This window comes from Roseomonas sp. KE2513 (assembly GCF_016107305.1).
GTDB lineage: Bacteria > Pseudomonadota > Alphaproteobacteria > Acetobacterales > Acetobacteraceae > Roseomonas.
Genome location: NZ_RCVR01000036.1, coordinates 1 through 48,264 on the forward strand (window position 1 = coordinate 1; position 48,264 = coordinate 48,264).

Annotated in this window: 48 protein-coding genes and 1 pseudogene; 26 read left to right on the top strand and 23 right to left on the bottom strand. The window is 69.3% G+C overall.

The features are described from left to right. Positions 1 to 547: MFS transporter (locus D9599_RS24100; RefSeq protein WP_375373068.1), on the bottom strand; the 547-nt coding region annotated here is incomplete at its 3' end. Between the two features lie 94 nt (positions 548 to 641). Here D9599_RS24100 and D9599_RS24105 point away from each other — a divergent pair. The 7 genes from D9599_RS24105 (at position 642) to D9599_RS24135 (ending at position 7,729) form a co-directional block, all read left to right on the top strand. After that, positions 642 to 1,523 carry a LysR family transcriptional regulator gene (locus D9599_RS24105; protein ID WP_198383891.1) on the top strand — a complete coding sequence of 294 codons (882 nt, stop codon included), beginning with the start codon at positions 642 to 644 and terminating at the stop codon, positions 1,521 to 1,523. A 286-nt stretch (positions 1,524 to 1,809) separates the two neighbouring features. Further along, positions 1,810 to 3,120, top strand: coding sequence for an ABC transporter substrate-binding protein (locus D9599_RS24110; protein ID WP_198383850.1), 1,311 nt, complete (start codon positions 1,810 to 1,812; stop codon positions 3,118 to 3,120). A 10-nt stretch (positions 3,121 to 3,130) separates the two neighbouring features. Next, entirely contained in the window at positions 3,131 to 4,102 is a 972-nt protein-coding gene (locus D9599_RS24115) for a carbohydrate ABC transporter permease (protein WP_198383851.1), read from the top strand. Positions 4,103 to 4,104: 2 nt separating this feature from the next. Then, positions 4,105 to 4,968 carry a carbohydrate ABC transporter permease gene (locus tag D9599_RS32340; RefSeq protein WP_198383852.1) on the top strand — a complete coding sequence of 288 codons (864 nt, stop codon included), beginning with the start codon at positions 4,105 to 4,107 and terminating at the stop codon, positions 4,966 to 4,968. Between the two features lie 9 nt (positions 4,969 to 4,977). After that, positions 4,978 to 6,090, top strand: coding sequence for an ABC transporter ATP-binding protein (locus D9599_RS24125; protein WP_198383853.1), 1,113 nt, complete (start codon positions 4,978 to 4,980; stop codon positions 6,088 to 6,090). Next, positions 6,090 to 7,079 (top strand): Gfo/Idh/MocA family protein, encoded by a 990-nt coding sequence (locus D9599_RS32345; RefSeq protein WP_198383854.1) that lies wholly within the window; start codon positions 6,090 to 6,092, stop codon positions 7,077 to 7,079. The genes D9599_RS24125 and D9599_RS32345 overlap by 1 nt, the downstream gene beginning before the upstream one ends. Next, positions 7,076 to 7,729 carry a GntR family transcriptional regulator gene (locus tag D9599_RS24135; RefSeq protein WP_198383855.1) on the top strand — a complete coding sequence of 218 codons (654 nt, stop codon included), beginning with the start codon at positions 7,076 to 7,078 and terminating at the stop codon, positions 7,727 to 7,729. The genes D9599_RS32345 and D9599_RS24135 overlap by 4 nt, the downstream gene beginning before the upstream one ends. Before the next feature lie 232 nt (positions 7,730 to 7,961). On the opposite strand, the gene D9599_RS24140 is transcribed toward D9599_RS24135, so the two are convergent. Beyond that, positions 7,962 to 8,720: an SDR family oxidoreductase gene (locus tag D9599_RS24140; protein WP_198383856.1), complete on the bottom strand. Its 759-nt coding sequence runs from the start codon at positions 8,718 to 8,720 to the stop codon at positions 7,962 to 7,964. Positions 8,721 to 8,972: 252 nt separating this feature from the next. On the opposite strand from D9599_RS24140, the gene D9599_RS24145 reads away from it, so the two are divergent. After that, positions 8,973 to 11,756: a winged helix-turn-helix domain-containing protein gene (locus tag D9599_RS24145; protein ID WP_198383857.1), complete on the top strand. Its 2,784-nt coding sequence runs from the start codon at positions 8,973 to 8,975 to the stop codon at positions 11,754 to 11,756. Here D9599_RS24145 and D9599_RS24150 read toward each other — a convergent pair. The 5 genes from D9599_RS24150 to D9599_RS24170 form a co-directional block, all read right to left on the bottom strand. Then, a complete protein-coding gene (locus D9599_RS24150) occupies positions 11,753 to 12,727 on the bottom strand; it encodes a tripartite tricarboxylate transporter substrate binding protein (RefSeq protein ID WP_198383858.1) in 975 nt (324 codons plus the stop codon). The genes D9599_RS24145 and D9599_RS24150 overlap by 4 nt on opposite strands. Continuing rightward, positions 12,724 to 15,525, bottom strand: a complete 2,802-nt coding sequence (locus D9599_RS24155; protein ID WP_198383859.1) for a winged helix-turn-helix domain-containing protein — start codon at positions 15,523 to 15,525, stop codon at positions 12,724 to 12,726. Before D9599_RS24155 ends, D9599_RS24150 begins: the two co-directional genes overlap by 4 nt. A 110-nt stretch (positions 15,526 to 15,635) precedes the next feature. Continuing rightward, the gene (locus tag D9599_RS32495) at positions 15,636 to 15,890 is read right to left on the bottom strand and encodes an ATP-binding protein (protein WP_375373069.1); all 255 of its coding nucleotides are present in this window, start codon (positions 15,888 to 15,890) and stop codon (positions 15,636 to 15,638) included. A gap of 36 nt (positions 15,891 to 15,926) precedes the next feature. Beyond that, entirely contained in the window at positions 15,927 to 16,103 is a 177-nt protein-coding gene (locus tag D9599_RS24165; protein ID WP_198383861.1) for a hypothetical protein, read from the bottom strand. A gap of 202 nt (positions 16,104 to 16,305) precedes the next feature. Further along, positions 16,306 to 16,914 carry a helix-turn-helix domain-containing protein gene (locus tag D9599_RS24170; RefSeq protein WP_198383862.1) on the bottom strand — a complete coding sequence of 203 codons (609 nt, stop codon included), beginning with the start codon at positions 16,912 to 16,914 and terminating at the stop codon, positions 16,306 to 16,308. A gap of 303 nt (positions 16,915 to 17,217) precedes the next feature. On the opposite strand from D9599_RS24170, the gene D9599_RS24175 reads away from it, so the two are divergent. From D9599_RS24175 to D9599_RS24195, 5 genes are all read left to right on the top strand, one after another. Next, entirely contained in the window at positions 17,218 to 17,670 is a 453-nt protein-coding gene (locus tag D9599_RS24175; RefSeq protein WP_198383863.1) for a (2Fe-2S)-binding protein, read from the top strand. Between the two features lie 13 nt (positions 17,671 to 17,683). Continuing rightward, positions 17,684 to 19,891, top strand: coding sequence for a molybdopterin cofactor-binding domain-containing protein (locus D9599_RS24180; RefSeq protein WP_232480849.1), 2,208 nt, complete (start codon positions 17,684 to 17,686; stop codon positions 19,889 to 19,891). Then, entirely contained in the window at positions 19,891 to 20,256 is a 366-nt protein-coding gene (locus D9599_RS24185; RefSeq protein ID WP_198383865.1) for a cytochrome c family protein, read from the top strand. The genes D9599_RS24180 and D9599_RS24185 overlap by 1 nt, the downstream gene beginning before the upstream one ends. A gap of 422 nt (positions 20,257 to 20,678) precedes the next feature. Continuing rightward, positions 20,679 to 20,903 (top strand): hypothetical protein, encoded by a 225-nt coding sequence (locus D9599_RS24190; protein WP_198383866.1) that lies wholly within the window; start codon positions 20,679 to 20,681, stop codon positions 20,901 to 20,903. A gap of 3 nt (positions 20,904 to 20,906) precedes the next feature. After that, positions 20,907 to 21,218: an alpha/beta fold hydrolase gene (locus D9599_RS24195; protein WP_198383867.1), complete on the top strand. Its 312-nt coding sequence runs from the start codon at positions 20,907 to 20,909 to the stop codon at positions 21,216 to 21,218. Between the two features lie 47 nt (positions 21,219 to 21,265). Here D9599_RS24195 and D9599_RS24200 read toward each other — a convergent pair whose 3' ends face one another. From D9599_RS24200 to D9599_RS24215, 4 genes are all read right to left on the bottom strand, one after another. Continuing rightward, positions 21,266 to 22,093: an alpha/beta fold hydrolase gene (locus D9599_RS24200; protein ID WP_198383892.1), complete on the bottom strand. Its 828-nt coding sequence runs from the start codon at positions 22,091 to 22,093 to the stop codon at positions 21,266 to 21,268. Positions 22,094 to 22,333: 240 nt separating this feature from the next. Further along, complete coding sequence (gene tehA / locus D9599_RS24205; RefSeq protein ID WP_198383868.1) at positions 22,334 to 23,338, bottom strand: dicarboxylate transporter/tellurite-resistance protein TehA; 1,005 nt, start codon at positions 23,336 to 23,338, stop codon at positions 22,334 to 22,336. Between the two features lie 187 nt (positions 23,339 to 23,525). Then, on the bottom strand, positions 23,526 to 23,696 hold the full coding sequence (locus D9599_RS24210) for a hypothetical protein (protein ID WP_198383869.1): 171 nt from the start codon (positions 23,694 to 23,696) through the stop codon (positions 23,526 to 23,528). A 154-nt stretch (positions 23,697 to 23,850) separates the two neighbouring features. Beyond that, positions 23,851 to 24,015, bottom strand: a complete 165-nt coding sequence (locus tag D9599_RS24215; RefSeq protein WP_198383870.1) for a hypothetical protein — start codon at positions 24,013 to 24,015, stop codon at positions 23,851 to 23,853. A gap of 398 nt (positions 24,016 to 24,413) precedes the next feature. On the opposite strand from D9599_RS24215, the gene dinB reads away from it, so the two are divergent. After that, positions 24,414 to 25,529, top strand: a complete 1,116-nt coding sequence (gene dinB, locus D9599_RS24220; protein ID WP_198383893.1) for a DNA polymerase IV — start codon at positions 24,414 to 24,416, stop codon at positions 25,527 to 25,529. A gap of 157 nt (positions 25,530 to 25,686) precedes the next feature. Here dinB and D9599_RS24225 read toward each other — a convergent pair whose 3' ends face one another. Beyond that, a complete protein-coding gene (locus D9599_RS24225) occupies positions 25,687 to 26,304 on the bottom strand; it encodes a TetR/AcrR family transcriptional regulator (RefSeq protein ID WP_198383871.1) in 618 nt (205 codons plus the stop codon). A gap of 75 nt (positions 26,305 to 26,379) precedes the next feature. Here D9599_RS24225 and bdcA point away from each other — a divergent pair, with 75 nt between their 5' ends. Next, positions 26,380 to 27,093: an SDR family oxidoreductase gene (bdcA, locus tag D9599_RS24230; protein WP_198383872.1), complete on the top strand. Its 714-nt coding sequence runs from the start codon at positions 26,380 to 26,382 to the stop codon at positions 27,091 to 27,093. A 217-nt stretch (positions 27,094 to 27,310) separates the two neighbouring features. On the opposite strand, the gene D9599_RS24235 is transcribed toward bdcA, so the two are convergent. The 6 genes from D9599_RS24235 to D9599_RS24260 all read right to left on the bottom strand — a co-directional run bounded on the left by D9599_RS24235 (position 27,311) and on the right by D9599_RS24260 (position 33,248). Next, entirely contained in the window at positions 27,311 to 28,204 is an 894-nt protein-coding gene (locus D9599_RS24235) for an alpha/beta fold hydrolase (protein WP_198383873.1), read from the bottom strand. Between the two features lie 10 nt (positions 28,205 to 28,214). Beyond that, positions 28,215 to 29,147 (bottom strand): alpha/beta fold hydrolase, encoded by a 933-nt coding sequence (locus D9599_RS24240; RefSeq protein ID WP_198383874.1) that lies wholly within the window; start codon positions 29,145 to 29,147, stop codon positions 28,215 to 28,217. Positions 29,148 to 29,431: 284 nt separating this feature from the next. Further along, positions 29,432 to 30,844 (bottom strand): NAD(P)/FAD-dependent oxidoreductase, encoded by a 1,413-nt coding sequence (locus D9599_RS24245; RefSeq protein ID WP_309228701.1) that lies wholly within the window; start codon positions 30,842 to 30,844, stop codon positions 29,432 to 29,434. Continuing rightward, positions 30,841 to 31,137 carry a (2Fe-2S)-binding protein gene (locus tag D9599_RS24250; protein ID WP_198383875.1) on the bottom strand — a complete coding sequence of 99 codons (297 nt, stop codon included), beginning with the start codon at positions 31,135 to 31,137 and terminating at the stop codon, positions 30,841 to 30,843. Before D9599_RS24250 ends, D9599_RS24245 begins: the two co-directional genes overlap by 4 nt. Then, a complete protein-coding gene (locus tag D9599_RS24255) occupies positions 31,118 to 32,242 on the bottom strand; it encodes an FAD-binding oxidoreductase (protein WP_198383876.1) in 1,125 nt (374 codons plus the stop codon). Before D9599_RS24255 ends, D9599_RS24250 begins: the two co-directional genes overlap by 20 nt. A gap of 76 nt (positions 32,243 to 32,318) precedes the next feature. Beyond that, a complete protein-coding gene (locus D9599_RS24260; protein WP_198383877.1) occupies positions 32,319 to 33,248 on the bottom strand; it encodes a LysR substrate-binding domain-containing protein in 930 nt (309 codons plus the stop codon). A gap of 105 nt (positions 33,249 to 33,353) precedes the next feature. Between D9599_RS24260 and D9599_RS24265 the strand changes: the two genes are divergently transcribed. From D9599_RS24265 to D9599_RS24275, 3 genes are all read left to right on the top strand, one after another. Further along, on the top strand, positions 33,354 to 35,390 hold the full coding sequence (locus tag D9599_RS24265; RefSeq protein ID WP_198383878.1) for a hydantoinase/oxoprolinase family protein: 2,037 nt from the start codon (positions 33,354 to 33,356) through the stop codon (positions 35,388 to 35,390). Then, entirely contained in the window at positions 35,387 to 37,111 is a 1,725-nt protein-coding gene (locus D9599_RS24270) for a hydantoinase B/oxoprolinase family protein (protein WP_198383879.1), read from the top strand. The genes D9599_RS24265 and D9599_RS24270 overlap by 4 nt, the downstream gene beginning before the upstream one ends. 71 nt (positions 37,112 to 37,182) lie before the next feature. Further along, the gene (locus D9599_RS24275; RefSeq protein WP_309228702.1) at positions 37,183 to 38,160 is read left to right on the top strand and encodes a tripartite tricarboxylate transporter substrate binding protein; all 978 of its coding nucleotides are present in this window, start codon (positions 37,183 to 37,185) and stop codon (positions 38,158 to 38,160) included. A 210-nt stretch (positions 38,161 to 38,370) separates the two neighbouring features. Here D9599_RS24275 and D9599_RS31575 read toward each other — a convergent pair whose 3' ends face one another. Both D9599_RS31575 and D9599_RS32500 read right to left on the bottom strand, forming a co-directional pair. After that, positions 38,371 to 38,796, bottom strand: a complete 426-nt coding sequence (locus tag D9599_RS31575) for a heme-binding protein (RefSeq protein ID WP_232480851.1) — start codon at positions 38,794 to 38,796, stop codon at positions 38,371 to 38,373. Positions 38,797 to 38,877: 81 nt separating this feature from the next. Continuing rightward, positions 38,878 to 39,057, bottom strand: a pseudogene (locus tag D9599_RS32500) (D-glutamate cyclase family protein); the annotation flags it as partial. A gap of 221 nt (positions 39,058 to 39,278) precedes the next feature. Here D9599_RS32500 and D9599_RS24285 point away from each other — a divergent pair. Genes D9599_RS24285 through D9599_RS24320 form a run of 8 tightly spaced genes read left to right on the top strand, consistent with a single transcriptional unit; the run spans position 39,279 to position 45,594 of the window. After that, entirely contained in the window at positions 39,279 to 39,740 is a 462-nt protein-coding gene (locus D9599_RS24285) for a (2Fe-2S)-binding protein (RefSeq protein ID WP_198383881.1), read from the top strand. A 13-nt stretch (positions 39,741 to 39,753) separates the two neighbouring features. Further along, positions 39,754 to 41,940, top strand: a complete 2,187-nt coding sequence (locus tag D9599_RS24290) for a molybdopterin cofactor-binding domain-containing protein (protein ID WP_198383882.1) — start codon at positions 39,754 to 39,756, stop codon at positions 41,938 to 41,940. Positions 41,941 to 41,957: 17 nt separating this feature from the next. Beyond that, positions 41,958 to 42,401 carry a sulfur oxidation c-type cytochrome SoxX gene (gene soxX / locus D9599_RS31580; protein WP_198383883.1) on the top strand — a complete coding sequence of 148 codons (444 nt, stop codon included), beginning with the start codon at positions 41,958 to 41,960 and terminating at the stop codon, positions 42,399 to 42,401. A gap of 4 nt (positions 42,402 to 42,405) precedes the next feature. Beyond that, complete coding sequence (locus D9599_RS24300; protein WP_198383884.1) at positions 42,406 to 42,885, top strand: thiosulfate oxidation carrier protein SoxY; 480 nt, start codon at positions 42,406 to 42,408, stop codon at positions 42,883 to 42,885. Positions 42,886 to 42,887: 2 nt separating this feature from the next. After that, entirely contained in the window at positions 42,888 to 43,217 is a 330-nt protein-coding gene (locus D9599_RS24305) for a thiosulfate oxidation carrier complex protein SoxZ (protein WP_198383885.1), read from the top strand. After that, a complete protein-coding gene (soxA, locus tag D9599_RS24310) occupies positions 43,214 to 43,975 on the top strand; it encodes a sulfur oxidation c-type cytochrome SoxA (protein WP_309228703.1) in 762 nt (253 codons plus the stop codon). The genes D9599_RS24305 and soxA overlap by 4 nt, the downstream gene beginning before the upstream one ends. A 16-nt stretch (positions 43,976 to 43,991) precedes the next feature. Then, a complete protein-coding gene (locus tag D9599_RS24315) occupies positions 43,992 to 44,309 on the top strand; it encodes a c-type cytochrome (RefSeq protein ID WP_198383887.1) in 318 nt (105 codons plus the stop codon). A 10-nt stretch (positions 44,310 to 44,319) separates the two neighbouring features. Continuing rightward, positions 44,320 to 45,594, top strand: coding sequence for an NAD(P)/FAD-dependent oxidoreductase (locus D9599_RS24320; protein ID WP_309228704.1), 1,275 nt, complete (start codon positions 44,320 to 44,322; stop codon positions 45,592 to 45,594). Here D9599_RS24320 and D9599_RS24325 read toward each other — a convergent pair. The 3 genes from D9599_RS24325 to D9599_RS24335 all read right to left on the bottom strand — a co-directional run bounded on the left by D9599_RS24325 (position 45,572) and on the right by D9599_RS24335 (position 48,228). Beyond that, a complete protein-coding gene (locus tag D9599_RS24325) occupies positions 45,572 to 45,886 on the bottom strand; it encodes a hypothetical protein (RefSeq protein WP_198383888.1) in 315 nt (104 codons plus the stop codon). The two genes, D9599_RS24320 and D9599_RS24325, sit on opposite strands and share 23 nt — an antisense overlap. Positions 45,887 to 45,975: 89 nt before the next feature. After that, positions 45,976 to 46,971, bottom strand: coding sequence for a tripartite tricarboxylate transporter substrate binding protein (locus D9599_RS24330; protein ID WP_198383889.1), 996 nt, complete (start codon positions 46,969 to 46,971; stop codon positions 45,976 to 45,978). Between the two features lie 60 nt (positions 46,972 to 47,031). Next, a complete protein-coding gene (locus D9599_RS24335; protein WP_198383890.1) occupies positions 47,032 to 48,228 on the bottom strand; it encodes an NAD(P)/FAD-dependent oxidoreductase in 1,197 nt (398 codons plus the stop codon). Positions 48,229 to 48,264 lie beyond the last annotated feature (36 nt).

The following is a 48,264-nucleotide window of genomic DNA, read 5'->3' on the forward strand; positions in this document are numbered from 1 at the left end:
AGATGCCCGTGAGGACGCCGCCGGTGACGATACCCACCGTCGCACCACGCCGTGCGGGCGGGGCGAGATGGGCGGCAAATGGCACGATCTGCTGCGCCACCGTGGCGGTCATTCCCACGACAAGGGAGGCGAGAACGAGGATCGGTGCGCTGGGCGCCAGCGCGGCCAGCGCGAGCGCGGCGGCGAGGACAACGAACTGACTGACGATCAGCCGCTTCTGGTCGAGCAGGTCGCCCAGCGGCAGCAGCAGGAAAAGGCTCGCGGCATAGCCAAGCTGCGTGGCTGTCGGGATCAGCGCGGTAGCACCCGAGCCCGCGAAATCCTGCCCGATGATCCCGAGCATGGGCTGGTTGTAGTAGATGTTGGCGACGGCAATCCCCGCCGCGCCGGCCATGGCAAAGGTCAGGCCGGAGCCGAGCGCCGGAGGAAGCTCGCTGCCGTCCTCCAGCCCCTTGCCGTGGTCCGGCGCGTGCGCCGCCGCGGGCGCGGCAGATAGCGCCGGGCGGGTAGACAGGGGAGACGGTTGCTGGAGGGCAGCGTCCAACATGGACCTTATCCTAAATGCGAGGTCGGCTATTTCGGCCCATAACGCCCTCGGCTGTAGATCATCATTCTGATCGGGCAGTATAACACGGGTGGATATGATCAACCTCTCGAACCTGGCCGTGCCGGTGGAGGCGGTTCAGGCAGGCAGCCTTGCAGCCGCGGCCCGACGCCTGCGGATCACGCCTATGCTCGCCTCTCGTCGTCTGGCCGAGCTGGAGGAGGAGGTCGGGGCACGGCTGATGCACCGAACGACGCGTTCGCTGTCCCTCACCGTGGAGGGTGAGGCCTTCCTGCCTCATGCCCGCGCATTGCTGGAGGAGGAGGCGATGGCCCGCGCCTCGGTCCGCCCGCTATCGGCCGGGGCGACAGGGACGCTGCGGGTGACGGCCTCGGTGCCCTTCGGCCGGAAGGTCGTGGCGCCCCTGGTCGCCACCTTCCTGCGGGATCATCCGGGCCTGCAGGTGGACCTGCTGCTGAACGACGGGATCGTGGATATCGTGGCGCAGGGACTGGATCTCGCCATCCGGATCGCCTCACTGCGCGAAAACGCGCTCGTCGCGCGGCGGCTGGCTGACAATCCGCGCGGGCTCTACGCCGCGCCATCCTATCTCGCGGAGCACGGCGTGCCGGAGATGCCTGCGGATCTCGCCCGCCATCGCTGCCTTGCCCTTACAGGAGTGAGTCACTGGAGCTTCCTGCAGGGCGGTAAGACCCTGCGTCAGCGCATCTCGGGGCCCTTCACCGCCAGTTCCGTGGAGGCGCTGCACCAGGCATGCCTGGGTGGGCTCGGCGTAACCATGCTGTCGGCCTGGGACGTTCAGGAGGAGGTCTCGGCCGGCCATCTGCTGCCGATCCGGATGGGCGCCTGGGAACCCGAGAGGCTGGCGATATGGGCGGTCTACCCGAGCGCGCGGTTGGTGCCGCCGAAGGTGCGCCTGTTCATCGCCGCGCTCGAGGAGCGGCTCCGGCAGAGCTGAAGCGGCAGGTAGACCTGTTCCGTGGCAGCCAGCCCCAGCGGTGAAATGCCCTTAGGGAGCGAGGCCGACTTGAGGCCGCTATTCCCGCGCTGAACGAGGCCCTGCGGGTGCCGGAGCAACGCCCGGCAGGGCGTGCAAATTATCAATGATCGAGCCCGTACCTGTTCAACTGCCCTCCGAGGAGGCGCCATTTTCGCGCGGTCTTCCGGCTGCGCAGGCATTAATGTTGACAATCTGCGTGGCCGCCTGCTCCCCTGCCGTCAACAAGCGTACAAGGGAACAGGAAATGTCTCGAAGCTCGTTCGGTTGGCTGCGCGCGGGCGCCGCCGCCCTGGGCCTCTTCGCCGCTGCGCCGGCAGCCATGGCCCAGCCGACCGCCGCCAGCCCACAGACTGTCACCATGTGGAGCCACTGGCCGGACGAAGCTTCCAAGCGCAACTACGTTGAGGGCCGCGTCCGCGCCTTCGAGGCATCGAACCCCCAGTGCCGGATTCGGCTGAGCTTCATCCAGAAAGCGGACATCTACACGTCAGCCCGTGCCGCCGTACGCACCGGCCAGGCGCCTGACATCTTCTGGCTTGAGCCGGACGAGATCGCCTTCGCGCGGAACGGCTTTCTGGAGCCGCTCGACAAATACGTCGATCTGAACGGTTTGGAGGACTGGGCCCGCACCTCCTGGTCGCATAACGGCCGCGTCTACGGCCTCCCGCTCGAAGCCTATACGGTCGAACTCTACTACAATCGCGACCGTGTCCGCGCACTTGGCGTGGAGGTTCCGGCCAGTGGTCAGCTAAACCAGGCGCAGTTCACCGATCTCGTCCGCCGCGGCGTCGCGGCCGGCATCACGCCGCTCGCCCAGGGCGTCGCGGACCGGCCCTTTCCCGGCGCCTACTTCCTAGAGGAGGTGCTGCTCCGCCGCCTCGGCCCCGACGACTACCGCAAGCTCCTGACCGGCCATCTGCCTTTCCGTGATCCGCGCGTGATGGCCGCGATGACCTGGGTGCGCGAGCTCGTGGACATCGGCGCCTATCCCCGGAGCATGGCGACGCTCAAGCTCGGCGAATCCCATTACTACTTCCACACCAACCCGGGCGCGCTGATGTTCCCGATCGCCAGCTGGTACACCGGCCGCGCCTTCGTCCCGCCGGAGAGCGGCGGCCAGCCTCCCGGCTTCCCGCTTGGCCTGATGCAGTACCCCGTCATGGACAACAGTGACTGCCCGGAATGCAAGACGCTCGCCGTCGGCGGTAGCTACGTCATGTACTCGCGCAGCCGGAACAAGGAATGCGCCGGCGCCCTGTTGAACTCTTTTGTTAACATTGAGAGCGGCAACCAGTGGATGGAGAGCGTCCTCCTCCAGACGGGCATCCGTACCGATCCCAGCCGCATCTCGGGTATTAACGCGCCCTATTTCCGTGAGCTGCAGCAGCGTTCCGAAGGCGCGCGCTTCTTCATCGGCACGCCCCTGCAGTACATGACCGGCCGCTGCGCCGATACCTTCCAGCAGGTGCTGAACCGCGCGCTGCCCGGCGGGCAGATCTCGCCGCAGGACGCGGCGGCGCAGATGGACGCGGCCTGCGCCGCGGCGCCGCAGTAAGGGGCGCCGCGTGCCCGCACAGGCCGAGACCGCGCGCATCGCAGCACCCGCCACGCCGCGCCGGTGGTGGCCCGCATCACGGCAGGGGGGGCGCGATCCCGGCGCCCCCTCCTGGCTTACCCTCATGGTCTTCCTTGCGCCGGCGCTGGTGCTCTACGCGGGGCTGACCGCCTATCCCGTTGTCCGCACCTTCGCCGACTCTCTGTACGACCTGGAGAACATGGACGCGCCGCGCTTCATCGGCCTTGCCCACTTCGTCCAGATCTGGTCCGATGAGACCTTTCTCCGCGCAATCCGCAACACCCTCGTCTGGTCCTTCATCGCGCCGTTCCTTGATGTCGCGACTGGGCTGCTGCTGGCCCTCTGCCTCTATGCCGGCGTGCCCTTCGCCCGCTTCCTCCGCATCGCCTGGTTCACGCCCGTTCTCCTCTCCTACGTCGTTGTCTCGATCCTATGGCTCTGGATCTACAACTACGACTGGGGCGCGCTGAACCTTGCCCTGCGCGCGATGGGCCTCGACGGATGGGCCCGTGCGTGGCTCGGTGAATCGAACACCGCGCTCGCGGCCCTGATGGTCACCCATGCCTGGAAATGGGCCGGCTTCAACATGGTGGTCTGCCTCGCCGCCCTGCACGCGCTTCCTTCCGAGGTGCTGGAAGCCGCCGAGCTGGACCACTGCGGCTGGGCTGCCAAGCTGCGCCACATTATCATTCCGCTGATGCGGCCGACGCTGCTCAACCTCTACATCCTCGCCTTCATCGGCAAGATGAAGGTCTTCGACCTCGTCTGGATCATGACGCAGGGCGGCCCGATGTGGTCCACCGAGACCGTCTCCACTTATGTCTACAAACGCGCCTTTGCCTGGAACACCTTCGATCTCGGCTACCCCTCCGCCATTGCCGTCGTCTGGTTCGTCATCGTCTTGGCCGCCGCCGCCCTGCTGCACCTGGCCTTTCGGCAGCGCGAAAAGCTGGAGTACTGAGCGTGTCGGACATCTCCATAAAAGGGCAGGGATGGGGCGACCGGCTGACGGCGGTTCTCCGCCGCGGCCCGTTGCTCGCCGTACTCGTGCTCTACACCCTCTACACCACGCTGCCCTTCCTCTGGGTTGGCGCCATGTCTCTCCGCACGACCGCCGAGATCAGCGCCGACCACTACGGCCTGCCCTCTCCCGCGCACTGGGGTAAGTTCCGGGCGGCCTGGGTGGACAGCAACTTCGCCGGCTACTTCTGGAACAGCACCGTCGTCGTCGTTACGGCAGTCGTGATCGTAACGGTCCTGGGGGCCATGGCAGCCCATGCGCTGGCCCGCTACAAGTTCCCCGGCAACCGCCTGCTCTACTTCATCCTCTTCTCCTCGATCATCTTCCCGCCGCAGATCGTCCTGCTCTCGCTGTTCCAGATCCTTGTGAACTACGACCTCTACAACACGCGCATCGGCCTCATCCTCGTCTATGTCTCGCTCCAGCTGCCGCTCACTGTTTTCATCCTCGAGGCCTTCTTCGCCCGCATTCCACAGGACCTGTTCGAGGCGGCGCGCATCGACGGCTATACCGATCTTCAGATCTTCCTCCGCATCGTGGTTCCCGTGGGCATGCCCGCGATCGTCACCACGGTCATCCTTAACTTCGTCCATCTCTGGAATGAGTATCTCTTCGCCGTCGTGCTCGTCAGCGACGAGGAGCTCCGGACCCTGCCTGTCGGCATCCAGCGCTTCATGGGCGACTACTTCCAAGACATCGGCATGATCGCGACGGGCATGATGATCGCCGTCATCCCGGTGATCGTCGTCTACGCCTTCTTCTCCGAAAAGCTGATCCAGGGAATGACGGCAGGCGCCGTCAAGTAAGGGAACCACATGGCAACCGTCCAGCTCCAGGATGTCTGCAAACGCTACGGCGGCGCGGGGGGCCTTACCGCCGTTCAGGATGTCAGCCTCACCGTCGCCGATGGGGAGTTCATGGTGCTGCTCGGTCCGTCCGGCTGCGGCAAGTCCACCACGCTGCGCATGATCGCGGGGCTGGAAAGCATTAGCGACGGCCGCCTGGCGATCGATGGTCGCGCGATGAACACGGTGCCCGCGAAGGACCGCGACATCGCCATGGTGTTCCAGTCCTACGCGCTCTATCCGCACATGACGGTCGCCGATAACCTCTCCTTCGGCCTCAAGCGCCGCGGCACCCCGCGCGCCGAGATCGAGCGCCGCGTGACGGCTACGGCCGCGATGCTCGGCCTCACCGAATACCTCGCCCGTCGGCCCGCCGCCCTTTCCGGCGGACAGCGTCAGCGGGTCGCCCTCGGCCGCGCCATCGTCCGGGAGCCGAAGGTGTTCCTCTTCGACGAACCCCTCTCCAATCTCGACGCCGCGCTCCGCGTCGCCACCCGCAACGAGTTGACGCGCCTGCACCGCCGCCTCGGCGCCACCATGATCTACGTCACCCATGACCAGGTGGAGGCGATGACCATGGGTAGCCGCATCTGCGTCATGAACCGCGGGCGCATTGCCCAAGTGGGCGCCCCACTCGACGTCTATCGCAACCCCGCCGATACCTTCGTCGCCCGGTTCCTCGGCAGCCCGCCGATGAACCTCCTGCCCGCTCGCCTCCGCCGCGCCGCGGCTGGCACCGTTGCCCTGGTTGCAGGTGCCGAGATCCCACTGACTCGCTGGTCCGACGCCGCTCTCGCCGGCATCGCGGAGGCAAGCTTCGGCATACGCCCGGAAGACATGGTCCTGCTTCCCTCCGATGCCGGGCCGCAGCCCTTCATCAGCGGCACGGTTGCCAGCGTCGAGCCGCTCGGTGCCGAGACCCTTCTCTTGGTGGACACGGAGGGCGGGGAGACCACCGCCCGGCTGCACCGCGACACGGCCGCGTGCCCAGGAGACGCGGTCCGCCTCGGAATTCCCACCGCAGCCGCTTATCTCTTCGGCTCCGATGGCCGCGCCATCGCTGCCGACCGGGCCGTGAACTAGTGCTTCGCATCGGCCTCGCTGGCGCCGGCATGGTCAGCCGGCACCACCTCATCGCCTGGCGCGCGCAATCCCACCGCGCCCAGGTCGTCGCGATCGCCGATCCGAGTGACGCCGCCGCTGCGACGCGCGCGGAGGAGTTCGGCATCCCACGCCGCTATCCCGACACCGCCGCCATGCTTGAGGCGGAAGGGCTTGATGCACTCGACATCGCTTCCCCTCGCGAAACCCATGTCGCGATCGTGGAGGCCGCCACCGGCCGCGGCATTCCGACGCTTTGCCAGAAGCCCCTTGCGCCGAGCCTGGCCGAGGCCGAGTCGCTTGTCGCGCGGGTCGCCGGCCGCGCCAGGCTCATGGTCCACGAGAACTGGCGGTTCCGTCCTTATTATCGTGACATGCGCGCCTGGATTGCCGAGGGCCGCATCGGCACCCCGCGCCAGGCGCTCGCGACACTCCTGACCGCCGGCATGCTCCCCAGCCTGGACGGCGCCCGTCCTGCGCTAACCCGCCAACCCTTCATGCGCGACCTCGACCGCATGCTGGTGGCGGAGGTTCTGATCCATCACCTGGATACCCTCCGCTTCCTCCTCGGTCCGCTCGTCGTCGAAGCGGCGACGCTTGGCCGCACCTGCCCGGAACTGCGCGGAGAGGACCGGGCGACGATCGCCATGACAGGGCCGGACAGCCTCGCTGCTGTCCTCATCGGCAACATGTCCGTTGCCGGCGTGGCTCCCACCCAGACCGACGATGTCACCATCATCGGCGACAAGGGAACGATGCGGCTTGCGGGCGACCTGATGACGTGGAACGGGGAAGGGCAGGACGAGCGCCGCTACGATCTCGCGGCCTGCTACCAGGGTTCCTACGACGCGGTCATCGCCCACTTCTTGGACCGGCTGGCGGACGGCGCGCCGTTCGAAACCTCCCCAGCCGACAACCTCGAGACGCTGCGCCTGGTGGAGGACTGCTACGCCCGGGCTACCCCGTCATGAGCTCGCCGGAACCCGAGATCGTCCAGGCCTTGCAGGAGGAGATCATCTTCGGCCGCTTGCAGCCAGGCACCCGCTTGGTTGAAGACGCACTCCTCGCCCGCTTCGGCGCTTCCCGGCACTATGTCCGACAAGCGCTGGACCGCCTCGAACGCCTCGGCCTGGCTGTCGGCGAGCGCAACAAGGGCTTCACCGTCCGCTCCCTCTCGCCGGTCGAGGTCGAGCAGATCTATGAGGTCCGGGAGCTTGTGCAGCGCCAAGCCGCGCTTCGCATCCCACTTCCGGCAGCACCCGCATTGATCGACGCGCTGAACGCCATCAACGCCGAACTGGCCGGCTACATGGAAACGCGTGACCTTCGCGGCGTGCACGACGCCAACGACCGCTTCCATCTCCGGCTCTTCGGCGCCTGCGGGAACGATTATCTCCTGGCCACCGTGCAGCATTACATGCGCCTCAGCCTGCCCGTCCGGGCGAAGACGCTTGCGGATGCGGACTCCCTCCGCGTCTCGCACGGACAGCACCAGCTCATGATCGAGATGCTTCAGGGACGAGATAACTGGGTTCTCGCCCAGCTCTGCGTCGATCACCTTCAGCCCAGCAAGAACGAGTACTTCATCCGCGCCAGGCTCCGCGACACGCACGCGGCCTAATCGCGGATACAGGGCAGGTCGGGCGATACCTAGCGCCGCTCGTGGTATCCGGTCTGTTCCATCGCGCTCGCACGGGAACCTTCCGGGTGTACGGCACGAGAAGCACGCCCGAATGGGACAGTGAGGATCGGGGGGCTCGGCGCCCGTGTTTCGCCGCTCGCCCGGCTGACAAGGTGACAAGGCCGGCACCGATCCCGTTCCAGAGCGTGCCGGCCGGCGCCTGGGCTCCTGGTCAGGCCGGCATGGGCCGCGCGATCAGGGCGGCGTTGAAGTCGTGGACGAGCTTGTGCTCACCGGCCCCGGGATTGTCTCGGATGGCGCGAACCGCTTCCACGACCACCTCCTCGTTGTCGCTGGCCAGCTTCTGCATCGTTTCCGCGATGAAGGCGTCGAGCGGCATGGCCCGCGGGTCGTTGGTCTTCCCGATCAGGTCAGTGTCGACCCAGGGCGGCGCAATCTCCTGAACCGTCACCGAGCTGTTCCGGAGCATGAAGCGCTGGGAGAGGGTGTAGCTGTGCAGCGCGGCCTTGCTGGCCGAGTAGACTGCACTCCCTGCCAGCGGCAGATAGGCGAGGATGGAAGTATTGTTGACGATGGTGGCGCGCGGCTGACGCTTCAGGTGCTCGATCAGCGCCGAGGTCATGCGGATGGGGCCGAGCAGATTTGTCTCCAGAACAGCACGGCTTGCGGCGTCGTCCACCGGGCGCGATGCGTCGTCGAAGGGCTTGATGCCGGCGTTGTTGATCAGCACGTTCAGCAAGGGGAACTCGGCAATCAGCCTGCCTGCGACGGCCTGGATGCTGTCGGGATCGGTGATGTCCAGTTCCATCCCCGCCATGCCGGGGTTGGCCTCGGTCACCTGCTGCAGCAAGGGCAGGCGGCGGCCGGCAATGATCACCTTGTTGCCCAGGCGGTGAAACGCCTCGGCGAGGCCTCGGCCGATGCCGGAGGTCGCCCCGGTGATGAAGATCGTATTGCCCGTCATCCGCATGGCAGTTCTCCTTGGTAGGGCTTGGGTCAGACAGCCAGACCGGCGCGATATCGTTTGGCGGAACCGGCATGCGACAGGTTGGGCAGCGTGGCTTGGCGCATTGTCGCGCGGGCTTGCCGCTCCAGACAGCGGGCACAGCGCTGCCATGCTTCTTTCGCTACGCCCTCTCCTGCGTGGAAGAGCACGGCGGGCACGACTAATCTGCTGGCCGTGCTCGAGCGAAAAATGCAGCGGAGTGGATCCTTCTTGACGGTGGCAGACGAGCCCCTCGCCTTCGGCGACTTCCTGTTCCACCACTCCTCCCGAACCCTGATGCTGAAGGGTGCGCCGGTGACGCTGGGCGGGCCCGCGCGGAGCCTCCTTGCGGCCCTGCTCGCGAAGCCCGGAGAGGTGGTGAGCGCGGCCGCGCTGATGGAAAGCGCCTGGCCGGGCAGCGCGCGCGCGGAAGGAAACCTGCGCGTGCAGATCACGGCGCTGCGGAAGGCCCTGGCGGCGGTGCCGGAGGCTCAGGGAGCAATCCTTAATATTCCGGGTCGCGGCTACCAGTTCGCCCTGCCGGTGCGCCGCCTGTCGGCCGCGTCGGTGGTGGGCCCGCCGGACGAGGAGGCCGGCCGGTCCCCCTCCCTGCTCACGCGACTCATCGGGCGGGAACGGGAGATTGTGTTGCTGGCCGAGCGGCTGGAGGACCAGCGGCTTGTGACGCTGGCGGGCGCCGGGGGTATCGGCAAAACGAGCCTCGCCCTGGCCGCCTCGCGCGAATGGGCCAGCCCAGGCCGGCGCCTTCGCTTCCTGGACCTCACCGCGATCTCCGATCCGGGACTACTGCCGGCCGCGACGGCAGGTGCGCTGGGCCTCGGTACGCCCGGCCTGGACCCGGTTGAGGAGCTCGGCTCCGCGCTGAGGGGCGAGACAATGTTGATCTTCGACGGCGCAGAGCATCTCGCCGATGCGACCGCGCAGCTTGCCGAGCGGCTGTTGAAGCGGAACCTTGCCCTCCGCCTGCTGGTGACGAGCCGCGAGCCGCTGGGCGCGCCGGGCGAGTGGCTGCACCGGCTCGCACCTCTGGCGGTGCCGCCGGAGACGGAGGTGGGCGGCGTGGTGGAGGTACTGGCCTATCCGGCCGCCCAGCTCTTCGTAGAGCGCGCCGCGGCCCGTCTGGGCACCTTCCGCCCCAGGGATGCCGATGCCGCCGCCCTTGCGCTGCTGTGCCGCCGCCTGGACGGCCTGCCCCTGGCCATCACGCTGACCGCCTCGCGCATTGATATGTTCGGCATCGCCGGTCTGGCGGCCGGCATGGCCGACCTGCTGGCAGCGCCCGGCCTCTCCCGCCGCTCCACGCCAGGGCGTCACCGGACGATGCGTGCGACGCTGGACTGGAGCTACGATGCCCTGCCGTCGGTGGACCAGTGCCTGCTGCGGCGGCTCTCCGTATTCCACGGCCCGTTCTCCGTCCTCTCCGCCCGGACCATCGCGGGCGAGGGCATGCCGGCGGACGCCGAGCGCGCGCTGATGCGGCTGGAGACGAAGTCGCTGCTCCATCGCGTGGAGGAGGTGGAGGCGGACGGAAGGCAGCTGCGGCGCCTCCTCGCGACGACCCGCGCCTATGCCGCCGAGAAGCTGGCCGCCAGTGGAGAGGCTCCGGCAGTGCAACGGCGGCACGCCCTGCACATGCTGGAGAGGGTGCAGGCCGCCGAGACGGCGCGGGGCGGGGCCGCACCCGCGGCCTGGCGCGCGGCCCATGTCGTGCTGGCCGATGACCTCCGCGCCGCCGTCGACTGGGCCTTCGGGCCGGAGGGCGAAATGGAGATCGGCCTCCGCCTGCTCGCCCGATCCAGCGCGCTGTGGCTCGGACTGAACCTTGCGGCGGAGTACCGCCACCGCCTGGACCTAGCCCTCTCGCGCCTGGCCGCAACCGGCGCGGCCGAGACCAGGGCGGCGCTGCGGCTCCACATCGCCGCGGGCATGGCGGCCCTGCACAACACGGGCGAGGTCGCGCTGATGGCGGAGCCGCTGCGCCGGGCCATCGAGATCGCCGGCCGCATCGGCGATGCGGCTGCGGCGATCCCGGCCATCGGCGGGCATTGGATGGCCTGCATCATGGCCGGGGATGCCCTTGGCGCGGAGCGCGTAGCGGCGGAGCTGCAGGCGCGCATCCCACCCGATGCGCCGCCGCATTCCCCAATGCGCCTGGCACATCACCGGATGGCCGGGCTGACGATGCACTACCTCGGCAATCAGCAGGAGGCGCGCTGGCATGCCAGCATCGCCCTGCGCCACCTTCCGGCGAGGACCGATACCAGCCCCTTCGGCCTGATGATCGACCATGCCACCGCGGTGCACGTGCTGCAGGCGCGGCTGCTCTGGCTGGACGGACAGTTTGAGAGCGCCCGGCAGGCGGCGGAAACCTCCCTCGTGGCCGCGATGGCGGCGGATGCGGCGCTCTCGCTCTGCTATGCGCTGACTCAGGCGGGCATTCCCATCGCCGTCTGGACTGGCGACCCGGCCGCGCCCGCCCTGGTGGAGCGGCTGGCCGCCACCTCCCTGCGCCACCGCCTGCTTCACTGGAGCGGCTGGGCCCGTTGCTTCGGGAGCGTTCTCGTCGAGTCAGGGGAACTGCCAAGCCTCCCGCGGGAGCTGGAGTTGACGCCTTATCACCTCGAGGTCATGGCCACGATGCACCCGGCCCTGGCAGATACCGCCACTATTGCTCGGGCCGAGGCAGGCCAAGCCGCCTGGTGCGCGCCGGAGCTTCTGCGCGCCAAGGCCGAGAACCTCCTTCGCCGCGCCGGCGCCGAAGTCGGTGCCGCGTGGGCCGCCGAGCGCGTGCTGCGGGAGGCCCTGGCCCTGGCGGAGCGGCAGGAGGTCCGTGTCTGGACGCTCCGCTGCGCCACGAGCCTTGCCCGGCTCTGGCGCAGGCAGGGCGAGCAGGGCAGGGCGGAGGACCTTCTCTCGCCGATTCTTGCCACCTTCGCCGAGGGCCGTGAAATGCCTGACCTGAGAGCGGCCCGTGCCGTGCTGGAGGCGGACAGCCCCTAGCCGGAGGTCAGCCCCAGCCTGCGGATGAAGGGGACCCAGGTTGCCGCCTCAGTCCTGATCCTCTCGCCGACCTGCTCCGGGCTTCCGCTCAGCGGCGTGATCTGGAGGTCCGCAAAACGGGCCTGCGTGGCAGGCGCTGCGATCGCGCGCCCGATGGCGGCGTTAAGCCGAGCCACGACATCGCCCGGCATACCCGCCGGCCCGACCACCGCGTACCACACGGGAACCAGCGGACAGTCGAGGCCGGCCTCGGCCAGCGTGGGCACGTCCGGCAGCGCAGGCAGCCGTGAGGCGGCGAGGAGCGCGACCGGCACCAGCTCCCCGGCGAGGACGGTCGGAAGGCCGCTGCTCACCGGGCCGGTCGCGAGGTTGATGGTTCCGGACATCAACTCCGGCAGAGGTGAGCGCGTCGGGAAGGGCACATGGGTCAGGCGAATGCCAGCGACGTCGCAAAGCATCTCCATCGCGAGGTGCGTCGAGTGGCCGTAGCCGCCGCTGGCGAAGGTCAGCGCCTCCGGCCGCGCGCGGGCCTTCTCCAGAAGATCCGCGACGGTCGCAATCCCGCTGCGCCGGCTCGCCACCAGTAGCATCGGCGAGTTAGCGACAAGGCCGACGGCACTGAAATCATGCAGCGGGTTGTAGGGCGGCCACGCATAGAGCGCGGGGTTGTAGGTGAGTACGGAGCCGCCGCCGAGCATCAGCACCGCCCCGTCCGGCTGCTGCTGCTTCAGCGCGTTCACGGCGACGATGCCGTTGCCGCCGGGGCGCGGCTCCGCCACAACTGGCTGGCCGAGCTGCCGGCTCATCTCCTCGGCCAGGAGGCGGGCGACGAGATCGGGCTGGGTGCTCGGCGCTCCCGGCACGAGAAGCCGGATCGGCCGGTCGGTTCCCTGCGCCCCGGCGGCGCGGCCCATAGCCGCGGCCGCCATGCCAATGGCGGCGAAGGCCCGCCGCCCGGTCCCGTTGCTCACGCCATCCCCTTCTGCAACCTCATCCCGCGCTCCGCCCGCACCGTACCCGAGGAGAAGAGGCTGTGGGCCGCGACGAGGTCGGCCGTATCAAATCCTTCGGCGAAACGCGACAGCACCGTTTCCAGCGCGCCCAAGGCCCGCGACGCGCCTCGGCTGCGGCCTTCCAGCCGGATCCTGGTCATCGCGATCCGCAGCTGCCAAGCCAGCGCGCCCTGGTGCTCCGCGACCTCCTGCGCCCGGTGCAGCAGATCGGCGGCCCTGCCAGGATCGTCCGTCATCAGCCGTTCCGCTTCTAAGCGCAGCACCTCTGGCAGGCCCCAGAAGATCTCGCCGCGCTCGAATCGCGCGAAACCCTGAGGGGAGGCGTTACCGAGGCCGAGCGTCGCGATCAGCTCAATCTGGCCATTGTTCCAGCGATGCCCGCGCAGGAACTCCTCCTCGCCGCCGCAGACTTCCCCCAGCGCCACGGCCGCCGCACGGCGATAAGCCTCGCCGTAGCGCATCCAGTATGGCAGCGCGTTGCCCCGGGCGGTCGAAAGCATGAGGTCCGCCGCCTCGCGCGCCGCCTCCGGCGCGCCAGTCGCCAGGGTGACGAAGCACTGGCCGAGGTTGAGCGTGAACAGCAGCGAGAGGGCGTGGCCGCTCTTCAGTCCTTCGTCCAGGCTCCCCTGCGCCGCCGCCCGCGCCTGGTCGGCGAAGCCCTGGAGCCAGAGGACGCGCGAGAGGCCGCCGAGGATGGCGATGCGGTGCTCGAACTGGTAGCCGCCGAGGACATTGCCGCCCTGGGGCGGCGGGCGGTTCAGCGCCTGCTCGGCGAGCTCGCGGGCACGGCATAGGTCGCCCGTGTGGTGGAGCGACATGGCGGGCATGCGGTCGCGCACGTGCAACGGGTCTTCCTCAGGCGGCGTGCAGGCGCGGAACGCCTCGGCATAGCCCAGGCTTTCGGCATAGGCGCCGACGCCGAAGGCATGCAGCCACAGTCCCCAGAGGCTGCGGCGCTTGGCCGCTATGTCGCCGAGCCGCTCGGCCAGGAGGAGGGCTCGCGAGTAGACGTCGAACACCGCGGGCGTCGCGCCGTCCATGTTGTAGATCGCGCTGCCGAGGGTGAGCAGCAGGCTGAGCTCGGCGGCGTGGTTCAGTTCCGGTGCAGCAGCGAGCGCATCCATAGCCCGAGCGGCCTGCCGCCGCAGTTCGCCGGCCATGGAGATCTGCAGATAGAAGGGGCCCGCCGCGGCCGCCAGGGACAGGCCGAGGCCGGGGTCGCCCGCCGGCGAGAAGGCCCAGTCCAACGCCCCGCGGACGTCATCGAGCAGACGCCGGTTCGCGACCTGGCGCTGCTCCGCCGGAAGGGCGCTCGGCGCGGCCAGCTCAGCCAAGCGCGAGAGGACGCGGACGGCGTGGCGGCGCGAAAGTGCTGGCGCCAGCCCCCCGTCAGCCAGCTTGGCCCTCGCGTAATGCCGCATGGTGTCGAGCATGCGGTACCAGGGCTGGTCGTCGCTGAGATCGGCGGTGACGAGGGATTTGTCTATCAACTCCGCCAGGCTCGCGACCACCGCGGAAGCGCTGAGCCGCGGCCCGGCCACCGGCTCCTCCTCAGGGTCCGCGACCACGGCGAGCAGGCCGTCCAGCGAGAAGACGCCGCAAAAGATTCCTAGACGGTCCAGCAGGGCGCGCTCCGACGGGGGCAGCAGCCCGTAGCTCCAGTCCAGCGTTTCCCGCAGGGTGCGATGCCGGGCCTGGACGGGCTGCGATCCCTCCAGAGGGGTTGAGAGCGCCTCGCCGAGCTGCTCCATCAGCGAGGGAAGGGTGAGGCTACCCAGCCGGGCCGCAGCCAGCTCGATCGCGAGCGGAAGCCCGTCCAGTGCGTGGCAGAGCCGGGCGGCGAGCGGCGCCTCGGCCTCGCTTAGCCTATAGGGCGGGTCGTTGCTCGCCGCGCGCTCCGCGAGGAGACGCATGGCCGGGAACCGCATCGCGCCCGCCGCGTCCCGCTCCGCAAGCGCGGCAGGCGGCATGCCGAGCGGCTGCAGACGATAGAGATGCTCGCCCTCCGCGCGCAGCGCCTCCCGGCTGGTCGCCAGGATGCAGAGATCCGGCGCACCGGCCTGCAAGGCCTCCACGAGCGGTGCCGCGCTGTCCACGATGTGCTCGCAGTTGTCGAGGATGAGCAGCAGGGAGCGGTCACGCAGGGACGCCGCCAATTCCGTCGTCGATTCAGCATCGGAGAGGCGCAGGCCGAGAGTCGAGGCAACGCGGCCGGTGACCAGCGACGGGTCTTGCAGCGGAGAGAAATCGACGAAGACGACGCCGTGAGCGAAGCGGCGGGCAGCAGCCTGAGCCGCAACCAGTGCGAGGCTTGTCTTGCCGATGCCGCCAGGACCAATGACGGTCGTCAGCCGGTGCCGGGCCAGGCTCGTCGCGAGCTCGGTGATCGCGTCCTCGCGCCCGAGAAGCGTCGTGGTCGAGCTGGGCAGCCAGGCGCCGGCTTCTGCGCTTTCCCGCTGCACCGCCGCGGCCAGCGCGTATCCCTCGCCGGGGTGGTTAACAATGCCGTGGCCCTCTCCGAGCGCCTTGCGGAGGCCGGAGACATGGACGCGGATATTCGCGTCCTCCACGAAGATGCCTGGCCAGACCTTTGCCTTGATCTCGGCGTTGCCGACGATTTCCGGTGCGCGCTCCGCCATTAGGGCGAGGATGGCAAGGGCGCGCGCGCCCAGTGCCAGGGAGCGTCCGTTCTTTGTCAGGAGTTGCTGGGCAGGGTCGAGGCGGAAAGGCCCAAAGGCGAAGTTTTCTCGTGCCATGGTGCCGCGCCCCTCAAACCCCAGGGACGGAACGGCACCGCGGCCCCGCACGGGGTCATCACTCGATCATGAGAACCGAGGCTACACCCGCCTTCGTCTGCTGGCAAACATCAAGGAGCATTTCGGCGCGCTGCGGACCCGCGGCGCCATTCCTTCGTTCCGCAGGGCAGCGCTACCGTCACCGTGGAGCCCTCTCCAGGGATGCTGCGGATCCAGGTGTCGCCTCCATTCCTTCTGGCGAAATCTTTCACGGCGAAAAGACCGATCCCCGAGCCGGAGGCGACCTTCGTCGTGAAGTATCGATCGAAGGCGCGGGCTCGCACATCTTCCGGCATGCCGCATCCCGTGTCCGCAACAGAAATCACGGCCTTGCTGTGCGAGGCACAGAACGACGTGCACGGCTATTCCATTTTGCCGCAGATTGTCAGCGCACCCTGGCTAGGCATGGCATCGCGCGCATTCGCAGCCAAATGGAGCAGGGTCTGCTCCCACTCCTGCGGGCAGCACTCCACCGTCACCGCTTCCGCCGGGAAGCCGAGCTGCAGCTCGATCCGACTGCCAACGATCCAGCGCAGCATGGGCAATGCGTTCCTGAGCACGGCCCCTAGCTCGAAGCAGGTCGCCGCTTCACCGCTCGCGGCGCCGTAGGTCAGCAGGTGCCGGGCAGGATATCACGCTCCTCTCTACAGGCGCGATGCCCAGTGGGTTCGGTCACCCGCATCTCCCGTCACGCCGTCTGGATCTGCGTGGAAGTCAGGGCTTGGACCCAGATCGGCCGCCTCAGGCCACCGCCAGGGCGGCGTTTCCGTCCACGATCCCGCGTGACTGCGTGCTCCCGTACCCGGCCCGTATCCGCCGGCGCCAGTCGCTCGGCGTCAGTTCGGCGTGGCGGCGGAAGAGGCGGGAGAGATGCGCCTGGTCCGACAACCCGCAAGCCGCGGCAATCTGCGCCAGCGGCTCGCTTGTCGCTTGCATCAGCACCTTCGCGCGGGCGATGCGCCGCCGCATGACATAGAAATGCGGCGAGCACTCGAAGGACACGCTGAAGGCACGGGAGAAGAAGCTGCGGCTCAGCCGCACCGCGGCGGCCATCTCGACGACGGATAGGCTCTCGTGCATCCGCTCCTCCACGAGGTCGCGGATCCGCCTCTGCTGCCACGGCGCCAGCCCGGCGCAAGCGCGGCGCCGCGCGGGCAGCGGCTCCGCCTCCGGCGCCGATCGCAGCAAGCCCACCGCCATGGTATTCGCCTGCGATAGCGGCGAGTGCAGCCGCCGCGCGCTCGCGGCCAGCAGGCTCTCCGACGCGTCCAGCAGACCGGCGAGGCGCTCGATCTGGCTGGCCGGAACGAGGTGACCGGCGGAGGCCGGGATAGCGAAACCTGTCTGCATGGGGGATGCCCTTTCCTGTCCGGGCTTTCCCTCATGCCGTCTCCGGCGGGATGTGGCCCGTACCAGCCTCATGCATCCGGTGGCGCAGGGGGCGTGAGTAAAGCGGTGTTAAAACCTGCGGCTTCTCCTCCTTGCAGGCGTCTCCGCCACCGCCGGTCCCCGCGCCCGAACAGGAGAAGCGGAAACGACAAGCCTGCCCGGACGGCCAAGGCCTAGGGTCCGTTCCTTGCCGAGATTCCCGCCCAGCGCCGGCCGCTCTCTTCCCTGGGGCCGCCGCGGGGCAACACTCCACCAGGAGGCCGCATGTTTGAGCTGACCATTAACGGCGTGACGCGGAAGGTCGATGTCGAGGGCGACACGCCGCTGCTCTGGGTGCTGCGGGACACGCTCGGCATGACGGGTACGAAGTACGGCTGCGGCATCGCGCAGTGCGGCGCCTGCTCCGTGCTGATTGATGGGCAGGCCACGCGCTCTTGCGTTACGACGGTCGAGAGCGCCGTAGGCGCGCAGGTCACCACCATCGAGGCAATTGAAACGCTGCCGGTCGGCAAGAAAGTGGTGCAGGCCTGGGTGAGTGGGCAGGTGCCGCAATGCGGCTACTGCCAATCGGGCCAGGTGATCGCCGCCACCGCGCTGCTGCAGGAGACGCCTCGACCCACGGATGACGACATCGCTGCCGCGATGACCAACCTGTGCCGCTGCGGCACCTACAACAGTATCGCGGATGCCGTCCGCCACGCCGCCTCGGCGGCTTGACGGGAGAACGGGAATGGACGGCATGATCCCTCCCTTCGCACGCGCCCCTGCGGGGCCTCGTCTCTCCCGGCGCGGCCTGGGCGCCGGGCTCGGCGCGCTGATTCTCGGGGCCTCACTGCCCCGGCGCATGGCTCGCGCGGAGGGCGCCGTGCCGCCGCGCCCGGGCACGCGCGTCAGCGCCTTCCTGGAGATCCATCCCGACGGACGCTTTCGGCTGCTCTCCCCCTTCGTGGAGGGCGGGCAGGGCATCGCCACCACCATGGCGCAGCTGATGGGAGAGGAGTTGGACGTCGATCCCGCGCGCTTCGAGGTGGAATGCGCCCCGCCAGGGCTCGACTACGCGGTCATCGACGGCATGCGGATGACGGGCGGCTCCTCCTCCACCCGCTCCTCCCACGAGATCATGCGCCGGCTTGGCGCCACCGCGCGCGACATGCTGGTGCGCGCCGCCGCCGCGCGGTGGAAGGTGAGGCCGGAGCAACTCGTCACCGAGGACGGGCAGGTCCTGCATCGCCAGAGCGGCCGGCACCTGACCTATGCCGCGCTGGCTGACGAGGCGATGGCGCTTGCGCCGTCGGAGAACGTGAGGCTGCGCGACCCCAGGACCTTCCGCTACATCGGCAAGCCTGTCGCGCGGCTGGACATGCGGGACAAGTCCACCGGCCGTGCGGCCTACAGCATCGACACGCACGTCGATGGGATGCTCCAGGCCGCCGTGCAGCACGCGCCGCGCATCGGAGCGGAGGCCGGCGAGTTCGCGAACGAGGACGAGGTGCGCACCATGCCTGGCGTGCACTCCATCCACCGCCTGACGGACGCCGTGGCCGTGGTCGCCGATAGTTGGTGGCGCGCCCGCCGGGCGGTGGAGGCGCTGGAGGTGGACTGGAAGCCCGGCGCGGGCGGCCTGCCCGAGGATTTTTCCTCCGCCGGCATGCTCGCCGCGCTGAAGGCGGAGCGCGGCGCCGGCGCGGTGGCGGAGAGCGGCGGCGATCCCGAGGCGGCGCTCCGCGGCGCGGCCGCGGTGGTGGAGGCGGAATACGACGCGCCCTACCTCTCCCACGCGCAGTTGGAGCCGCCGTCGGCCCTTGCCCGCTTCAACGCGGACGGCACGCTCGATCTGTGGGTGCCGAACCAGATGCCGGAGTTGTTCCAGGGCGTAGCCGCGCAGGTGGCCGGCCTGGCGCCGGAACAGGTGAAGCTGCACTCGCCCATGCTGGGCGGCTTCTTCGGCAGGCACTTTCTCTACGACTTCGCTAACCCGTTCCAGCAGGCCATCCGGCTGGCCAAGGCGGTGGACCGCCCTGTGAAGGTGATCTGGAGCCGCGAGGAGGAGTTCGCGCGGGATGCGGTGCGGCCGATGGGCTTCGCGCGCTTCGAGGCTGGCCTGAATGCGGCGGGCATGCCCGTTGCGCTCCAGGCGACAGTGGTGGGGGAGGGGCCGATCGGCCGCTACTTCGGAGCGGCCATGGGGAATCCGCCCGTGGACCCCTCGATGGTCGAGGGCATCGTGGAGCGGCCTTACGCCATTCCCAACAAGCGCATCGACTGCGTGAAGCACCCGCAGCCCGCGGTGATCGCCTTCTGGCGCTCCGTCGGCCACTCGATGAACGAGTTCTTCTACGAATCCTTCCTAGACGAGATCGCGGCGGCCGGCGGCACGGACCCCTATGCGCTAAGGTTGGAGTTGCTGAAGGACAGCCCGCGCCAGCGCGATCTGCTGCGCGCGGTGGGCGACCTCTCCGGTGGGTGGAAGCGGGGGCCCTTCGACGCGGAGGGTGGCAAGCGTGCCCGCGGCGTCGCTCTGGCCGGCGCCTTCGGCACGGAGACAGCGACCATCGCCGAGGTCTCCATTCAGGACAGCGAGGTGCAGGTGCACGATGTCTGGGTGGCCATCGATCCCGGCTCCGTCGTGAACCCGGCCATCGTCGCCAACCAGGTGCAGTCCGCGGTGGCGCTCGGCCTCTCCTCCTCCCTGCTGGAGGAGGTGGTCTACGAGAGGGGCGCGCCGCTGGCCCGCAACTTCGACGCCTATCCGATCCTCAACCGCGCGCGCATGCCCCGCGTGCACGTGCGGATCGTCGAGAGCGGCGCCCCCATGGGTGGCATCGGCGAGCCCGGCCTGCCCGGCGTCCCGCCCGCTGTCGCCAACGCGGTTGCGGCGCTCACGGGCCAGCGCGTGCGCAGCCTTCCCCTCTCCAAGACCCGTTTCGGAGTTGTCTGATGCGTGCCTTCTCGATCCTACTAGCGGTCGCCGCGTTAGCCGCGCCCGCCGCGGCCGCGGATGCCGAAAAAGGGAAAACACTGTTCCAACGGCAATGCGCCACCTGTCACCAGCTGGCACAGACACGCAACGGCGCGGGGCCGCATCTGCAGGGCGTCATGGGTCGGGCCGCCGCTTCCGTGCAGGGCTATAACTATTCGCCTGCGCTGAGGGGATCCGGCATCGTGTGGACCCCGGACCAGCTGGACGCCTACCTTGCCAATCCCGTGGGCAAGGTGCCGGGCACGCGGATGGCCGTGCGCGTTGGGAACGATTCCGACCGGGCCGATATCGTCGCCTTCCTGCAGGGTGCCACCGCGCCCTGATCGCGCGCAGCTTTCCGGCCGGACTGCGACGGGCCGGGGAAGATGCCTGCCGCCCCGGCGACAGGCCGCCACATGGAGAGAACATGCCTCGCCGCTCCAGCGCGCGCAGGCCAGGGGCCATCACGGCCGTCAACAGGCGAGTGAAGGTTGGGGCCGGCATCTTACCTGCCGTTCCATCGGCAAGGGCATTCCCCTCCTTCCACGCAGTCGATTTCGCGGCACCATGGGCAGCTGGGACCCGGCCTTCCTCGACGCGCTCGTGAATTGCGAAATCAGGGTCATCACCTTCGACCACAGCGGCATCGGGCTATCCACGCGGGCGCGCAGCTATAATCCGCTGGAGATGGTGGAGGATCTGCGTGACCTGGTCACCGCTATGGAATTCGGCCGGCCGGCGGTGGGTGGCCGGTCGCTAGGGGGGGATGGTCGCGCAGGCGGCGCTGACCGCCATGCTGTCACTGCTGAGCCAGGTAGTGCTGATCGGTACCGTTCCTCCCGGACTAAATGTCCGGCCGGGCGAGCAACTCTACTACGACATCGCAACCGCCCCCGTTTGCAGCCTTGAGGAGGCCGCTGTCCTCTTCTTCGCGGCGCGCTCCGAGCGAAGCCGGGCTGCGGCGCGGCGTTCGGACGCGAGCATGGCGTAGCGCATGAAGGGACGCAGCATCGACGTGCCCGCCGCCTGGGCTGCCGCGCAGCTCGACGACGCGCCGCAGCGGCCCCTTTTTCCCGCCGAGGGCGTCCTCTCAGCCATGAGGACGACAGCGGTCCCGGTGCTTTACGTCAGCGGCGACAACGACATCGGAGTCCCCGCAGAGAACTGGTACACGCTGAACCGCCAGCTGCCGACCTTGAAGGTCATTACCTTCCCCGGCACCGGCACCGGCACCGCTCCGCACCACCACTACCCCAACTCGGTTACCGCCCACATCGCCGCGTTCCTGCGAGGCGGGGGCGATTAGCGAGGCGAGGGCGACCTTTGGCCGGGGAGGGTCGCCCTCGCAGGTCCTCAGCCCCTGATGAATGCGAGGAGGTCGGCGTTGATCACCTCGGCATGGGTGGTGGCCATGCCGTGGGGGAAGCCGGGATAGGTCTTCAGCGTGCCGTGCTTCAAGAGCCTAATCCCGATCCGGGCCGCGTCGTCGATCGGCACGATCTGGTCATCCTCGCCATGCATCAGCAGCACCGGCACCTCGATCGCCTTCAGGTCCTCGGTGAAGTCGGTTTCCGAGAAGGCCTTGATGCACTCGTAGTGCGCCTGGGCGCTGCCCATCATGCCCTGGCGCCACCAGTTGTCGACGATGCCTGGGATGGTCTCGGCGCCTGGCCGGTTGAAGCCGTAGAAGGGACCGGCGGGAACGTCGCGGAAGAACTGGGCACGGTTGGCGGCGAGCGCCTTGCGGAAGCCGTCGAACACCTCCAGGGGCAGACCGCCGGGGTTGGAGGCGCTCTTGACCATGACCGGCGGCACGGCGCCGATCAGCACGGCCTTGGCCACGCGCCCGTTGCCGCCGTGCCGGGCCACGTAGCGGGCGACCTCGCCGCCGCCGGTGGAGTGGCCGACGTGGACGGCGCCCCTCAGTTCAAGATGCGCCGCCAGCGCCGCGACATCCGCGGCGTAGGTGTTCATCTCGTTGCCCTTGTCAGTCTGGCTGGACCGGCCATGGCCGCGGCGGTCATGCGCGATTACGCGATAGCCCTGGGAAAGGAAGAACAGCATCTGGGTGTCCCAGTCGTCCGCGCTCAGCGGCCAGCCGTGATGGAAGACGATCGGCTGGCCCGAGCCCCAATCCTTGTAGAAGATCTGCGTGCCGTCCTGCGTGGTGATGAAGCTCATCGTCCTGCGTCCTTCGCTATAGAGGGTGGAGGAGGCCGGGGGAGGGCCCGCCTGCGCGAGCGCCGCCGCCGGAAGGGCCTGGGCCGCGGCTAGACCGGCTCCGGCCAGGATCGCGTCGCGCCGGTTGATCACGGCGGGCGCGCTTTCCTTCCTGTCCATGTCGGTTCTCCTGGAAGTAGTGCCTTCTGGGCCCGGCATCCTTGCCCTGTCCGGATGCGCAAATCTTGAACGGATCAGCCCTTACGGCCGGGCGGCGGGCGTGCTGCCGGCTGCTGGGGAGGAAGCAGAGAGCGGCCGCCGCTCCAGCTTCAGGCCGCCCCGGAACAGCAGGGCCAACGTCCCGACCACGAGGAGCCCTATCGCGATGTTGGAACCCAGGAAGAGTACCCGCGCCAGCGTGGCGACCGCGCCGGCATCCCCGCGCCCGACCATGATCAGCGCGGCGTTCGCCAGGGCCGTCACGCCGAAGCTGAAGGCCCAGTAGGCGGGGGTGAAGGGCTGTTCGAGTATCCAGGGCAGGAGCCGCAGCAGCAGAAGGGCCTGAAGGAGCCCGTAGCCGAGCAGCGCGTGCGCCAGCAAATCCGGCGGCCCTGCCGTCACGGAGAGGTAGCAGACCGCACCCACCACCGGCGGCGCGAGTTGGATGCCCAGCGTCGGCCTCAGCGGGACCGGCAGGGTGGGACCGTGATACAGGCGGTGGAGCAGCACCGACTCGATCGCGAGCCAGGAGAAGAGCCCTGCCCCGAAGGCGAGCTGCCCCCAATCCGCGAAGCCCAGAGCCGCCGCGCCGGTGCCGGTGACGAACGAGCCCGCCACCGCCGGCAGGTAGAGGATCGCGGTGGTCGCGCCGGGCTCGCGCTCCCCGCGCCAAAGCTGGCCGGAGCGCCAGAGAGCGAAGGCGAGCGTGACGGCCGCGCCCACGGCGTAGAGCACCGCGGCGGCGGCGTGCGAGAGGGGCAGCAGGGCCGCGGCGACCAGCATCGTCGCCACGCCGGTCAGGCCGGCGAAGCAGCACTGCACGGGGTGTGCAATCTCCGCCAGCGCCGCGTCGCGGGCGAGCAGCCACTTTGCCGCGTAGAGGATGACGAGGGCGGCCCAAACGAGGACCCCCAGCGCCAGCAGGACCTCTCCGATAGCGGCGGGCAGGCCCCAGACCCGATGCGCCAGGCGCCAGCCCCCGCCGAGGCCGACGAGGCCGAGAGCGATGCCGAAGAAGGAGGCGGGGACGAGGGGAAAGGATCTCATCGTGGCCTCACGCCGCAGTCCTGGCGCGGCCGCGTCGGTGGCGCGGCGTAGGCATGGTTGCGCGGCTGCATGGGGTTGGCCTCCGGTGCTGATCGGGAGGAACAGCTTGCTCCCGCGCCCCGCGCCGCGTCTTGAACGCTTGTCCGGGACCGGCCCGGAGCCGCCAGCAGCCTGGAGGGCCCCGTTCTCAGCGGAGTTCGATGCCCGACAGGTCGATCGAGGCGACCAGCGGTTCCCGTCCCGACCGACCATCCTCCCCACGTGGGGAGATGCGCTGCCGCCTCGGGAAGGCGATGCCTGACATGTCTGTATAATCCTCGAGATAATGGGCGTCCGGCGTGCCGCCGGCGATGTTCACCGTAGTCGTGCCGCTTCAGCAGGCCTGCATCATCGAGGTAGAGGGGCTGGCGGGCGCTGTGCGTGGCGATGCTCGCGGGGATCTGAGTCCGGAGCCGGTGCCAGATCGCGCCGTTCTCCTCCCAGACCGGCAGCTCCTCGCTCGTCACCTGCGGCTAGGCCAGCAGGAAGGGCATGTTGAGATAGGTCCACATTGCACAGCTCGCGAAGTAGGCAAGTTGCAACTCCGTCCAGGGCGTCCCCAGGCTTTGGCCCGCGAAGCTCCGCCGGGGTTCGGGCAGTTCCTCCAGCACCGTGCCATCGGCGTCCTCGAGCGCCACGCGGTCCGGTTCGAACCGGCTCCTTCGCGCGTCCCGTCGAAAGCGCAAGTGGCTTGCCCACCCCTTCCGCAGTCCGACGGTCACCCTCGCGCGCTCCAGGGTATGGGGGTGCCCCTTCACGGCCCCGAGGACGCCGCCCTGCGCCAAGTCGGCGGACACGGTCTCGAAGGCGGACCAGCGCTCGAGCCCGCCATGCGCCTCGATGACTCACTCTGCCAATGCGTCCACGCCGCTTCTCTTGCCGCCATGTGCCTAACACCGGACTTCCGGCCTTGGGCGGGAGGCTTGCGCGCGCGACCGCCTCCTGGCTTGGATTCTTGAAGCGCCGTGAGGCTCCTTTCAGCACGAGCGGGCAGGGGGAGGGGCGACAGCCGCCCAACTCCGCTCCCCACCATGGTATGCTGAGCCTTACCTTCCGTCCCCTCTGCGCCGAGCCTGTGACCCCCGCCCGCAAGATCATCCACGTGGACATGGACGCCTTCTACGCGTCGGTCGAGCAGCGGGATGACCCGTCGCTGGCTGGCCAGCCGCTGGCGGTGGGCGGTTCCCGGGAGCGCGGGGTCGTCGCTGCCGCCAGCTACGAGGCGCGGGCTTTTGGTGTGCGCTCGGCCATGCCGTCGCGCACCGCGCTCCGGCTCTGCCCGAATCTGCGGTTCGTGCCCCCTCGGTTCGAGCGCTACCGCGAGGTCTCCGCCCGCATCCGCGAGGTTTTCCTGGAGCACACGCCGCTGGTGGAGCCGCTCTCGCTCGATGAGGCCTACCTCGACGTGACCGAGAACCTGCAGGGGCTGCCCACCGCGACAGCGGTGGCGCGGCGGATACGCGGCGAGATCCTGGAGCGCACCGGGCTGACCGCCTCCGCGGGGGTCTCCTACAACAAGTTCCTTGCCAAGCTGGCGAGCGACATGCGCAAGCCCAACGGCATGTTCGTCATCACGCCCGAGAGGGGCGCGGCCTTCGTGGAGGCCTTGGAGGTCTCAAGGTTCCACGGGGTGGGGCCGGCGACGGCGGCCAGGATGGAGGCGCTGGGCATCCGTACCGGCCGCGACCTGCGCGAGCGGAGCCTGACCTTCCTGCAGGAGCACTTCGGCAAGGCGGGGGTGCATTTCCACGCCATCGCGCGCGGGGAGGACCACCGCCCGGTGGTGCCGGACCGGCCGCGGAAGTCCTCCGGCTCGGAGACGACCTATGCTCGCGACCTCACCACCTCGGCGGAGGTGGAGACGGGCATCGCGGCGCTCGCGGAGGAGGTATGGGGATGGTGCGAGAGGACCGGAACTTTCGGGCGCACCGTCACCGTAAAGGTGAAGTTCGCCGACTTTCGGCAGGTGACCCGCAGCCGCACCTCGCCCGTGCCGATCACCAGCGGGCGGGAACTCGCGCGGGTTTCGTTGGAGCTGGCACAGGGCGTCTTCCCGCTGCCCAAGGCCGTGCGGCTTCTCGGCGTGACAGTTGCCGGCTTCGACAACCTCCATGAGGAGCGCTCGGGCCAGATCAGCTTGGACTTTGGCTAAAGCAGGAGCGTGTTGGCGGGCACAGCCGCCCCGGAGCAGCGCGTCAGGAGCCGGTGCACCATTTGCGAAGCGGATCTTCAGGGACGGGGTCAGGCTTGCTTCGCGGCCTCCCTGACCCGTTACTGCCGATGGTTCAGCTCGATTGTCCAAGCGTCGTTCAGCAAGGCGCTTCCGCGCGCAGCGCCTCCGCCAGGACCGAGCCGGCAAGGCGGGCAGTGGCAAGCAGGCGATCCAAGCCGTGGCCCTGCCGCGCCATGGTGGAAAGGCCGGTCATCACCGTGAGCGTATAATCGGCCTGCCGCCCGGCTGCCTCGGGGTGAGTGGCTGCGACGAAGCGGCGAATGGCGTCCTCGCCAGCGGCGGTGAGCGCGCAGGCGGCCTCGCGTGCCTCGGGGTCGTTGCAGCGAGCGCCCTCGATGGCGAGGCAGCCGGCTGCGGCAGGGTCGGTCGCCGCAGGGTCGGCCGCGTAGCGGCGGGCGGCGTCCTCCAGCAAAGCGGAGAGCGCTTCGTCCACGGGGCGGCCGGGGCGGAGGATCTCGGTCAGGGGAATACCTTGCGTGCCGGTATAGCGGCAGAGCGTGCTGGCATAGAGGGCTGCCTTGCTGCCGAAGGCTGCGTAGAAGCTGGGCGGGTTGATGCCGATCGCCTCGGTGAGGTCGGCGACGCTGATTGCGTCGTAGCCGCGGGCGTGGAAGAGGCGCTGTGCGACGGCAAGGGCCTGTTCAGGGTCGAAGCGGCGGGGGCGACCACGAGGGCGTGCTGAATTTGTAGTCACCGATACAAAATGCCTTGACGGGGCGATCCGGCTATTTATGTAGCGACCACTAGGTTGATCCTCAAGGAGGGCCTGATGGCTGGTTTCAGTGGTAAGTCCGTTCTCGTGCTCGGTGGGAGCCGCGGAATCGGGGCGGCGATCGTGCGGCGCTTCGCCGCGGAGGGTGCGGCGGTTACCTTCACCTATGCCGGCTCAAAGGAGGCAGCGGAGCGGCTGGCTTCCGAGACGGGTAGCACCGCGGTGGTGACGGACAGCGCCGACCGGGACGCCGTGATTGCGCGGGTGCGGGGGAGCGGGTCGCTCGACGTGCTGGTGGTGAATGCGGGGGTGGGCGCCTTCGGCGATCCATTAGAGCAGGATCCGGACGCGGTGGACCGGCTGATCCGCATCAACGTGAACGCGCCCTACCATGTCGCGGTGGAGGCGGCGCGACGGATGCCTGAGGGCGGACGGATCATCGTGATCGGCTCCGTCAACGGCGACCGGATCCCCTTCCCGGGCCTCTCGGCCTACGCGATGAGCAAGTCGGCCCTGCAAGGCATGGCACGGGGTCTGGCGCGGGACTTCGGGCCGCGCGGAATCACGGTGAATGTGGTGCAGCCCGGCCCGACTGACACGGACCTGAACCCGGCGGATGGGCCCATGAAGGATATCCAGCACGCCGTCATGGCCCTCAAGCGCCACGGGCGGCCAGAGGATGTGGCGGGGATGGTGGCCTGGCTCGCAGGGCCTGAGGCAAGCTTCGTGACCGGGGCGATGCACACGATTGACGGCGGCTTCGGCGCCTGATTTGGCCATGGCGGGGCTGTCACGGCGCCGGCAGCCCCGTCCGATGTCGTGGCACACCTCGACGCTCCGAGGCCTCGCGTCACCTCTCTGACAGGTTTGGCGGGGGAAGCGCCTCCCACTTGGATGCGGCGTTCGGGTGCGTGGGCTCGGGCGTATCATTGGGCTGCGGATCGAGGCCGTGAGAGCATTCACCGCGTGGCGCCGCTCGGCCCCATGGTCACGCGGCCTCGGCCCTGACCCCGTCCTGGAAGGCGGTCAGGACCTGCAGGAAGGGCTCCGGCTGCTCGCGGAAGGGGAAGCTTCCGCTCCGGTTGATCAGATGGAACTGCGTGGCCGGCTGGTGCTGCGCGATGATGCGGAACAGCCAGAGCATGTGATCGCGCGAGACGAGCGGGTCTTCCGCCGCCGCGATGATCTGGGTGGGAACGGGAAAGGCGGCCTCCCGCGCCGCCCGGAACACGCCGAACTTGGCGCGCAACACGCTGCCGGCCAGAGCCGCGGCCGCGGCCGGATCGGCCATGCGCCGCAGCATGGCCTGGTGCGCCTCGCCCCCCGCAGCCGCCACCGCCGCGTCAAGCAGCGCATCGTCGATGTGGTGATGGGCGTAGGACATGCGATCGAACGCCCAGAACTGCGCCTGCCGCGTGGTGGCCGGGGAGGGCGCGGCGAAGAAGGTAAGGTTGTCCACCCCGTCGCCGCTGGGCGCGGCGGCCGCGCTGGCAACGATGGTAAGGGAGGCGAGAAGGGCCGGCTTCTCCAGCGCCACCATCGCCCCGACCAGTCCGCCCGCATCGTGCCCAACGAGGTGCACGGGACCGTCCGCCGTGGCGGCGATCACGGCGCAGGCGTGACGCACCAGGAACTCCACTGTCAGCGGTTCATCGCCTGCGGGCGTGCCGCCGCTGCCAGGGGAGTCGATGGCGATCACCCGCCGATCGCGGGCGAGGGCTTCCGGGAAGGAGCCCCAGAGATGGGAGCCGCCGGCATAGGGCACCAGACCGGGCAGGCTGCCGTGCAGCAGCACCACGGCGGGGCCTTCCCCTGCACCGGCTTCGAGGATGCGGGTCGCCAGGCCATCCACCTGGATAGTGCGGGAGGGGAGCGTGGTCACGGACGGGTCCTCAACGGGCACTGTGGAGATCGACAAAGCCGGCGAGCAGCGCGTTGAACCGCTCCGGGTGTTCCCGGTAGACGAAGTGGCCAGCCTCGTTGAACACGTTGAAGGTGGTGCGGCGCTCGTGCTTCGCGATGCGCTCGAATAGCTCCATCCCACGCTCCACCAGGGCGGTGCGGTCGTTGAAGCCCCAGATGACCTGCGTGGGGCGCTGCAGGCGGCCCTCGTCGATCCAGGTGAGGGTCTCGCGCTTGTAGCGGGCGAGGTCCGGCAGGAAGAGGCTGGCACCCAGGCCCTGTCCGACAACCTTGTCGACGCCGCGCCGGTAGCTCGGGTTGTTGAGCGTCTCCATCACCACGTCCATCCAGGCTTCCGTTACCACCTCCTTGCGGAAGCAGTAGTTCTCGTAGACCCAGCGGGCGGACTCCCGGGTGAAGGGTGGATGCGGGGGACGGGCCAGCACCACCTCGTTCGTGCCCACGCCGGGACTGAGCGTCCCGCTGGTGACGGTGGTGAGCGAGCGGATCAGGTCCGGACGCTCCATCGCCAGCCGTGCCGAGGCGAAGCCACCGCGGGAATGGCCGATGATGTGCACCGGCGGCAACTTTAGGGCGACGATGAAGTCGCGGATATGCGCGATCACGGTGGCCATCGTGTAGTCCTCGTCCCGCAGGGGCGGGTCGGTGAACCCCTGGCCGATCTTGTCCGGCACCACCACGCGGAAGCGCTTCGCAAGCGGTGCGACCTGCATGTTCCAGGCATAGGCGGAGGAGGCGGAATCGGCGCCGCCGAAATTGCCGCCATAAATGAAGACCAGCGTCTCGGGCCCTTCACCCGCCTCATGATAGGCGGTGCGGATTCCGCCGACATCGATGAACTGCCGGCGCGGAAGAGGATAGGGATCAACCGGCTTGCCGCGGTCCGCCGTCACGCTGTCCATCGCCTGTCTCCCCTTGCGGAACCGCTGCCGACCGCAGGGGGTAGACTACGCGCGGCAGTAGATGGCTATCAATCTTCCGGTCCTCGCTCCTGTCCGTGATCGAATGCTTCAGGACAGTAAGGAAGCTGGCTTGGCGGAGGTTCCGCAGCATCTGGTGCTTGGCATGACGCGGGTTGCCGGTGGTGCATCAAGCGTTGCCGCCTGATGCGTTCACACTGCAGGAAGACAGTGTGCCCTCAGCCGCACGCGACAAGATTGCCAAATACCCTTCGGCGTGGCTGACATCAGCCCCGCTCGACGGCGAGACGCTCTTCCTCAGTGTTCGACAAGCTGGCAAATTCGGCAACGGTCAGTGGCTTCACTGGGCTACGGAGGCGGTAATAGCCGACCTCGGCCGGCGACACGCCGCGCGCTTCCGCGATGACCTCTGTTACCGTCAGTCCGCAAAGCCTCCCCTGGCACGGCCCCATGCCGCAGCGCAGGAAGGTCTTCATCTGGTTTGGGCCGGAGACCTGCAGCCGCTCCGCCGTTTCGCGTAGCGTGCGCCCTGTCACCTCCTCACAGCGACAGGCCAGCGCCTCCTCGGCGGCGCGGCGAAAAACACCGGCCGGGCGATAAAGGGCGTCGAGGAAGGCACGGCCCCGCGACTGACGGGTGAGTCGCGCGCGCACCGGCGCGGCGAGGCTGTCGCGCGCCCTCTCCGAAATGCGGCCGAGCGCCGCCGCTGCGGCCAGCCCTGCCAGCGTGCCGCGGGAGCTGGCTGCCTCGGCGCCCGCGATGCCCGCACCGTCCCCGGCGAGGAAGAGGCCGGGGAGGGAGGTCGCGCCCCATTCGTCCGTGCGCGGCTGGAAGCAGGCCTGCGCCTCATTCCAATCCAGCGCGCAGCCGGCCGCGGCGGGCAGGTTGAGATTCGGTGTCACTCCTTGGTGCAGCAGCACGTGGTCCACCTGCACCGTGACCGGCGCGCCGGTGCCGCGGCGATAGACGACCCGCTCGGCGCGTACCTCGCCCTCGATGGCCAGCTCAGTCACTCCAGAGACGATGGGCACGGCGCGCCGCACCCTCGCCATCAGCGCCAGTCCTTTGCGCGCGTAGGGCGTGGCGAGAAAGGACGGCAGATAGGGCAGGGCGCGGCCCCAGTTGCCCCGCGGCGTCGTATCCAGGATCAGGGAAGGCGGCCGGCCCGCCGCAACGGACTGGGCGGCGAGCAGCCAGAGAAGCGGACCGCATCCTGCCAGCACCACGCGTCCCGTGGCGGCCAAGCCCTGCGCCTTCAGCAGCGTCTGCGCTGCGCCCGCGGTCAGCACACCCGGCAGCGTCCAGCCGGCAATGGGAAAGGGCCGCTCCTGCGCGCCGGTGGCCATCACCACCTGTCCGGCCTGCACCAGCCGCGCTTGCCCGTCCACGGAGAAGCCGACGCGGCGCTCCGCGTCCAGATGCCAGACGGTGGCGCCGGGCTGGTAGGTGGCGCCACTCCCGGCGAAAGCCGCGGCAATGGCGGCGCCCTTCCAGTAATCAGCGCCCAGCACGGCGCGGTCGGCCAGCGGCGTGGTCGTGACGGCGCGGTAGATCTGTCCTCCCGGCCCCGCGCCCTCATCCAGCAGCAGCACGGAGGCACCCTGCGCGACGGCAGCGGTAGCCGCCGACATCCCGGCAGGGCCGGCGCCGACGACGACGATGTCGTATCCGTCGCTCACCGCCCCGGTTCCCTTCGCCCGTGCTGGGTCTCCACCAACATGCCTTCGCGCAGCGGAACGAGGCAGGCCTGGCGGTTGCCGGTGCCGTCGATGACCACCAGGCAGTCGAAGCACACGCCCATCATGCAGTAGCCCCCGCGCGCCGCGCCGGAGACGGCGGTCTCGCGGCAGGCATCGCGCCCGAGCGCGAGAAGGGCCGCGGCCACGCTGTCGCCCTCCCGCCCCTCGACCGGCTCGCCGTCCAGCCGGAAGCGCAGCACGGGCCGCGCCGCCTCATGCAGCCGCCGAAACATCGAACCTCCTCGTTGTGAAGGCGCCGAGTAGCCCTTCGTCCAGGGCACCGGCATCGATCATCGGCGCGAGCAGCAGGGCGTGGGCCGCGGCGAGGGTGACGCCGCTGTGGCAGTTGCAGAGGAAGGCGCCGGGCGCCGCCTCGGACTGCTGGTAGATCGGGAATCCATCCTTCGTCATGACGCGCAGCGCCGACCAGGTGCGGACCACGTTCAGCCGCCCGATCTCCGGGAACATGCGGGCCGCACGCCGCGCCATTACCGCCAACACGCCGAGGCCGAGGCTGGTGTCGAAACCCGCCTCCTCCTGGCTGTCGCCCATCATGATGCCGCCCTCGTCGGTCTGGCGCAGCGTGACCACCGGATGGGTGAGGAAGGGTGAGGCCTTCTCCGTCACCAGTGCCTGACCGCGCTGCGGACGTACCGGGGCCGCCAGACTGAGCATCGGGCCGAGGCGTGCATTGCCCGTGCCGGCCGCCAGCACCACCTTGGCCGCGGCGAAGGCGCCCTTCGGCGTCACGATGCGGAAGCTGCCGCCGGGTAGCGCTTCCATCGTTTCTACCGGATGTTCTGGGAAGTAATCGCCACCGCGCGCGGCGAAAGCGAGGTGGGAGGCGCGGAAGGCACGCAGCGCGTTCAGGTGTCCGTCCAACGGGCAGTAGCTGGCGCCGACCACGTCGGGTCCGATGCCTGGAAAGACCTGCCGGACGCGAGCGCGGTCCCACATCTCGTAAGGGTATCTCTCGAAGCCGGGTTGGGCGTGCAGCCGGGCAAGGAAGGCGGCGCGCCGCTCCATCTCGGCCTCCGACAGCAGCAGGGTGAAGCCGCCGGGCTGGTCGAGGGCGCAGTCCACCCCGCTCTCCTGCTTCAACGCTGCCGCGAAATCCGGCCAGACGGCCGCGGAGCGCCGCGTCCAGGCGGAATAGGCGGGCATCCCCATGCCCTTGCTCTGCACCCAGACAAGCGAGAAATTGCCCCGGCTGGCACGGAAGGCCAGGTCACCCTCGTCCAGGATGGCGGTGCGGCGGCCGAGCCTTACCATGCCATAGCCGATGGCGGCGCCCATAAGCCCGCCTCCCAGCACCGCCACGTCGTATTCGCGCGTCATGCCTCCCCCGCCACACTGCGTGCGCTGGAGAGTCGGGGAGCGCGCCCGCGGGGTCAAATTGGTTCTGTGCGGCAGCCTATGTCTTTTCCTGATGGGCGGGGACGAGCGGAGCGAATCGCGCGTCGCACAGGGCGAGAAAGGCGGCGACAGCGCCGGGCCGTTCCGTCTCCGCCGCGCGCACGGCGACCAGGCCGAAGCCGACGGCCGGGCTGAAGGGCCGGGACAGCCCGCCCCGGGCCACGTGCGCCGCCGCCGTCACCGCGTCCACCAGCCCGATCCCGGTGCCCGCCAGCACGAGATCCGAGACCACGTGGCTCAGATGCGTCTCCACCTGGATCAGCGGAGCGATTCCGTTCTGCTCCAGCACTGCTTCCAGCTGACGGCCGATGCGGGTGGCAGGGGAGAGGGCCACTAGCCTCTCGCCGTCCAGATCCTGCGGCGTGACAATGGTCTTTCCGCCCAGCGCATGGCCCGGTGGCATTATGCAGAGGCAGCCGAGGGCGTAGCGCCGCTCAACGCGTAGACCCGCGAGGGGTGTTGCGTCACTGACAAGACCGAGGTGACATTCCTGCTTCAGCACCATCTGCACCACCTGTTCCGAGGGCACAGCGTGGAGGGAGATGGCGGTGCCAGGCCGCTCCTCGGTGAAGCGCTTCATCACCGGGGTCAGGATGCCAGTTGCGGCGGGCAGCACGCCCAGCGTCAGCGTGCCGCGCCGCCCCTTGCGGATCTGCGCCGCCACCGCCGCGATGCGGTCCAGGCCGATGAGCGAGCGCTCCACCTCCTGGAAGAGCAGAAGCCCCTCCGGCGTCGGCTGCAGCCGGCCGCGCACGCGGTCGAACAGGTGGAAGCCAAGATTCTCCTCGAGCTCTTTCAGCAGGCGCGTGGCTGCGGGCTGCGAGCGGCCCATCGCCTCTGCAGCGGCGGAGACGCTGCCGGTCAGGACCGTGAGTTGAAAGGCCTGCAGGGCGCGCTGGCTCATCGCATGGGGCATCGCGGCGTCCATCAGCTTTCCGGATAGCATGGCCGATAATTTGCATTGGAACAATCGTGCGGCGGGTGGGACCGTGATCGGGCGCAACACAGTCGGCGAAGGGTGAACCGGAAATCCATGGTGCGGATCGGCTTCGACGTCGGGGGAACCTTCACCGACTTCACGGTGCACGACACGCGCAGCGGCATGCTGCGCTACTACAAGACTCCCTCCACCCCCGCTGACCGCAGCCAGGCGATCGAGACCGGCGTTGCCGCCATCATCGCGGAATATGGCGTACGGCCGGAAGAGATCAGTTTCGTCGGCCACGGCACCACGGTCGCGACGAACATGGTCATCGAGCGACGCGGTGTCCGCATGGGCGTCGTGACGACGCGCGGCTTCCGGGACGTGCTGGAGATTGGGCGGCAGACGCGTCCGGCACTCTACGACTACGGCCAGGTGCGGCCACCGCCGCTGGCACCGCGCGCGCTCCGCTTCGAAGTAGGTGGCCGTATCGACGCCGCCGCGGAGGAGTTGGAGCCGCTGGACGAGCCGGGCGTCGCCGCGGCCGCGGAAGCCCTGGCGGCAGAGGGGGTGGAAGCGGTCGGGATCTGCTTCCTGCACAGCTACCTGCGCGACGACCACGAAGCCCGGGCCGCGGCCATCATACGTGCGCGGCTTCCGGACGCCTTCGTCTGCACCTCATCCGAGGTGCTGCCGGAGTTCCGGGAGTTCGAGCGCTTCTCCACCACTGCGATCAACGCCTATGTCGGCCCGCGCATGGCGGCCTACATGCAGCGGCTGCTGGACCGGCTCGCGGGGCTTGGCATCACGGCCGAGCCGGACACGATCCATTCCAACGGCGGGTTGATGTCGGTCGCGACCGCGCGCGGCTTCCCCGTCCGCACCTGCCTGTCAGGCCCGGCCGCCGGCGTGGTGGGCGCGGCGGAGGTGGCGCGGGCGGCGGGCTTTCCGGATATCGTCACCTACGACGTCGGCGGCACGAGCACGGACGTTTCTCTGGTGGCGGAGGGGCGTCCGGCCTTCGCGACATCGCGGCTCGTGGCGGACTACCCGGTCCGCACGCCGATGGTGGACGTGCATGTGATCGGCGCGGGCGGAGGCTCGATCGCCTGGATCGACGATGCCGGCGCGCTGAAGGTCGGGCCGCACAGCACCGGTGCCGATCCCGGCCCCGTCGCCTACGGGCGCGGCGGTCAGGAGCCGACGCTCACCGACGCCAACATCGTTCTGCACCGGTTGGACCCCGTGACGCTGCTCGGCGGCCGCATGAAGGTGGACGAGGCCGCAGCGCGCCATGCTATTGAGGAGCGGATCGCCAAGCCGCTCGGCCTCAGCGTGGAGGCGGCCGCGCTGGGCATCATCCGCATCGCCGTCGCCAGTATGAGCCGCGCCATCCGTTCCGTCTCCACGGAAAAGGGGCACGACCTCGGCCGCTTCGCCCTCTTCCCCTTCGGTGGGGCGGGGCCGCTGCATGCGGGAGCTGTGGCGCGGGAATGCGGCATCCGCCGCGTCCTCGTCCCGCAGGAGCCGGGCACGATGTGCGCGCGCGGCATCCTCATGTCCGATATCAGCCTCGACTTTGTCCGCAGCGAGATCGCCGAGGCCACTGGGGAGAACTGGCCGGGCATCATGGCCCGCTTCGAGGCCATGGCACGCCAGGGTGGGGAATGGCTTGAAGCTAGCCAAGTGGAGCCGGTGCGCCGCACTGTCCACCGCGTGATCGATGCCCGGTACAAGGGCCAGAACCACGAGGTGCAGGTCCGGCTGCCTACGAAGGGCGACTTTGCGTTGGATGACTTCCAGCGAGAGTTCGCGGCCGCGCACCGCCGCGAATACGGCTACGACGTGCCTGGGCGCGCAGTGGAGGTGGTGAACGCCCGCCTCAAGGCCGTGGGTGGGGTGGACCGCCCCGCCGCCCGCTTCGAGGGCGGTACCTCCGGCACGCCAGATCCCCGCGCCAAGCGCCAGGTGCATTTCGATGCGGGCTGGGTAGAGACGCCCATCTTCGACCGTGCCACGCTCTCCGCGGGCGCCACAATCCCGGGTCCCGCCATCCTGGACGAGATGAGTTCCACTACCGTCGTCGAGCCCGGCCAGCGGGTGACGGTGGATCCTTCCGGCAACCTGATCGTGGAGATCGCCCCATGAGCGACGATGTGAGCGACGCCGCCCGCACTCTCTCCGATCCGATCGCGATGGAGGTCTTCAGCAATCGCCTCCTCTCCATTACCGAGGACATGGGCAACGCGCTGATCCGCTCCTCCTTCTCCACCAACATCAAGGAGCGCAAGGACTGCTCCGTCGGGCTGTTCGACGCCGCGGGGCGGCTGATCGCTCAGGCCTCGCATATCCCGCTGCACCTCGGCTCCCTGATGGGCAGCGTGCGCGCCGTGCTGGAGGCCTGCCCGATCGAGCGGATGCGCGAGGGTGACGCCTTTATCTGCAACGACCCCTATCTCGCGGGCGGCACGCACACGCCGGATATCGCGGTGGTGACGCCGGTCTTCGTGGAGGGAACGCCGCGCTTCCTCGCCGCCAATGTTGGTCACCATTCGGATGTGGGCGGGCCGACGCCCGGCTCCATCTCCGGTGGCGCCCGTTCCATCTTCGAGGAAGGACTGCGCATCCCCGTCATCCGCCTCGTCCGGGCGGGGGAGCTGGACGAGGACCTGCTGAACCTCGTCGCCCAGAACTCGCGGGAGCCGGAGGAGCGCGCGCTCGATCTGAAGGTGCAGGTCGCATCCAATCTCCGCGGCGTGCGGCTCATGCAGGACCTCTGCGCCGGGATGGGCCTCGCCGCCGCGACCGCTGCGATCGACGACCTGCTAGCCTACACGGCACGCCGCCTCGGCAACCGCATCGGCGCCATGGCGGCGGGCAGCGCCACCGGCCGTGCCTGGATGGACGATGACGGGCTGGACGGCGACCCCGTGGAGATCGTGGCGGGCGTGACCGTCGAGGGCGACCGGCTGATCGTGGATTTCGCGGGCACCGCTCCGCAGGCGCGCGGCGCGATGAACGTGCCGGAGAGCGCGCTGCGCGCTACCGTCTACTACGCCGTGAAGGCGCTGCTGGACCCGGAGCTGCTGCCGAACCAGGGCTTGGCCGAGCGCGTGGAGATACGCGCACCCGAAGGCAGCCTGGTCAATCCGCGCTTCCCCGCGGCAACGGGTGCGCGCAGCATCACCTGCAACAAGGTGGCCCGCGCCCTCTTTGCTGCCCTCGCGGAGTTGCTGCCGCCGGAGCGCGCGATGGCCGCGAGCCTCGACAGCGTGCCCGCGATCATCTTCTCCGGCGAGCGGCGGCGCGGCGACGGCACCTTCGTCTACCTCGAGACAATGGGCGGCGGCGTCGGTGCGCGGGGCGCGGCCGACGGCATGGACGGGGTGCATGTCCACGTCACCAACACCTCCAACCTGCCGGCCGAGGCGCTGGAGAACGAGTACGCCCTGCTGGTGGAGGAGTACGCGCTGGTGGAGGGCTCGGGCGGGGCCGGGCGGCACCGCGGCGGCCAGGGCATCGCCCGCCAGATCCGCGCGACGCGGGACGGCATCGTCTTCTCCGCGCGGTCCGACGGGCACAAGGCGGGCGCCCCCGGCCTCTTCGGCGGCCTGTCCGGTGGCAAGGCGCGGCTGCTGCGAAACCCCGGCACGAACCGCGAGGAGGAGCTCTCCTCCAAGGCCGCGAACCTCGTGCTCGCGGCCGGCGAGAGCGTGCGACTGGAGACGCCAGGCGGCGGCGGGTTCGGTACACCGGCGGAGCGGCTGGCCGCGGCGCTGGCGGCGGACCTCGCGGATGGCCGGCTGACGCGCGACCAGGCCGAGCGCGACTACGGTGCGGCGCTGGTCGCTGCCGCGCTGCGGAACTGAAGTGGGGCGCGGCCCGGAAGAGGCCGTGCCCGGGAGATGCCGTCACGCCTCTGACCGAAGGATGCAGGACCGTGCTCACACGACGTGACTGGCTGGCCGCCCTGGCCGCCGCCCCCGCCGCGACCAACCTGGCTCGCCCGGCGCTCGCCCAGGCCTGGCCGTCCCGCCCCGTCCGGCTCGTCGTGCCCTTCGCGGCGGGGGGCGGCACCGACGTGCTCGCCCGCATCCTCGCCAACGGGCTCTCCGAGCGCCTCGGGGCGACGGTGGTGGTGGAGAACCGCACCGGTGCCGGCGGCAATCTCGGCCTGGAGAACGTCATCCGCGCGCCGGCCGATGGCTATTCGCTTCTGATGGGCACGAATGGGGCGGTGGCGGTGAACCGGCACCTCTATCACAACCTCGGCTTCGACCCGCTGAAGGATCTCGTGCCGATCAGCCTGGCCTTCCGGATCGAGCATCTCCTCGCCGTCTCCAACGCCCTGCCCGCGCGCTCCGTTGGCGAGCTGATCGCGATGGCGAAGGCGCGGCCGGGCACTCTCACCTTCGGTTCCGCGGGCACGGGCTCGATGATCCACCTGGCAGGGGAGCTGTTCCGGCTGAAAGCCGGGATCGACATCACCCACGTTCCCTATCGCGGCGGCGGCCCCGCGATGAACGATCTCGTGGCTGGGACGATCGACATGATGTTCGACAGCCTTCCCTCCGCCGAGCCGCAGGTGAAGGCCGGCCGCGTGCGGGCGCTGGCCCTCTGCGGCACGCGCCGCCACCCGCTGCTGCCGGAGTTGCCGACGATGGAGGAGGCAGGCCTGTCCGGCTACGCAGCCGCCTCCACCGGCGGCCTGTTCGCGCCCCAAGGCACGCCGCCTGCGGTGGTGGATCGCGTCGCAGCCGCGGTGCGGGAACTTACCGATAGCGGCGCATTCCGCGAGCAGATGGGGCGATCCGGCGGGGATGCCGTGGCGGCTGGTCCGGCAGAACTGGCCGCGATGATGGCGCGCGAGAGCGAGCAGTGGGGCACCGTGGTGCGCGAGGCGAAAATCTCGGCTTGAGGCGCACGCTTCAGCACAGGCAGAGACAGGAGCCCAGATCCCAATCCGGTGCGCTGCATGATGGCGGGGCCAGGAGCTTCGCCACCAGCGCCGCGACGGTCAGGCCAAGATCCCCGTGCCCGAAAGCGAACCAGAGCCCTGCCGGCCGTAGGGCGGGCCGATCATCAGCCCGAGTTCGCAAAGAAAAGGGTGCCCGTTTCGCGAGGTGCCCTAAGCCCCGTCCGCCAGACCGAGGGAGCGCAGGGCGGCGGCGGCGACCTGCCGGTCCTGGTCACCCGTGCCCGAGCCGACGCCGATGCCGCCGACGATCTCTCCCTCGACGATGACCGGCAGCCCGCCCTTCAGGTTCGTCATGCGAAGACCCGTCGCGAGGGCGAGGCGCGTCTCCATCTCTGGCGCCAACCCACCGGTTGGCGCACCTGTCGCGGCAGCAGTCGCGGCCTTGGCCTGTGCGGAGGCGACCGAGAGGACGCGCGAGCCGTCCATCCGGAGGAAGCCAACAAGATTGGCGCCCTCGTCCGCGACGGCGATGCATTGCGGCACGCCCATTCGCGCCGCCTCCGCCTCCGCGGCGGCGAGGAGGGCCATGACAGTCGCATGGGTCATCTTGCGGGCGGGGCGGGTGAGCGCGGTCATGCAACGTTCTCCGGGAGGTCGGTGACAAGCATGGCACCGGGCGCACGTGTCGCGAAGAGCGGCACGCCGCACTCTCCCAGTTCGGGGCGGAGGGGCTTGCCCCGATTCGGGCCGTCGGTCGGTGGTGCCGAGCGTGGCGGCATCGCCGACGTGGAGAGCGACGCCGCGGCTGCGGGGCAGGCGCGCCGTGGTCACCGCGACACACGCCAAGTCTTTAAGCGCGAATGGGCGCATGGAGGCGACGAGAGGCCCGCACGCCACGGCCGTGGACCCCGCTGAACAGGGAGGCCCGCCACTTCGGCTCCCCAGTCGCCAAGCCAAGGAGTGGACGGTCAGTGAGCACGAACACCGGAACCCAGATCAATCCTCAGGCACCGTCAGACGCACCTGCTTCCTGCCGGTCCGCTCACCTTTGGGTTGCAGGGGCCGCCGTTACCGTTTGATAGTCAGAGCAACGAGAACGTCCAAGGGCGGCAACCGCAATGGCCAAGCTGAACATCAACGGCACTCTGGTGGAGGTGGACGCGGAACCCGATACGCCCCTGCTCTGGGCGATCCGGGACCATGTTGGCCTGACCGGCACGAAGTACGGATGCGGCGTCGCGCAGTGCGGCGCATGTACCGTTCATGTGGATGGCCAGGCAATCCGCGCCTGCTCCCTGCCGGTCTCCGCCATGGCCGAGGACCAGAGGATCGTCACGATCGAGGGCCTGTCACCTGACGGGAACCACCCGGTCCAGGTGGCCTGGCGCGCACTGGACGTGCCGCAATGCGGCTTCTGCCAGTCCGGCATGATCATGGCGGCCGCCGCGCTCCTCGCCGAGAAGCCCAGGCCGACGGACGACGAGATCAACGAGGCGATCACCAATATCTGCCGCTGCGGCACCTTCAACCGCGTGCGCGCTGGCATCCACCAAGCCGCCGCCGCGGGCACCACGGGCTGAGGGGAGACGCGCCATGACCACGCTCGACACCGTGCGGCCCTCCCGCCGGTCCCTCCTGAAGGGCGCCGGAGCGGCCGTCCTGCTCGGCTTCCACGTCCCGCCCAGGGGCGCCTTGGCGCAGTCGGCAGCACCCGCCGCTTCCGCCGTTCCGGAGGTGAACGCCTGGGGCGTCGTCCACCCCGACGACCGCGTCGTCCTCCGCATGGCACGGGTGGAGATGGGGCAGGGGACGCGCACCGGCCTCGCCCAGCTTATCGCCGAGGAATTGCAGTGCGACTGGTCGAAGGTCTCGACCGAGTACGTGACGCCCGGCCAGAGCCTCGCACGCAACCGCGCCTGGGGCGCTTTCCTGACGGCAGGCAGCCAGGGTATCCGGCAGAGCCAGGACTATGTCCGCAAGGGCGGCGCGGCCGCGCGCATGATGCTCATCCAGGCGGCGGCGAACCGGTGGGGCGCGCCGGCCGACCAGTGCAGCTCGCGGAACGGCGTGATTACGCACGGCCCCAGCGGCCGCACGCTGCGCTACGGCGAGGTCGCGGCCGAAGCGGCCCGTCTCACGCCGCCAGCTGAGGTTCCGCTGAAGGATCCGCGCGAATGGACCATCGCCGGGCAGCCGCTGGCGCGGTTGGACACTGCGGACAAGACGACAGGGAAGCAGGTCTACGGCGCGGACCTGCGGATGCCTGGGATGCTCGTCGCGGTGCCGCGACGCTGCCCCGTCTTCGGCGGGCGGCTGAAGTCGTTCGATGCGGCGGCTGTGACGAGCATGCCCGGCGTGAAACACGTCCTGCAGGTTGGTGACTCCTGCGTTGCGGTCGTGGCCGATACCTTCTGGCGCGCAAAATCGGCGCTCGACGCCCTGCCGGTCGAGTGGGACGTCGGCGAGAACGGCCGCGTCTCTTCCGCTACGATCGGCGCTATGCTGGACGAGGGGCTGACCGCCTCCGAGGCCTTTGTCGGAAACGAGAACGGCGACGCCCGCGCCGCCATCGCGGGCGCCGCCCGGAAGGTGGAGGCGACCTATTCCTACCCCTTCCTGAACCACGCGCCGATGGAGCCGATGAACGCCACAGTGCTGTGGACCCCCACGCGCTGCGATGTCTGGTGCCCGACGCAGAACGGGGAGGCCGCGCTGGCCGCCGCCGCCGGCGCCGCCGGCCTGCCGCAGACCGCCTGCGACGTGCACCGCGTGGATCTCGGCGGCGGCTTCGGTCGGCGCACGGTGCATGACTGGTTGGAGGACGCGGTCCGCATCGCGCGCCAGGTCCCTGGCGTCCCCGTCAAGACGATGTGGACGCGGGAGGAGGACATGGTGCAGGGGCGCTACCACCCCGTCACCAAGTGCCGGCTGACGGCGGGCCTGGACGCCAATGGCGAGATCACCGGCCTGCACATGCGCATTTCCGGTCAGTCCATCCTGTCCACCGCCTTCCCGGGCGGGCTGCAGAACGGGCGCGATCCCGTGCAGTTTCAGGGGCTGAACGCGAGTGGCGCGGAGGGCGCGATCGGCTACAGCTTCCCGAACCTGCTGATCGACCATGCCATGCGGAACACGCACGTACCCGCCCATTTCTGGCGCGGCGTGAACCACAACCAGAACGCCATCTACCTGGAGTGCTTTCTGGACGAGGTCGCGCACGCGACGAACCAGGACCCGCTGGCACTGCGCCGCAAGCTCATGGCAAAGCATCCGAAGCACCTCGCGGTGCTGAACGCGGTGGCCGAGCGGATCGGGTGGGGCTCGCCCTCGCCTGCCGGTGTTCATCGCGGCCTCGCGCAGCAGATGGGCTTCGGCAGCTACGTCGCCGCGGCGGCCGAGGTCTCGGTCAGCGACTCCGGTCAGCTCAGCATCCACCGGATCGTCGCGGCGACCGATCCCGGCCATGCGGCGAACCCGCGGCAGATCGAGATGCAGGTCGAGGGGTCCTTCGTCTACGGCCTCTCCGCCCTGCTCTATCAGGAGATCACCGTGAAAGACGGCGCGGTCGAGCAGACGAACTTCGACAGCTACAACGTCCTCCGCATGGACGAGATGCCGAAGGTTGAGACGATCGTCCTGCCCTCTGGCGGCTTCTGGGGCGGCGTGGGCGAGCCGACGATCATGGTGGCGGCTCCAGCGGTGCTGAACGCGATCTTCGCGGCCACGGGCAAGCGGATCCGCGACATGCCGCTGAAGCACCACGACCTCCGCCGCGCCTGAGGCACGACAGGGGCCGCGTGCGGGGAACTCATGCGGGGCTCGCGCTCGTCGCCCTGCTCGCCGCGGCGCCGGTGGCGAGCAGGGTCGCGCCCTTCGTGGTGCAGGAGGACGCGATCGTGGCGCCGCTGGACAGCCTCACCGGTGACCCCACGCGGGGCGAGGCCGTCGTTCGGAATCGGGAGACGGCCAATTGCCTCATCTGCCACACCATCCCCGGCACGACCGAGCAGTTCATGGGCGACATCGGCCCGCCGCTCGCGGGCGCCGGTTCTCGGCTGGTGCCGGGGCAGATCCGGCTGCGGCTCGTGGACCCCACGCTGGTGAACCCGGATGCTATCATGCCGCCCTACCACCGTACGGAGGGGCTGTTGCGTGTGGACGCGCGCTACCGCGGCCAGCCCGTGCTGACCGCTCAGGAGGTGGAGGACGTCGTCGCCTACCTCTCCGGACTGAAGGAGTGATGCGATGAGGGATTTTTCCCGCCGCGCCGTGTTGGCCTTGCCGCCCGCGGTTGGCGTGGCGGCGGGCAGCCGAGCTCGGACGCCGGCCCAGGCGTCGCTTACCCAGGTGCAGAGCGACGAGAGCTTCACCGAGGCGGAGCGCGCCATCCTCGCCGGCCGGACGCCGATCGCCGGAGGGGTCGTGCTGGACCTGCCGCCGCTCTCGGAGAACGGCAATTCCGTTGACCTGACCGTGACGGCTGAAAGCCCGATGACGCGGGAGGACCACGTCACGGCTATTCACATCCTGTCCGAGAGGAACCCTTTCCCGCGCGTGGCGACCTTCCACCTGACTCCGCGATCCGGCCGCGCGGAGGTCGCGACACGAATCCGGCTGGCGACGAGCCAGACGCTCGTCGTCCTTGCCGAGACCAGCCGCGGGACCATCCACCGCACCAGCAAGGACGTCATCGTCATTCTCGGTGCCTGCGTGGAGACGGGCTGATCATGCGTACCGTCCCGATCACTGCCCGGATCACCATGCCCGGCTCCGCCCGGAAGGGGGAGGTCGTGCCGGTCCGCGTCCTCGTGCGCCACGCGATGGAGCGCGCGGCCAATGCGCCGGGCGTGGCGCCCACGCCGCGCAAGATCCTCCACACCTTCCTCGTGACCTATGGAGGGGACGAGATATTCCGCATGGAACTCTCCCCCGGAATCACCGCCAACCCGTACGTCGAGTTCACGACCGTCGCCGCCGAGAGCGGCACCCTCGTCTTCGAATGGCACGAGGATGGCGGCGCGATCTACCGCCGCGAGGCGCAACTGGACGTGACGTGACCGCGGGCCGCCGAACGACGCGCGCCCTCCTTCTCGCCCTACCATGGCTCGCGTTGGGGCTGCTGGCGGGGGCAGCGGAGATCCGCCCGACGCGCGACTATCTGTCCCCGGAGTTGCGCCGTGCGCAGGACGATCCCTCGCGCCACCCCGGCTGGCTCTGGGTCGAGGAGGGGGAGGCGCTGTGGCAGGACGGTGAGCGCAGTTGCCAGTCCTGCCACGGCGGGATCGGCGCCATGGCGGGCGTCGCCGCGCGCTATCCGGCCGTGGCTGTGGACGGCGCCCTGCTGAACCTGGAAGGCCGCATCGAGCGTTGCCGCACGCAGCAGCAGGGCCAGCCCGCCTTCGGCTATGAAAGCGAGCCGCTCCTCGCCCTGACCGCCGCGATCGCGCTGCGCTCCCGCGGGATGCTCGTCGACGTCGATACCGAGGGGCCCGCCGCGCCCTTCATGGGGGAAGGGCGCCGCTTCTACGAAACGCGCCAGGGCCAACTGAACTTGGCCTGCGGTCAATGCCACGACGACAAGGCCGGCCAACACCTGCGGGGCGACGTCATCTCGAACGGCCTCGGCACGGGCTACCCTGCCTATCGCCTCGATTGGAACACACTGGGCTCACTGCATCGGCGCCTTCGGGCCTGCTCGCTCGGCGTGCGGGCGGAGCAGTTGCCACTTGGATCGGCCGAATACCTCGCCTTGGAGTTGTTTCTGGCGAGCCGCGCGAAGGGACAGCCGATCGAGGCTCCGGGCCTGCGCCGATGAAGGAGGATACGTGTCGATGAGCCGTCGGCATGGCTTGGTGCTGGGGCGGGGCATCGGCCTCGCCTTTGTCGCTATCTCGATCGCTCTCACCGCGCCAGCCCGATCGCAGCCCGGACCGCTCGCCGCGCAAGGATGCCTCGGCTGCCACGGGCCGAACGGCGCGGGCAGCGGAGGCATTCCCGGTCTGGCCGGGCGGGACCCGTCCGAGTTGGCCACGGCCATGGCGGCCTTCCGTGCCAACGATAGGCCCGCGACAATCATGAACCGCGTCGCGCGCGGCTATACGGAGGCGGAGATCGCGGCAGTCGTCGCCTACTTCGCGGGAATGCAGTGAGGAGCCGCGCGTGACGACCCTGCTTCGCCGCTCTCTTTTCACCGCCAGCGCGATCCTCTGTGCCCCAGCGCTATCCCGTGCGCAGGGGCAGGCGAGACTGCTGGTGATCGGCGGTGGCTTTGGCGGAGCCTCGGCCGCGAGTTTCGCGCGCCGGAGCTATCCCTGGCTTGACGTGACGCTGGTCGAGCCGCAGCCGCGCTTCATCACCTGCCCCTACGGTAACCTCGTTATCGTCAGCGAGAAACCGATTGAGGAGATCACCCACGGCTACGACGGCCTGCGCGCCCGGGGTGTGCGCGTCATCCAGGATTGGGCGGAGGAAATCGATCCCATCGCGCGCCGGGTGCGGCTCCGCGAGGGCGATGCGCTTCTTTACGACCGGCTGATCCTCTCGCCGGGCATCGCGATCCGCTTCGGCGCGATCGAGGGCTACGACGAGGTTGCGGCCGGGGTCATGCCTCACGCTTGGACAGCGGGAGACGGCGCGCAAATGCTGCTGCTGCGGCGCCAGCTCGAAGCGATGCCTGACGGTGGGGTCGTGGGTCTTGCCAGCCCGCCCAACCCCTTCCGCTGCCCGCCCGGCCCCTACGAGCGGATCAGCATGATCGCGCACTACCTCAAGCGCCATAAGCCGCGCTCCAAGATCCTCGCACTCGATGCGAAGGACGTCTTCAGCAAGCAGGCGCTCTTCCAGGACGGTTGGAGCGCGCTCTATCCCGGCATGATTGAGTGGGTGCCCCTGGCCGGCGACGGCCGCGTCGTCCGTGTGGATGCGCGCGAGGGCGTGCTGGAAACCGAATTCGGTACGCGGCACCGGGTGCATGTGGGCAACGTCATCCCGCCCCAGTCGGCGGCGCGCATCGCCTCAGCGTCAGGCCTTACGGACAGGACAGGCTGGGTTCCCGTGAACACCCGCACCTTCGAGGCGCAGGCGGCGCCGGGAGTCCACGTGATCGGCGACGCGAACACCCTGGGGCCGATGCCAAAATCCGGTTTCGTTGCGAACTCCACGGCAAAGCAGGCCGTCGCGAGCGCCGCCGCCCTGCTGCGCGGGGAGACGGCGCCGGAGGGGGTCTATTTCAACACCTGCTACTCCCATGTCGGGGCAGAGTTCGGGATCTCCGTCGTCAACATCTTCCGCCCCAGCGCGGACGGAATGGGAATCACAGAGGTGCCGAACTCCGGCGGCGTGTCGCCGCGCGGGGATCTGCCGGAACAACGCCGGCTTGAGGCGGGTTACGCCGACGCCTGGTACACGAGCATTACGGCGGACATGTTCCGCTGATCGTGCGCGAAGTGCCCACGGCTCGGCCAAGCGGCGGTGCCGTCCGGCGCTCGATCCACTCGGCGAGCAGCGCGGCGATGGGGTCGCTGTTCCGCTCAAGCATGACCATGTAGCCTTTGCCGTGAATGCCAGCTTTTTCCAGGTGCGGTTGCTCGGTCGACACGCCGGCTTGGCGGAGGAAGTGAACGATGCCGTGGTCCTCCTGCGCTTTCCAGGACGCCTCGGCGGTGGCCACCACGACGGGGATACGGCGCAAGCTGGGTAGCTGCAGTGCCGGCTCCACGGGTACCATGCAAGCCTTCAGGCCCGCACCGCCGCCTGACCGGCAACTGCCGGCGCGGCGACGCTGGCGTACCCTCGGCTGCAAAGGACGTTGTGGCGCTACTCCGCGCTGAAGCCGCTTGCCTGCACAATCGGGCCCCATCGGTCACGCTCAGCCTGGATGCGATCGGCGAATTCCTGTGCGCTGGAGGGGCGCGGGCGCTGCTCTATCGTGGCCAGGGAAGCCTGAAGGTCCGGATCCTTCACTGCCTCCGCCACGGCCTTCTGCAGCGCGTCCACAAGGGGCGTTGGCGTACCGGCGGGGAGGAGGATGCCGTACCACTCCTCGGCCGTCAGATCAGGATGGCCGAGTTCAGCCATGGTCGGCACCTCGGGGAGCTTACGGGACCGCTCCCGGGACGTGACACCGATTACCCGGCCGAACCCCGTGCGCTCGTACTCCGCCATGTCGCCCGTGACGGTTATCACCATCGCAAGGCGCCCGGCCTGGAGGTCCGGCATGGCGGGACCCGAGCCGCGGTAGGAGACGTGCTCCAGCTGGATGCCGGTCGCACGAGCCAGTTCTTCCATCAGGAAGTGCGGCGTCGATCCGGCTGCAGGGCTGGCATAAGGGACCGGGGAGGACTGCTGCTTTGCCCAGGCGACGAACTCCGCGAGGTTCCGCGCCGGATGACCCGGCGTGAGTGCCAGAGCAAAGGAGGTCGAGCAAAGCCCGCTCACGGGGATGAAGTCTTTCAGCCCATCGTAGCGAAGCGTCCGCGGGTAGATATGGGGATAGATGGTCAGCATGCTCTCGGGCGTGACGAGCAGGGTCGCGCCGTCCGGCGCTGCCGCTTTCACCGCTTCGATCCCCAGGCGCGAGGCGGCGCCGGGGCGGTTCTCCACGACAACTTGGCTGGCATAGCTTCCGCGCAGCCGGTCTGCAAAGAGCCGCGCGATGATGTCGGCGGCGCCGCCCGGCGGCCATCCCAGGATGATGCGCGCCGGCCGGTTCAGCGCCTGGGCAGTAGCGCCCCGGTGCAATCCAGGGGCGGCCAGCAAGGCAAGGGTGCTCCCGCTGGCCAGCAGTCCTCGCCTGTTTATCCGCAAACCCATCTCTTCCTCCCATGATGTTGGCGACGGCGGATCTGGTGCCCGCCTTCGTCGCCGTGACGATCAGGCCGGCTGGGCGAGTGGGTGCCGGCCGACGACGTTGAAAACCTGCCGCAAACCCTGACGGGCAAAACCCGGATCCTCCGCCATGCGGCGCAGCCGGGCGAAATCCTCCGCTCGCCGGACAGGGTCGCGCTCGCTCATGCGGCGGCGGTTCTCCTTCGCCGCTGGCGAGACCACCTCCAGAAAGACGCGCCGGCGCTCCGCGGCCCAGTCGTCCAGCACGGCCTCGTCCGCCTCTCCGGCGATCACCGCGGCCAGCGTGTCGCCGAGCGGCACGGCATCCAGCAACCCGCCCGTCAACCCCAGCCCGCCGATCGGATTGATCAGATGAGCGGCGTCGCCAGCCAGCAACACGCGCCCGTTGCGGAAGCCTTCGACGCAACGGTCATGTACGCGGTAGGGTGAAAGAGCCACCGGCTCCACTGGCGCGCGGCCCGGCAGGATCAGCGCCTGACGTTCCGGCACCAGGCGTCGCACCTCCTCCTCGGACAGGCCGGGATGCTCGCGATAGGTGCAGCGAAACAGGCCACTCTTGTCGATCTTCGGCATAATCGCCCAGTGGTCGGGATCGATCACCAAATTCGCCGTGCCGTAGCCATGCGCTTCCATGTCGTAGCGGATGTCGGTCGCCACGAACCATTCGGGCCATGTCACGCCTTCCAGCGGCAGCCCGAGCGCGCGCCGCACGCCGCTGCGGCCCCCATCGGCGCCGATCAGCCATTCGGCGCGCAGCTCTTCCTCGCCGTTCTCCGTCGCCACCGCTACGGTAACGGAAGCGTCGTCCTGCCGCACGCCCGTGATGCTGTGTCCCCATCGCACCTCCACGCCCGGCACGCGCAGGAGGTGACGCAGGACAATCATGGCCAGGTTGTTCTGGCCGAGATGGAGGTTGAAGGGGTAGCGCGTGTCGCGGTCCAACACCGCCATGTCAATGCGCGCGATCAGCGTGCCGTCGATCGTCCACCACCAGTAGTCCTGCTTCAAGACGCCGATCTCCTGCAGATCCTCAAGCAGGCCCATCCGGTCCAGCGCCTCTACCACCGGGGAGTGGTAGACCACCGCCCGCGGGGCCTGGATGATGTCCGGCGCCGCGTCCAGCACCACCACGCGGATGCCCGCACGCGCCAGTTTTAGCGCTGACACGAGGCCGACGGGGCCAGCGCCGGCGACGATTACACCGCGGATCCTCTCGGGCATGGCCCGGCTCCTCCCTATCAAGCTGCACTTCCGGCG

Coding starts and splice junctions, on each gene's coding strand:
- D9599_RS24105 (WP_198383891.1), top strand. CDS start 642: ATGATCAACCTCTCGAACCTGGCCGTGCCGGTGGAGGCGGTTCAGGCA.
- D9599_RS24110 (WP_198383850.1), top strand. CDS start 1,810: ATGTCTCGAAGCTCGTTCGGTTGGCTGCGCGCGGGCGCCGCCGCCCTG.
- D9599_RS24125 (WP_198383853.1), top strand. CDS start 4,978: ATGGCAACCGTCCAGCTCCAGGATGTCTGCAAACGCTACGGCGGCGCG.
- D9599_RS24135 (WP_198383855.1), top strand. CDS start 7,076: ATGAGCTCGCCGGAACCCGAGATCGTCCAGGCCTTGCAGGAGGAGATC.
- D9599_RS24140 (WP_198383856.1), bottom strand. CDS start 8,720: ATGCGGATGACGGGCAATACGATCTTCATCACCGGGGCGACCTCCGGC.
- D9599_RS24155 (WP_198383859.1), bottom strand. CDS start 15,525: ATGGCACGAGAAAACTTCGCCTTTGGGCCTTTCCGCCTCGACCCTGCC.
- D9599_RS24165 (WP_198383861.1), bottom strand. CDS start 16,103: ATGCTGCGCTGGATCGTTGGCAGTCGGATCGAGCTGCAGCTCGGCTTC.
- D9599_RS24170 (WP_198383862.1), bottom strand. CDS start 16,914: ATGCAGACAGGTTTCGCTATCCCGGCCTCCGCCGGTCACCTCGTTCCG.
- D9599_RS24175 (WP_198383863.1), top strand. CDS start 17,218: ATGTTTGAGCTGACCATTAACGGCGTGACGCGGAAGGTCGATGTCGAG.
- D9599_RS24180 (WP_232480849.1), top strand. CDS start 17,684: ATGGACGGCATGATCCCTCCCTTCGCACGCGCCCCTGCGGGGCCTCGT.
- D9599_RS24185 (WP_198383865.1), top strand. CDS start 19,891: ATGCGTGCCTTCTCGATCCTACTAGCGGTCGCCGCGTTAGCCGCGCCC.
- D9599_RS24190 (WP_198383866.1), top strand. CDS start 20,679: ATGGTCGCGCAGGCGGCGCTGACCGCCATGCTGTCACTGCTGAGCCAG.
- D9599_RS24195 (WP_198383867.1), top strand. CDS start 20,907: ATGAAGGGACGCAGCATCGACGTGCCCGCCGCCTGGGCTGCCGCGCAG.
- D9599_RS24200 (WP_198383892.1), bottom strand. CDS start 22,093: ATGAGCTTCATCACCACGCAGGACGGCACGCAGATCTTCTACAAGGAT.
- tehA (WP_198383868.1), bottom strand. CDS start 23,338: ATGAGATCCTTTCCCCTCGTCCCCGCCTCCTTCTTCGGCATCGCTCTC.
- dinB (WP_198383893.1), top strand. CDS start 24,414: ATGCTGAGCCTTACCTTCCGTCCCCTCTGCGCCGAGCCTGTGACCCCC.
- bdcA (WP_198383872.1), top strand. CDS start 26,380: ATGGCTGGTTTCAGTGGTAAGTCCGTTCTCGTGCTCGGTGGGAGCCGC.
- D9599_RS24240 (WP_198383874.1), bottom strand. CDS start 29,147: ATGGACAGCGTGACGGCGGACCGCGGCAAGCCGGTTGATCCCTATCCT.
- D9599_RS24250 (WP_198383875.1), bottom strand. CDS start 31,137: ATGTTTCGGCGGCTGCATGAGGCGGCGCGGCCCGTGCTGCGCTTCCGG.
- D9599_RS24255 (WP_198383876.1), bottom strand. CDS start 32,242: ATGACGCGCGAATACGACGTGGCGGTGCTGGGAGGCGGGCTTATGGGC.
- D9599_RS24260 (WP_198383877.1), bottom strand. CDS start 33,248: ATGGACGCCGCGATGCCCCATGCGATGAGCCAGCGCGCCCTGCAGGCC.
- D9599_RS24265 (WP_198383878.1), top strand. CDS start 33,354: ATGGTGCGGATCGGCTTCGACGTCGGGGGAACCTTCACCGACTTCACG.
- D9599_RS24270 (WP_198383879.1), top strand. CDS start 35,387: ATGAGCGACGATGTGAGCGACGCCGCCCGCACTCTCTCCGATCCGATC.
- D9599_RS31575 (WP_232480851.1), bottom strand. CDS start 38,796: ATGACCGCGCTCACCCGCCCCGCCCGCAAGATGACCCATGCGACTGTC.
- D9599_RS24285 (WP_198383881.1), top strand. CDS start 39,279: ATGGCCAAGCTGAACATCAACGGCACTCTGGTGGAGGTGGACGCGGAA.
- D9599_RS24290 (WP_198383882.1), top strand. CDS start 39,754: ATGACCACGCTCGACACCGTGCGGCCCTCCCGCCGGTCCCTCCTGAAG.
- D9599_RS24300 (WP_198383884.1), top strand. CDS start 42,406: ATGAGGGATTTTTCCCGCCGCGCCGTGTTGGCCTTGCCGCCCGCGGTT.
- D9599_RS24305 (WP_198383885.1), top strand. CDS start 42,888: ATGCGTACCGTCCCGATCACTGCCCGGATCACCATGCCCGGCTCCGCC.
- D9599_RS24315 (WP_198383887.1), top strand. CDS start 43,992: ATGAGCCGTCGGCATGGCTTGGTGCTGGGGCGGGGCATCGGCCTCGCC.
- D9599_RS24325 (WP_198383888.1), bottom strand. CDS start 45,886: ATGGTACCCGTGGAGCCGGCACTGCAGCTACCCAGCTTGCGCCGTATC.
- D9599_RS24330 (WP_198383889.1), bottom strand. CDS start 46,971: ATGGGTTTGCGGATAAACAGGCGAGGACTGCTGGCCAGCGGGAGCACC.
- D9599_RS24335 (WP_198383890.1), bottom strand. CDS start 48,228: ATGCCCGAGAGGATCCGCGGTGTAATCGTCGCCGGCGCTGGCCCCGTC.